General features: G+C 51.4%; 37 protein-coding genes and 1 pseudogene. 17 read left to right on the forward strand and 21 right to left on the reverse strand.

Annotated features, from left to right (window positions below; translation table 11 throughout):
* Positions 1–271: 271 nt before the first annotated feature.
* From ACFR81_RS06460 to ACFR81_RS06475, 4 genes are all read left to right on the forward strand, one after another.
* Complete coding sequence (locus tag ACFR81_RS06460; protein WP_343876069.1) at positions 272–1,027, forward strand: UTRA domain-containing protein; 756 nt, start codon at positions 272–274, stop codon at positions 1,025–1,027.
* 2 nt (positions 1,028–1,029) lie between these two features.
* Complete coding sequence (locus tag ACFR81_RS06465; protein WP_068172578.1) at positions 1,030–1,599, forward strand: GNAT family N-acetyltransferase; 570 nt, start codon at positions 1,030–1,032, stop codon at positions 1,597–1,599.
* Positions 1,600–1,747: 148 nt separating this feature from the next.
* On the forward strand, positions 1,748–2,383 hold the full coding sequence (locus ACFR81_RS06470) for a DedA family protein (protein ID WP_068172582.1): 636 nt from the start codon (positions 1,748–1,750) through the stop codon (positions 2,381–2,383).
* Positions 2,384–2,445: 62 nt separating this feature from the next.
* Positions 2,446–4,374 (forward strand): penicillin-binding transpeptidase domain-containing protein, encoded by a 1,929-nt coding sequence (locus ACFR81_RS06475; RefSeq protein WP_343876064.1) that lies wholly within the window; start codon positions 2,446–2,448, stop codon positions 4,372–4,374.
* Between the two features lie 169 nt (positions 4,375–4,543).
* Here ACFR81_RS06475 and ACFR81_RS06480 read toward each other — a convergent pair whose 3' ends face one another.
* From ACFR81_RS06480 to ACFR81_RS06520, 9 genes are all read right to left on the reverse strand, one after another.
* Positions 4,544–6,070 (reverse strand): MFS transporter, encoded by a 1,527-nt coding sequence (locus tag ACFR81_RS06480; protein ID WP_190617241.1) that lies wholly within the window; start codon positions 6,068–6,070, stop codon positions 4,544–4,546.
* A 246-nt stretch (positions 6,071–6,316) separates the two neighbouring features.
* A complete protein-coding gene (locus tag ACFR81_RS06485; RefSeq protein ID WP_343876061.1) occupies positions 6,317–7,066 on the reverse strand; it encodes an amino acid ABC transporter ATP-binding protein in 750 nt (249 codons plus the stop codon).
* Positions 7,059–7,733, reverse strand: a complete 675-nt coding sequence (locus ACFR81_RS06490) for an amino acid ABC transporter permease (protein ID WP_068172594.1) — start codon at positions 7,731–7,733, stop codon at positions 7,059–7,061. Before ACFR81_RS06490 ends, ACFR81_RS06485 begins: the two co-directional genes overlap by 8 nt.
* 23 nt (positions 7,734–7,756) lie before the next feature.
* A complete protein-coding gene (locus ACFR81_RS06495; RefSeq protein WP_068172596.1) occupies positions 7,757–8,578 on the reverse strand; it encodes a transporter substrate-binding domain-containing protein in 822 nt (273 codons plus the stop codon).
* A gap of 45 nt (positions 8,579–8,623) precedes the next feature.
* Positions 8,624–9,166, reverse strand: coding sequence for a PLP-dependent transferase (locus tag ACFR81_RS06500; protein WP_343876058.1), 543 nt, complete (start codon positions 9,164–9,166; stop codon positions 8,624–8,626).
* 430 nt (positions 9,167–9,596) lie between these two features.
* A complete protein-coding gene (locus ACFR81_RS06505; protein ID WP_343876056.1) occupies positions 9,597–10,595 on the reverse strand; it encodes an NlpC/P60 family protein in 999 nt (332 codons plus the stop codon).
* 369 nt (positions 10,596–10,964) lie between these two features.
* Complete coding sequence (locus ACFR81_RS06510; RefSeq protein ID WP_145175263.1) at positions 10,965–11,405, reverse strand: CoA-binding protein; 441 nt, start codon at positions 11,403–11,405, stop codon at positions 10,965–10,967.
* Positions 11,406–11,605: 200 nt separating this feature from the next.
* Positions 11,606–12,802: an RNase H family protein gene (locus ACFR81_RS06515; RefSeq protein WP_068172605.1), complete on the reverse strand. Its 1,197-nt coding sequence runs from the start codon at positions 12,800–12,802 to the stop codon at positions 11,606–11,608.
* 39 nt (positions 12,803–12,841) lie between these two features.
* Entirely contained in the window at positions 12,842–13,924 is a 1,083-nt protein-coding gene (locus ACFR81_RS06520) for an ATP-binding protein (protein WP_343876052.1), read from the reverse strand.
* A 220-nt stretch (positions 13,925–14,144) separates the two neighbouring features.
* On the opposite strand from ACFR81_RS06520, the gene ACFR81_RS06525 reads away from it, so the two are divergent.
* Together ACFR81_RS06525 and ACFR81_RS06530 are read left to right on the forward strand one after the other, a co-directional pair.
* The gene (locus ACFR81_RS06525) at positions 14,145–14,432 is read left to right on the forward strand and encodes a putative quinol monooxygenase (RefSeq protein ID WP_068172611.1); all 288 of its coding nucleotides are present in this window, start codon (positions 14,145–14,147) and stop codon (positions 14,430–14,432) included.
* 9 nt (positions 14,433–14,441) lie between these two features.
* Positions 14,442–14,732, forward strand: coding sequence for a putative quinol monooxygenase (locus ACFR81_RS06530; RefSeq protein WP_068172614.1), 291 nt, complete (start codon positions 14,442–14,444; stop codon positions 14,730–14,732).
* Positions 14,733–14,862: 130 nt separating this feature from the next.
* Here the strand turns inward: ACFR81_RS06530 and ACFR81_RS06535 are convergent, their stop codons facing one another.
* The 4 genes from ACFR81_RS06535 to ACFR81_RS06550 form a co-directional block, all read right to left on the reverse strand.
* Complete coding sequence (locus ACFR81_RS06535) at positions 14,863–15,321, reverse strand: hypothetical protein (protein ID WP_343876051.1); 459 nt, start codon at positions 15,319–15,321, stop codon at positions 14,863–14,865.
* 48 nt (positions 15,322–15,369) lie between these two features.
* Positions 15,370–15,909, reverse strand: coding sequence for a GNAT family N-acetyltransferase (locus ACFR81_RS06540; RefSeq protein WP_343876049.1), 540 nt, complete (start codon positions 15,907–15,909; stop codon positions 15,370–15,372).
* Positions 15,910–15,919: 10 nt separating this feature from the next.
* Entirely contained in the window at positions 15,920–17,767 is a 1,848-nt protein-coding gene (gene ilvD, locus ACFR81_RS06545) for a dihydroxy-acid dehydratase (protein ID WP_068172624.1), read from the reverse strand.
* A gap of 184 nt (positions 17,768–17,951) precedes the next feature.
* Entirely contained in the window at positions 17,952–19,478 is a 1,527-nt protein-coding gene (locus tag ACFR81_RS06550) for an amino acid permease (protein WP_377148684.1), read from the reverse strand.
* A 485-nt stretch (positions 19,479–19,963) separates the two neighbouring features.
* Between ACFR81_RS06550 and ACFR81_RS06555 the strand changes: the two genes are divergently transcribed.
* From ACFR81_RS06555 to ACFR81_RS06575, 5 genes are all read left to right on the forward strand, one after another.
* Positions 19,964–21,166 carry a cobalamin-independent methionine synthase II family protein gene (locus tag ACFR81_RS06555; RefSeq protein ID WP_190617254.1) on the forward strand — a complete coding sequence of 401 codons (1,203 nt, stop codon included), beginning with the start codon at positions 19,964–19,966 and terminating at the stop codon, positions 21,164–21,166.
* Between the two features lie 183 nt (positions 21,167–21,349).
* Positions 21,350–22,060: a trehalose operon repressor gene (treR, locus tag ACFR81_RS06560; protein WP_202939875.1), complete on the forward strand. Its 711-nt coding sequence runs from the start codon at positions 21,350–21,352 to the stop codon at positions 22,058–22,060.
* 108 nt (positions 22,061–22,168) lie between these two features.
* The gene (treC, locus tag ACFR81_RS06565) at positions 22,169–23,809 is read left to right on the forward strand and encodes an alpha,alpha-phosphotrehalase (protein ID WP_343876041.1); all 1,641 of its coding nucleotides are present in this window, start codon (positions 22,169–22,171) and stop codon (positions 23,807–23,809) included.
* 80 nt (positions 23,810–23,889) lie between these two features.
* Positions 23,890–26,040 carry a PTS sugar transporter subunit IIABC gene (locus tag ACFR81_RS06570; protein WP_343876039.1) on the forward strand — a complete coding sequence of 717 codons (2,151 nt, stop codon included), beginning with the start codon at positions 23,890–23,892 and terminating at the stop codon, positions 26,038–26,040.
* A gap of 206 nt (positions 26,041–26,246) precedes the next feature.
* Complete coding sequence (locus tag ACFR81_RS06575) at positions 26,247–27,152, forward strand: type IV toxin-antitoxin system AbiEi family antitoxin domain-containing protein (protein ID WP_343876037.1); 906 nt, start codon at positions 26,247–26,249, stop codon at positions 27,150–27,152.
* An 80-nt stretch (positions 27,153–27,232) separates the two neighbouring features.
* On the opposite strand, the gene ACFR81_RS06580 is transcribed toward ACFR81_RS06575, so the two are convergent.
* The 6 genes from ACFR81_RS06580 to ACFR81_RS06605 form a co-directional block, all read right to left on the reverse strand.
* On the reverse strand, positions 27,233–28,156 hold the full coding sequence (locus tag ACFR81_RS06580; protein WP_343876035.1) for an ABC transporter substrate-binding protein: 924 nt from the start codon (positions 28,154–28,156) through the stop codon (positions 27,233–27,235).
* A gap of 8 nt (positions 28,157–28,164) precedes the next feature.
* The gene (locus ACFR81_RS06585; protein WP_343876033.1) at positions 28,165–28,824 is read right to left on the reverse strand and encodes an ABC transporter permease; all 660 of its coding nucleotides are present in this window, start codon (positions 28,822–28,824) and stop codon (positions 28,165–28,167) included.
* On the reverse strand, positions 28,821–29,495 hold the full coding sequence (locus ACFR81_RS06590) for an ABC transporter permease (RefSeq protein WP_068170822.1): 675 nt from the start codon (positions 29,493–29,495) through the stop codon (positions 28,821–28,823). Before ACFR81_RS06590 ends, ACFR81_RS06585 begins: the two co-directional genes overlap by 4 nt.
* Positions 29,492–30,556, reverse strand: a complete 1,065-nt coding sequence (locus ACFR81_RS06595) for an ABC transporter ATP-binding protein (protein ID WP_343876030.1) — start codon at positions 30,554–30,556, stop codon at positions 29,492–29,494. The genes ACFR81_RS06590 and ACFR81_RS06595 overlap by 4 nt, the downstream gene beginning before the upstream one ends.
* A gap of 190 nt (positions 30,557–30,746) precedes the next feature.
* Complete coding sequence (locus ACFR81_RS06600) at positions 30,747–31,049, reverse strand: hypothetical protein (protein ID WP_343876091.1); 303 nt, start codon at positions 31,047–31,049, stop codon at positions 30,747–30,749.
* A 72-nt stretch (positions 31,050–31,121) separates the two neighbouring features.
* Positions 31,122–32,174: an iron-siderophore ABC transporter substrate-binding protein gene (locus ACFR81_RS06605; protein WP_343876028.1), complete on the reverse strand. Its 1,053-nt coding sequence runs from the start codon at positions 32,172–32,174 to the stop codon at positions 31,122–31,124.
* 93 nt (positions 32,175–32,267) lie between these two features.
* Here ACFR81_RS06605 and ACFR81_RS06610 point away from each other — a divergent pair, with 93 nt between their 5' ends.
* From ACFR81_RS06610 to ACFR81_RS06620, 3 genes and pseudogenes are all read left to right on the forward strand, one after another.
* Positions 32,268–33,341 carry a FecCD family ABC transporter permease gene (locus ACFR81_RS06610; RefSeq protein ID WP_083147233.1) on the forward strand — a complete coding sequence of 358 codons (1,074 nt, stop codon included), beginning with the start codon at positions 32,268–32,270 and terminating at the stop codon, positions 33,339–33,341.
* Positions 33,338–34,372, forward strand: coding sequence for a FecCD family ABC transporter permease (locus ACFR81_RS06615; protein ID WP_151145834.1), 1,035 nt, complete (start codon positions 33,338–33,340; stop codon positions 34,370–34,372). The genes ACFR81_RS06610 and ACFR81_RS06615 overlap by 4 nt, the downstream gene beginning before the upstream one ends.
* 62 nt (positions 34,373–34,434) lie before the next feature.
* Positions 34,435–35,820: pseudogene (locus ACFR81_RS06620) on the forward strand (NAD-dependent succinate-semialdehyde dehydrogenase); the annotation flags it as partial.
* Between the two features lie 148 nt (positions 35,821–35,968).
* Here ACFR81_RS06620 and ACFR81_RS06625 read toward each other — a convergent pair.
* The gene (locus tag ACFR81_RS06625) at positions 35,969–39,301 is read right to left on the reverse strand and encodes a type I restriction endonuclease subunit R (protein WP_343876021.1); all 3,333 of its coding nucleotides are present in this window, start codon (positions 39,299–39,301) and stop codon (positions 35,969–35,971) included.
* Between the two features lie 331 nt (positions 39,302–39,632).
* Between ACFR81_RS06625 and ACFR81_RS06630 the strand changes: the two genes are divergently transcribed.
* Together ACFR81_RS06630 and ACFR81_RS06635 are read left to right on the forward strand one after the other, a co-directional pair.
* Positions 39,633–40,784, forward strand: a complete 1,152-nt coding sequence (locus ACFR81_RS06630) for an ImmA/IrrE family metallo-endopeptidase (RefSeq protein WP_343876019.1) — start codon at positions 39,633–39,635, stop codon at positions 40,782–40,784.
* Between the two features lie 2 nt (positions 40,785–40,786).
* Positions 40,787–41,263, forward strand: a complete 477-nt coding sequence (locus ACFR81_RS06635) for a DUF4411 family protein (RefSeq protein WP_343876017.1) — start codon at positions 40,787–40,789, stop codon at positions 41,261–41,263.
* Positions 41,264–41,340: 77 nt separating this feature from the next.
* Here ACFR81_RS06635 and ACFR81_RS06640 read toward each other — a convergent pair whose 3' ends face one another.
* Positions 41,341–42,306, reverse strand: coding sequence for a hypothetical protein (locus tag ACFR81_RS06640; RefSeq protein WP_343876015.1), 966 nt, complete (start codon positions 42,304–42,306; stop codon positions 41,341–41,343).
* Between the two features lie 168 nt (positions 42,307–42,474).
* Between ACFR81_RS06640 and ACFR81_RS06645 the strand changes: the two genes are divergently transcribed.
* Positions 42,475–43,410, forward strand: coding sequence for an ApeA N-terminal domain 1-containing protein (locus ACFR81_RS06645; RefSeq protein WP_343876013.1), 936 nt, complete (start codon positions 42,475–42,477; stop codon positions 43,408–43,410).
* Positions 43,411–43,460: the final 50 nt, after the last annotated feature.

Below are 43,460 nucleotides of genomic sequence, written 5' to 3' on the forward strand. Positions count from 1 at the left end.
CTCCCATAGACTAAGAATGTGCACATCTAGGATGTAGCGAACTTATAGAGATATCTTCATCACTTACCAACAGTGTTATTTGATAAGACGGCATTCCAAAAGGTAAATTAAATTCAAATTTAAAAATATGGGATTGCTGGTTGCCCTACCCTAAAATTACTTTACGGTCGTCTGCAGACTTATCTACGCTCGGCATCTAATCCTGTGTACACGAGTAAAACTGGCAGCATGTTGGAAAGTAGCCGCCGGAGCTAATTATGAGGGGATCCAGATGATTATCGACGAAGTCAAAAAGCTCTACGCCAATACTCCCGCCAAAATGCCGGCGTACCGGCGTATCCAGTTAATGATTACCTCGCAGCTTGAATCCGGAGATCTCAAGGCGGGCGATCCCATCCCTTCAGAAAATGAGTTCGTCAACGCTCTGGGAATTTCTCGTATGACCGTCAACCGGGCCATGCGTGAGCTCAGTAACGAAGGTCTGCTCAAACGCACCCGCGGTATTGGCACGTTCGTCGCCGAAGAAAAATTTCCCGGTGACTTCATAAGCGTCCACAATATCGCCGATGAGATTAAACAGCGCGGGCATTCCCATTCTCAAAAGCTCCTCAAACTAGAGAAAATTACTAAGGAAGATGACCATGAATTCTGGGATTCAGGGCAGATTCCGCCGGAAATGGGAGAGACCGCTTTCCATTCGGTGATTGTGCATTTCGATGACGGCGTACCTTTTCAAATTGAAGAACGCTTCGTCAACGACCGCATCGCGCCTCATTACCTGGAACAAAATTTCGAGAACCTCCCCCCCGCTTCCTACCTCAATTCCCTCATATCAGTCACTCATGGCATTCACAAGATTGATGCTATTCTTCCTAACAAGGATCAGCACGAGATACTAAAAATTGACTCGACTGAGCCCTGTCTTCGTATTGAACGTTTTTCTTATTCTGAAGAAGAACTTGTCTCCGCTGCGTGCCTGTTACACCCCGGATTTCGCATTGTGTTGGAGGGCGAGTTCGGAAAGTAGCCATGCCAGTTCCCGAGCTCATTGCAGAACGCTTTACGCTACGCCCTTTGCGCGAAGCTGATATTCCAGAGCTCACTTCCGCCTGCCAAGATTCCGAAATTTTACGCTGGTGCATGGGTGTTCCCCTGAATTATTCCGAAGAAACCGCAAGAAACTACATCGAATTCAGTCACGACGCTGCCGATAATGGCAATGAGCTCATCTGGGGAATCGATCTTTCGGGTACTTTTGCTGGTATCGTCAGCCTCTACAACCTGACTGACACCTCAGCGGAGATAGGTTTTTGGCTTGCGCCTGTACTACGGGGTCAGGGTTTGCTCACCGATGCCGCGCGCGTCGTCTTAGGTTTTGCTTTTGACCCGCTGGGTATGGGGCTCGACGAAGTGACCTGGACAGCGATTGCCGGCAACGCCGCTTCCGAGCGGGTTGCTATCAAGCTTGGGTTTAGTGACATCCGGTGTGAAGAAAAGGGCACTCAGGGTCGCCCCACCGAAAACGGCACAGACACCCGTTTGGACGCCCGCACGGCGACCATGACGCGCAAACAGTTCTCGCATATCGGTTTAGATTAGGATATTCCCAGCTCTTTCTCAGTGGTTTTAGGTAAAGTTCCAGGTATTTAGCTCTTTTGGCTATACAACTTGAACCATCAATTTGAACCCATATTTATCTGCGCTGTTATTTTATCTACACTGCCGCAGCCATGCGGGAAAGGAAACAATGTTCGATTCGATTATCAACTGGATTATCCACCTCATGGAGATTCTAGGAGCCCCCGGCGTGGGTGTAGCAGTTTTCTTGGAGAACGTGTTTCCCCCAATCCCTTCCGAGGTTGTTCTTCCGCTTGCAGGTTTTACGGCATCCCAAGGCAATATGAATCTCATCGCGGCGTTCCTGTGGGCTACAGCAGGATCAGTAGTCGGTGCGTACCTTCTTTACTGGTTAGGCGCAGTCATTGGTGCTAACCGTCTCCGCCGCATTGCGGATTGGATGTGGCTAGTGGAGGTAGAGGACGTTGATAAGTCCCTGCACTGGTTCGATAAATACGGCAAACTTTCCATTCTTTTTGGTCGTCTCATTCCCGGTGTGCGCTCCCTGATTTCAATTCCTGCGGGCATTGACCGCATGAACGTCCTGTCCTTCGGGCTCTTTACTTTGTTGGGTTCTGCCGTATGGAACGCGCTCCTCATCTACCTGGGCTTTATTCTGGGTGAGAATTGGAGCCAGGTCGCCGATGTGATCGGACAGTTCTCCACCGTTATCAAAATCGTTATTGCCGCCCTAATCATTTGGGTAATTATTAAGCTAATCCGTCGCCAAAAGAAGCGCCAGAAACAAAGCCACTCTCAGCGCTAAGTTAGGTAGACTAAGTTTTACCTAACGTTTCAGCTTGTGCTGACTTTTTGAATTGATAAAACATGACCACATTTTCTCGCCGTCACCTCTTTCTAGGGTCTGCAGCAACCTCTCTGGCGCTTGCGCTCTCTGCTTGTTCTTCAGATTCTCACCTCCAAGAAAGTGCCCAGAACCTTGCTTCTGCGCTGACTAATCTGGACATTTCAGGAATCCAGTTTGCCAACCGGGATGCTGCCCAGGCACAGAAGTCGCTGGAACATGCGTCTTACAATATGACCGGGGCAGAACCCACCGTGTCCGTGGCTGAAGTCAATCAAGGGGGCGACTCTCCCAGAGCCAAGCTCCACTGGGCATGGAAGATTCCCGGTTCTCCTCAGCCCTGGGAATACGATTCCTCGGTTACCTTTACCGCTGAAGGCGAGAATATGACCCCGCAGTGGTCGCCCACCGTCATCCACCCCGATGTGGAGGAATCCGCAGGGTTGCTTCTCGAATCAAAATCCGCCTCCCGAGGTGAGATTCTAGGGCAGGACGACGCCGCGATTGTCACCTCTCGCCCCGTGGTGCAGGTAGGCATCGACAAGACTAAAGTCTCTGGAAATGAAGCACAGCAGAAATCTGCACGAGCCCTGGCGGAACTCGTAGATATTGACGCAGATGCTTTTGCGAAACAGGTAAAAAATGCTGGCGAAAGCCAGTTTGTTGAGGCTATCGTATTACGCCAAGAGGCTTTCAATAAGATTAATCAAAGCGACATCGAGAAAATTGAGGGGTTTTTCAGCACAGAAAGTACCCGCTCGCTGGCACCCAGCGCCGATTTTGCCCCGGATATTCTGGGCACGGTGAGCCCTGCGACATCCGACGACATCGAAAAATCTGAAGGAAAGCTTGTTTCAGGGCAGATGACCGGTCACGGCGGTCTGTCCGAACGGTTTGATGAGCATTTGCGAGGCACCGATGGCTACTCAATCTACAGCGTTCAAATCAAAGATGATGGTTCTGTAGATCCAGAACAATTCATTAATCGAGATAACCCTCTCCACCAGGTGGATGTCTCTAACGGCAAGAACCTCAACATCACCCTCGATTCTGCAGCGCAATCTCAAGCGGTAAAGATTCTTGAAGATCAAGATTCCCCCAGCGCTATTGTGGCTATGAGGGTATCCACCGGTGAAATCCTGGTTGCTGCCAACGGTAAGGCTTCTGAGGGGTTCTCTACCGCTCTAATGTCCCAGTACGCTCCCGGATCTACCTTCAAGATTCCTACCTCACTCAGCCTGCTTCGCAAGGGCATGAAGACCGACTCCATTGTCAACTGTTCGGAATCGGTTACCGTAGACGGTCAAACCTTCAAGAACGCTTCCACCTACCCCGCAGATGCTCTGGGCGAGCAAACTCTGGCTGTAGCGGTGGCGCAGTCGAGCAATACCGCTTTTATCAACGAACGCGATAAGGTGACGCAGGCAGATTTGCACGACGCCGCCGCTGCTTTAGGTATCGGTATAGAAGCTGACCTCGGCGTACCGGCATTCTTTGGCACGGTGCCCACCGATGCCAGCGAAGTAGAGCACGCCGCATCCATGATTGGTCAGGGAAAAATCTTGGTTTCACCGATTGCCATGGCAATCGTGGCAGCCAGCGCGTATAAAGGCGAAGTGGTCAAACCTGTTCTGGTGAAAGAGCAGCAGTTAGGCGAAACAAAAGTTTCTAACACCTCACTCACCCAAGACGAATCTAAACAACTCAAAACCCTGATGCGCGGCGTCGTTGCCGAAGGCGGACTACAAAACCTCAAAGAACTCACTCCCGATACCGCCGTGGGTAAAACGGGAACTGCCGAATACGGCAACGACAACCCGCCTAAAACCCACTCCTGGGTCATGGCAGTTCACGAAGATATTGCTGTGGCTCTTGTGGTGGAGGATGGCAATTTGGGTTCTATCACCGGCGCTCCCCTAGCCCTGGAGATGTTCCAGGAATTCAAGAACTAGGCACTAAAGCTTATTCATAAAGTAGAGAGGACGCTCGGAACAGCATGAGGCAAGCTGGCTGGGTCTGGCGTGAATCGCTTCAATGAGCGCTAGCGAATCCAAGCGAGAGGGTTTGCTTGCCGATGGCTGTTCCGAGCGTCCGGCTCCATTACTTTATGAATAAGCGATACTACTCGCTAGCTACTGAAGCTGCGGCGTCCGTCGAGATGCCGCCCTCTTTTTCGAGGATTTTCTCCGCACGGTCAATACGAACCTGAGGAATAGGCATGGTTGAAGTATCCAGATTTTCGTTTTCCAACTGAGTTTCAACCAATTCGGCTGCTTCTTCTTCGGTTTCAACCGCAGGCATAGAACCCAGCAAGTTACGGCCAGCGGTCTCCTTGAGGAAGAACATGCCTACCAAACCAACCGCGCAGGCAATCATAATGTAGTAAGCACCTGCGTACTCTGTATTCCACCAAGATTCCAGAACGGTAACAACCGAACCTGTCGTCGATCCTAGAAGAGCCACAGCGATGTTGAACATAACGCCCATTGCAGTGTAACGACTAGCGGTGGGGAACAACGAGGGCAAAGTGGAGGGCTGAATCGCAGCCTGGAACATGAGCAAAATACCCATGAGCATCAAACCCAGGAAGGTTGCGACTGCGGTTCCACGCATCATGAGCCAGAAAGACGGCACGGCCAGAAGAATACCTAAAATAGCACCGGTAATCATCACAGGCTTACGTCCAGTCTTATCTGAAATCCAACCAAAAACTGGAAGAGCAAACGCAACGATGAGCAAAACGGGAATGAGCAAAGCATTACCGTGAAGAGTATCGTAACCCAGCGAATCAGTGAGGTAAGTGGGCATGAAGGTGGTCAGTGCATAACCAATCACCTGAGCGCACATCACTAGAGCTGAACCAATAAGAAGCTGAGGCCAAAAACCCTTGAAGATGCTCTTGAAAGAGTCCCATACGGAACGACCTTCGTCATTATTATCGCTATCCATTTCAGCTTCAAAAGCTGCTGACTCGTTGATGTGCGAGCGCATGTACATACCGATAAGGCCAAGAGGCAGCGCAACCCAGAAACAGATACGCCAGCCGAACGCGAGCATCTGTTCGGGAGTAAGCATGAGTTCAATAACGGTAGCTAACGCTGCCGCAGTAGCGAAACCAATGTAGGAACCCATATCCAAGAAGGATGCCCAAAAGCCGCGCTTACGGTCTGGAGCGTACTCGGCGATAAAGGTTGCAGCACCAGCATATTCGCCGCCGGTAGAGAAGCCCTGCACGAATTTCAGCAGAATAAGCGTTATGGGCGCTGCCATGCCCCAGGTGCTATAACCGGGAATGCAGCCAATCAAGAAGGTGCCAAAAGACATCATGATGATAGTGAAAGCTAGGATTTTCTTTCGCCCTAGCTTATCGCCGAGGGGGCCAAGAACAAGGCCGCCGATGGGGCGCACGATGAAAGTTGCAGCAAGCGCGCCGAAGAAAGCGAGCTTGGCCCAGGGATCGCCAAAGGGAAAGAAAACTGCGGTGATAGAGGCAGAGAGATAGGCATACACACCGACGTCAAACCATTCCATGAAATTTCCCAGAATGGTTGCTCGGAGAGCCTTTTTCATCTCTTGCGAGTCGACAACATGAATGTCGTCCTCTTTCAACAGAGGAAAGTTGTTGTGGATTTGCTCAACAGTAGCCATAAGTAAACTTTCTTTTTGCGTGACTTACAAACGATAACGCAGACAACTGGTAGAAACTCAGTGTTTATAGGGGTTGAGTGTAGTTTTAGTGAGCCATATCAAGGACTTAAAAGATGTATATCACTTAAAATTTGGATAGTTTCCCAGATTGCTCCTCCGCTTCTCTGCACTCTTACCCAGGGTCTACTGCTAAAAGATGCGTTAAAAACAAAAGACGCCACCTTGCGGTGGCGCCTTGAACCTGACCTAAGAGGCACTACTTACGACATCAAAGATGTTGAGGAACTGCCGGATGCGCGGCTGATCAGAAGCGAAGAAATCGCCGGCTGGACCGTCAAAAGCCACTCTTCCCTCATCCAAGAAAATAATCTTGTTGGCGACTTTCTGAGCAAACGCCATATTATGAGTCACCACGACCAGCGACCGGTTCTCCCGCGCCAAATCAATGAGCACTCGGATAACCTCTGCCTCAAGCTCTGGATCCAACGCAGAAGTCGGCTCGTCAAACAACAGATAATCGGGGCTCACTGCCAATGCCCGTGCGATAGCTACGCGTTGTTGCTGACCACCGGAGAGCAAATCAGGGTAAGAATCAATGCGGTGCTCCAAACCCACCTTCACCAGCAAGTCCCGTGCAAGTTGCTGGGACTCGCTCTTTGACAGCTTCCCGTTCAAGGTAGGCGCCAACGCCACGTTCTGCAATGCAGTGTAGTTGGGAAACAGATTGAACTGCTGAAACACCATTGCCGAATGCTGACGCATGGTACGCACCTGAGCATCTGACAGCTTCCCGCCGAACTGCAAACGGTCGCCCTCAATCGTCAGAGTACCCTGCTCGGGAGTTTCTAACAGATTGAGACAACGCAACAGAGTAGATTTGCCCGAGCCAGACGGACCCAAGATGACCGTCGTCTCGCCGTCGTTCAACTGAAGATTAATATCCTTCAGAATGTGCTGGTTGCCGAAGCTTTTGGAAAGGCCTTCAATGCTAAGCATGAACACTCCTCATGTATTGATTGCTTCGTTTTTCCAGGTAGCTCTGAAGAATCGAAAGCACAGTGAAAATCACCAGGTAGACGGCGGCAACCTCTGCATACATCGCCAAAGGCTCGAAAGTTCGCGCAGCAATCTGCTTGCCCGCCTGGAAGAGGTCAATGAGCGAAATAGTGGAAACCAACGAGGTGCCTTTGACCAAGTCAATCAAATCATTACCCAAAGGAGGTAGCGCAATACGCACTGCCTGAGGTACCACCACGTGGCGCAACGTCTGCAACTTGGTGAAGTTCAAAGTCTGTGCAGCCTCAAACTGCCCTCGAGGAATCGAGGCAACCGCAGCACGGAAAGTCTCAGCCACATACGCACCGGTATTGAGCGAGAGCGCAACAATCGCCGCCGTCCAACCATCGAGAGTGATTCCTAGCTTAGGCAACCCGTAAAAAATCAAGAACAACTGCACCAGCAGCGGCGTTCCACGGAACAGCCACACATAGATATTCGAAACCCATTGAAGAGGTTTGAACCTACTCGAACGCAACCCCTGCGCCACAATGCCAATCACAATCGAAAGAATAAAAGCAATGATTGAGAGTGGAATAGTGATTTTCAGAGTTGCCATCAGAAGTTGCGGCAACGACTCAGCCCACAGGCTAAGATAACGATCCATCTTTTCGAAAAACCTATCTAGCTTTATGCCTTAGGAGTGAGGTCAAAGCCAACATACTTGGTGTAGATAGCCTTCAAATCACCGTTATCTATATGCTTCTTCAACGAATCATCAATGGCCTGCTTCAGCGATTCTGCGCCCTTAGGCATCAAGATAGCAGCCTCAGATGCCTCACCCAGTTCACCTTCGAGAAGGCGAATCTTAGCGTCGGGGTGCTCCTGTTTGTAAGCCTGGAAGGTCACAGCGTCGTTACCGCAGCAATCTACACGACCCGAGAGAACCTGCTCGATTGCCTCATCAAAACCCGTAACGGTCACGATGGTTGCACCGTTCTCTTCCAGCAGGGTACGGAAGTTCGAGGTTTCAGAAGCAGCGGCAGTCTTACCGTTGATATCAGATACCTTCTTTAGATCGGACGAATCCAGTACGCCCACCTTGCCTTCAGAAGCTACATAAGTTATCGAGAAATCGTACTTCTGCTTGCGCTCATCCGTGGGCGCCACGTTGTTAATGACGATGTCGTAGCGATCAGCATCCACACCGGCAATCAGCGAATCCCACTGAGTTTCAATATATTCTGCTTCTACGCCCAGGTCCTTAGCAATGAAATCGCCAATTTCCTTCTCCATGCCCACGAGCTTGCCCGAGTCGTCATGGAAACCCCACGGCTTGAAGGTTCCCTCCATGCCGATGCGAATCTTGCCGGCGTCTTTAATTTTCTGCAGCTTATCAGCGTTGTCCTGGGATGAAGAGGACGACGACGAGCACGCAGCGAGGAAACCTGCCAAGCTCACAGCGCCGGTAAGCGCGATAGCGGATCGACGGGTGATAGAGGTGTTATTCATGGTGATGTCTTTCTTCTAAAAAGTAGCTAGATCTATATCTTACGGTTAGGCGGCGTCTAGAGCGGTCGTGATGTCTTTTTCCAAGTCAGCAATATCTTCGATACCTACGGCAACACGGATAAGACCCTTTTCAACAGCAAATTCTTCCAGGTGCTCTGGAGCGTAAGCGCCCTGAGTCATGGTGGCAGGCAGGCAAACCAGAGATTCAATGCCGCCCAGGCTCACGGCAAACCCGAAAACCGTGAGCGAGTCCAAGAATGCTTTGATGTTTTTGCCTTCTTTGAGTGTGAAGGAGAAGAGTGCGCCAATACCTTTTGCCTGGCGTGCCTGAATTTCGGCGTCGCTCTCATTGTAAGAGCCAGCGAAGAGTACCTTTTCTACGGCAGGGTGGTTCTGCACTACCTCAATGTTCGCTAGGGTCTTCTCTACCTGAGTACGAGTGGGGTTACCTCCACGCTGGTATTCGAATTCTCCCTCGGTGCCGTCGGTCGGCTGGGTGAAAGTCGAGGCAAGGTAGATGGGAGGAACAATAGCGTTCTTCTCTACGTCTTCGATAGAGTGAATTGCAGTGGTGGTAAATCCTGACACGGATGTTTGCTCGCTTTCGAGTGGAGAAAATATCTTTAGAAAACGAGACTATACCCTGCTTTCTGTTTTGGACCCTCTTTTAATTGCTGAAAGCAGTACGAGCGAGATTTCAGTAATGAAACGTCATAAACCTCTCTAAAAATACATTACATGTAAAGCAATTAAAGATATTTCCGCCACAGTGAAACTACTTTCTGACGGGGCGACGTCCCCCGCAGATGCAAAAATGGTAAACCAACCTTAGCGAGACACTAGAAAGTACACCGTTGCGGCAAAAATGCAACCTTAAACATGTATTTTTACTGCAACGGTGTACTTTTGTTGGAACCGCTTCACAGCGCCTCAATTTCGCTCCTACAAGATCTAGAGCAAACAAAAAGGGCGCCACCGGTTGGTGACGCCCTCGCCCGCTATGCGGGAAGAAATCTATTTAGCCGTTGTACGCGCTAGGTGAGATGAAGATGGGTGCTGAGCCAGTAGGCAGGTTCACGGAGAATACTGAGGTGCCCATACCGTTCCAACCGCCGTGCACTGCCTGGCCGTTACCGATATACAGTGCAACGTGTGAGGAGCCGAAACCGTTGGACTGGTAGTAAATGATGTCGCCAGGCTGTGCCTGAGACTGGCTCACGATGGTGCCGAGGCTCTGGTAATCTGCGGGCCAGCCGTGGAAGTTTACTCCAATAGCTGCCAATGAGTTAGATACCAATGCGGTGCAGTCAGTCTGAGCGTTTACAGATGCAGCCTGCTTTGCAGCGGCAACAACAGCATTACGCTTGGCGCTGTTGGTTGCAACGCTCAAAGTAGGAGCGCTGTTCTGCTGAGACTTGTGAGCTGCAGGCTTGGACTGGGTAGCAGCTTTGGCAACGGGTGCCTGAGTAGCAGCGGATGCTACAGGCGCTGCAGGTGCCGAAGTGCTAGGAATAGCGGGTGCTGCCTGCTCGGTTGCTACCGAGGTAGCAGTCTCAGTTGCCTGAGGTGTAGCAGATGCGCTGCTTGCGGGTGCAGGAGCTGATTTTTCAGCCTGAGGAGCCTGAGTAGACTCAACGGTTGCTCCTGCAGTTGAAAGCTTCTGAGCTTCTGCCTTTTCTGCTTTCTGAGCAGTTTCAGCGGCAGCCTTTTCAGCAGCCTGGCGGTCAGCTTCAGCCTTTTCGGCTGCAGCAATTTTTGCTTCTGCTGCATGCTGTTCTGCAGCTGCCTTCTTCGCAGCAGCTTCTGCCTTGAGATCAACAGAAGGAACAACCACCTTGGGAGCACCCAAGGTTGAGATGAGAGAATTCTGAGACAGTTCGAATGCTGCAAGAGTTGCTTCACTCTGAGGAGCGACGGTAGGAGCGCTCTCTGATGAGTTTGCGGTTGCTACGGTTGCTGAGGTCAGGACGACGCCGGAGATAAGTACACCTGCTACGCCAACTGAGAATGAACGCACTGTGAGCCTTTCGAAATGTGTATGAAACAAGCCAGGTTACCCCGGCGATGCTCACCAGTAATTTGGGGAGTTGCTGGTGGCACGCTGGTTAGCTTATAACAATTTGGTAACAAAATATATAGATTCGTTATAAACAGACAGCGCAAAACAGCCCACAAACATGGTTCACAGGAACATTCGCCGTCGTTAAAGCGACATGACCTACTTCACTATTTCCGCATCCAGTCAGGCGTTTACCCTAATAACCTCAGAGAAATTTTTAAGCAAGTTTACTTACCGTATTTTTCGGTTTTCGGGTTCTCGCTACGCCACATTCCGGCAAAAAATTTTTTGAACTGGGCAGAATATCGCGTGTCATAAAGTAACGATTTACAGCAAAGCCGCATGCTCAATCTTGACGCAACTGTCCATCATCACGTTGAGCCCGGCGTCCTCAGCTAGCCGTGCGGCGTCCTCATTCCACAGGCCCAGTTGAATCCAGACTGTGCGAGCGCCCACCTCTATAGCTTCTTGCACAACCCCAGGGAGGTCTTCAGAGCGGCGAAAAATATCTACCATGTCTGGCGCCTGAGGTAGGTCAGCCAGCGAGGCATAGACCGTTTGCCCCAGAACCTCTTTACCTTCTGCAGCAAGCAGGGGATTAACAAAGTAAAGGGTGTAGGAAGAAGACTCTTGTAGATAGGACGCGACCCCATAGGACGGACGAGCGGGTTTGTCACTCATGCCCACAATGGCGATAGTGCGGGTAGTGCGCAAAATGTCCTGACGCTGTAGGGCGGTGGGCGCCACCCAGGTACGTTCTTCAGTCACGAAAAGTTCCTACTCCCTAAATATCTAGAGACTTATTCATAAGGTAGTCGCAGATATCCGCCCGCCCAGCACAGCGTGAGGCAGGCTGGCCGGGTCTGGCGTGAATCGCCCCTCTGAGCGCTAGCGAAGCGGACGAGAGGGATCGCTTGCCGAAGCTGTGTTGGGCGGAAGGTACAACTCGTACCTGATGAATAAACCTCCTACTTCCACAGTCTGTTTCTTGTATGAATCACTGAGGGGCGAATCTGCGACCACTCTGGGCAGGGTAAACGTACCGCTTTAGGACAACCTGCCAGCGCAGTGATAATAGATTCGCAACGACGGTTAAATTCCATCACGTTACATTTTTCGACCACTTGGCCCGGGAAATGGCGGTGCATCTTAGACACAGAATCAGAGGATTCTTGGAGACCGTGTCCGGTGTGCCCTGGCACGTGTTTAACGATGACGCGTCGTTCACGAATAGCCTCGGTCAGCTCGGTCATTTCTTCTACAACTTGGAGGTTCTGCGCACCTTCTTCTACCCAGTGTTCAAATGACCAGCGGTTATGCGCCAAACGGAGCACGAACGTCAAAGCACCTAAAGAATCGGTATGGATGATGAGCCGCCGTCCGCCGTGGTAGAAAATGTGGAATGCCGCCAACATGGCAGAGAGTTCGCCGGTCATAATGTTGGTGGCGTCGTAGTGGGCGTGAAAGTAGAAGCCGTCTTCGCTCACACCGCCAATGCCCATGCGCCCGCCGCGAGCAAACTTTTTATTGTTCGTAGAGCGGTAAGAGCAATCGGTGAATACTCGGTATTCGGTGAGCTTCTCTACCGGGCGCAAAGCCACCTCGGCTTCCATGCGCTGATGGGCTAGTCGGGATGCTTCTTCAATATAATGCGGAAGAAGATCACCGGCGGGAGTTCCCACTAGTTTCACATGTTGCTCCCCAAGGGAATGTGACTCATAAGGGTTTAATACCTTATCGATGGAGCGGTACTCCATGATGTCTTTCAATGAACCAAACTGGCGGAACAATAATTTGAGATCGTGCCTATCCGCAGCCACGGTAATCAAATTCTGCTTATATTCCTGAGGAATAAGTTCCCAGGCCCGCAAGATTGCACGCCCCAGCATCGCCACGTGAACGTCATCGCACGATTCTAAAAGAGAATGCGCACAGGACTCCGTAATCGGCTGAGTCTCAATCACTTCACGATCGCCGTTTTCACGGGATATGAAAATCATGGCTGACAGTCCGGCGTAACACTTACCTTTTGCTTTCACCGACTCCATCATGACCGCAACCACTGCCACACCGATATCTACGAAACCGGCAGGATAGCTTGACGTGTAGTCGGGAGCCTCCCACGTGAGAGTAGTGCGTTTAATTTGTGCTGGTGTAATACTCATTGTTCTTCCACCTCCTTTTCTCTGTGTAATTGTTTATCCTTAAAAACTATTGAAACTATCTTCAGCTCTTCGAACTGATAGCGCGCGAAGATATTCACGCAAGTGCGGAATGGCGAAAGTGACCTTGCCGTAGGATGCAGAACGAATAATCTGCGACTCCAACAGTCGATTGCGGTACACCCCCGCGTACTGCGGGTTTTTGCCCAAACGAGCGGAAATATCGCTCATTTTAGAGGGGCTCTCATCCTGCGCCATTGCCTCCAAGAAGGCTCGATCCCCTGCTGAGAGTTTAGACAACAGCGGTTCGAGGACGGACGCGCCCAGCTTCTCTTGGGCAGAAGCGATACCGCTGACGACTTCAGCTTCTGAGAGCTCTCCTTGCGCCTGCTGACGTAACGCTTCCGCTACCAGGTACACCATGTAGGGGTGTCCCTTAGTAGCAAGGCATGCGCGAGAGAGCAAAGATTCGCTGAGCGAATCGTGGCGGATAGCCGGGCATGATTCCAGAGCTTGCCGCAAAACGCTTTCCGTTTGCTCGCGCGTCAAAGCACACACGTCAAAGCGCAGGGGCGAGCCAAGGGGCAACATAACCGACGATTCCAGTATCTCTCGCATCTCCGCCGTCCTACCGGCCATCAGAAGTTGTACCGGTAAGCCCTTTTTCTGGGCGTGGACCAGTGCCTCCACAAGATTTTCTAGGCGAGGTAGGCAAGAGCGGTCTACTGCATCCAAGGTCAAGAGTAACCCCGTGCCCTTTAAGCGCAGGACCTCCGCGAGAGATTCCACCTGTGCTGCGAGGGACTCCTTCCCGAAGGATTCCTGTCCCTGCCCTTGATCCGTCAGCGATTCGTGCAACGCAGGAAGATAAGTGCCCCGCATGCGATCGCTGAGACCTTTCAACGGAATATCTGAAACAACACGCCACCCAGCATTGCGGGCAACACTTTCACACGCTTTCAGCAAAGTGGTCTTTCCAATACCTGCTGAACCAGAAATAACCGTGAAGTTGCTGGAGTTAGTTTCGTGGAGAAGCGACGTAAACGCGGCAAGCTGGGATTCCCTGCCCACCAAGCTGGCGGCGAGAGAACCCTGCTCCTGTTGAGTTTGTTGCGCGTTCGTCATCGCTCTCCTTTAAAAACCTTTATATCTTTTATATCTTTTATATCTTGGGGGTTCAAGGTTAGACGACACTCTTCCCCTCTCAGAGGATTACCACCTGCCCCACAAACACGCCACTGACCACCCTTTGATACATCTCTCGCCCTTTGATATATTTCTCGCTCTGCTAAACCCTCCAGTGATAGCGTGAACTCGATATATTTTCTAACCATCAAGGAGCACCGTGATAGGCGTATTTGCGCGAGCAACCGTCAAGCCTGGGCACAGTGGGCCGTTCGAGGAACTCTCTCGAAAACTCCACCAAAAATCCCTCTCTGAAGACGGCGTCATCAGCTACAACTTTGGCCCTATGAAGGGTGAAGGCTCGGAGAACGAATTCGCATTCTTAGAACGCTGGGAGTCCATCGAAGCACTCGAAGCACACATGGAAACCGAGCATTATAAAGAGGCCGACGAAACCTGCCAGGAACATCTGGCAGAACCTATGCAAATCAGCATTTTTGAGATTTAGGAGTCACTCATGATCGGCGTTATTGCTAAAGCCTCCGTCAACTCTGAAGCCGTTGAAGCGTTCGAAAAATCCGCGCAGCAACTAGTCGACACAACCCGCGCGCAGGATGCCGGGTGCCTTAGCTACGACTTCGGCGCCGTCGTCGAAGAAGGGAGCGAAGGCGAGTACGCCTTTTTAGAGCGCTGGGAAAGTCAAGAAGCACTCGATGCACACTCCAACTCAGTTCATTTCAAAGAAGCAATGAGTGAGTGGGAGAAGTACCTCTCTGAGCCTCTTGAGGTACGCACCTACGAATTCTAGGTAGAGCTTATCGGTTCGACGACGAGCCACCGACGTTGAAAACACACGGTCTTCCCGCTGACACAGCTTTTTAACTGTGGTTGTGGGAAGACCGTGTGTTTTTAGTTTCTATGCTGGACTATCGGACTACTTATGAATGAGTCTCGACGCGCGGATTGTTCTTCCGCAGCTTCCACCAGGTGAAGTAGTACAGCGTGCCAAGAGCTATATAGATAACCGCTTTGGCAAGATTCCAACCGTTAAAGTTGCTGAGGAGGGAGTTCAACAAGCTGCCCGTCAAAAGCAACCCAATGAAGACCGCGGCCGGAACTAAGAATCCCGCTAAGAAATATAGAGCCAGGATAAACGCTGCCGTGGGACGTCCAGTCATCTGCCACCAAGGTCGCGGTGCAGGAGTTTCGCCCTCCGCGCGGAATATGCGTGTGAGACCGTAGATACAAACCGCAACCACGGTTACATAAATAAATTCGGAGATATCTTCTGACCCATCAGGGAACAGAGTAGAGAGAAGCATATTCAGGATAAGTCCCCCGGTAAACCACCCCGCCAGAATGACTCCGCATTTCGCATAAGGATCGTAGATTCGCATGGTTCTCCTCTAGATATTCCCCGGACTCAGACCATAAGTTACTTCTATTTAGTCAGTTGCAAGACGCGCATAGACTGCCATATCGCGCAGTTCTCCCCGCAGGTTTTCGCCTGCTCGTGCGACACCCTCAAAAGTGCATCCGGCCGATTCAGCAACATGGCGCGATGCCGGGTTAGCCACAGCAGCTTTGACCTCAACTCGATGGACACCCTGATCAAAGGCGTATTGCATTGCCAGCTTCAAAGCGCGCGTCTGCAGTCCTTTGCCGCGAGCCCACGGGGAAGTGTTATACCCCACCGACACCGCAGGGATATCCTCGTCAATCAGGCGAAGCTCAATAGAACCGCAATAGCGACCATCGAACTCCTCACCCGTTATTGCCCAGCGCGTGAGGTCTTCTGGCTTTTGGGCGTAGCTTTCTGCCATCTCGTGGGTGTATTCCAGCGGAACCTGTGTGAACTGGCGCATGCGGGAATTGGTAGAGCTGACGAAAATGTCGTCTACGTCTTCGGCACGAAAGGGGCGCAGGGTGACGATGCCGTCGGTCAGCTCGGCAACGGGCAGTGGCCAGGAGAGTTCTTCAGTCATATAGGTTATCTTAGCGATACTCCTCCGGCAGCACTCGCACGCCGCCTTTGTCCGCCGAAGATGCCATCATCGCGTACGCCTTCAGCGCTTTCGAGACTTCACGTTCCCGGGGCTTAGTGGGCTTCCACGGCAGCGGACCCTTAGCCTCACGGCGGGACTGCAACTCTTCATCGGAAACATTGACGCGCAGGATTCGATGGGTTACATCGATCTCGATCTCGTCACCGGTCTGTACCAGCCCAATGGCACCACCCGATGCCGCCTCGGGGGAAATGTGTCCAATCGAGATACCCGAGGTTCCGCCCGAAAAACGCCCATCGGTAATCAGCGCGCAGGTTTTACCAAGACCCAGACCTTTTAGGTACGAAGTGGGGTAGAGCATCTCCTGCATGCCCGGACCCCCCTTGGGACCTTCGTACTGGATGACGACGACGTCGCCCTCTTTCACATTCTTCGACAGAATCTCGAACACGGCTTCATCCTGAGACTCCACCACAAATGCCTTACCCTTGAAGTGGAACAGCTCAGGGTCAATACCAGCAGATTTGATGATTGCTCCATCTTCAGCAATGTTTCCTCGCAAAACCGCCAGACCGCCATCGGCAGTGTACGCGTGCTCAACAGAGCGGATGCAACCGTTTTCGGCGTCCTTCTCTAATGACTCGTATTTATTGGCGGTGGAGAACGCCTGGGTGGTACGCACCCCGCCGGGTGCTGCTAAGAAGAGTTCTTGCGCTTCTGCACTGGGGTTTTCTGAACGAATGTCCCAGGTATTCAACCATTCTTCGAGCGAATTTGAGTGCACTGAATGGACGTTCTTATTCAGCAAACCGGCGCGGTCCAACTCGCCAAGCAGCGCAGGGATACCGCCTGCGCGGTGGACGTGCTCAATGTGGTATTTGGTGGAGTTGGGAGCGACCTTAGCAAGGCAAGGAACGCGGCGGGAAACAGCATCAATATCTTCCAGCGTGAAGTCGCACTCCGCTTCGTTAGCAATTGCCAGAATATGCAAAACGGTATTGGTGGAACCACCCATGGCAACGTCTAAAGCCATTGCGTTTTCGAAGGCTTCTTTAGTGGCGATGGATCGGGGCAACACCGAATCGTCGTCATTCTTGTAATAGCGGTTTGCCAGCTCAACAATGGTACGACCAGCATTTTCGAAGAGGGCTTTACGAGCAATCTGAGTTGCCAGCGTGGTTCCGTTACCCGGCAGAGCTAAACCAATGGCTTCATTGAGGCAGTTCATGGAATTAGCGGTAAACATGCCAGAGCAGGATCCGCAGGTGGGGCAAGCATTCTTCTCAATTTGAGCTAGCTGGGCATCAGAGACCGATTCATCCACAGCCATTGCCATAGCATCCACCAGATCCAGGCGGTGCTCAACGACACCCTCAATACCTTCACCAGATTCCATAGGTCCGCCGGATACGAAGATAGTAGGGATGTTCAGCCTCATAGCCGCCAGCAACATACCGGGGGTAATTTTGTCGCAGTTAGAGATACACACCAGAGCATCAGCCCGGTGAGCGTTGACCATATACTCCACTGAATCTGCAATGAGGTCACGAGAAGGCAGGGAATAGAGCATTCCATCATGCCCCATTGCGATGCCATCATCGACCGCAATCGTATTGAATTCCTTAGCTACACCGCCGGCGTCTGCAATCGCCTGACTCACCAGCTGACCCATATCTTTCAAGTGGACATGGCCGGGCACAAATTGAGTGAACGAGTTAGCCACAGCGATAATCGGCTTACCAAAATCGTCGTCCCCCATACCTGTGGCTCGCCACAGCGCACGAGCTCCTGCCATATTTCGACCGTGAGTAGATGTGCGTGAACGCAGTTCAGGCATGAGTTCCTCCTAGTAGGCGACTTTTCAAGTCAGTTTACGCTTTTGCAACGAGCGTCCCCATATTCAGGTGAGCGGTTCCACGATATGAACAGATTTCCACACTGTCTCACCCTTTTTCTAATTCCTAGAATATAAATAGACGAAGNNNNTCCGTCTTTTTAGTCTCTAAAGAATCAGAAAAGATTTACTTTTCAGTGTGATTCTGACGGACGCTACCGCCCTTATTGTCCTTATAGGCAGCAGTTGCAGGACGATCAGCAATGATGGGGCTAATACCTGTGTAACCCTGGCGTTCAGCCGCAATAGCAAGAACGTTCTTACGCACGACGAACCATCCAATCACCAGCAAAGGAATCACGATAATGAGTGAGCCCAAAGTAAAAGTACCTACGGGGTAATCGAAACCAATCAGCACCAATACGCCTGCAAGGAACACTAGAACAATCCAGTCTGTAAAAGGTGCGCCAGGCATTCGGTAAGCAGGTCGGGTGTAAACGCCCTGTTTGCTGAGCGAAACAAACTTCATGTGCGAAAGCACAATAGTTGCCCAGCTGGAAATGATACCCAGCGAAGCAATGTTCAACACGATTTCAAAAGCTTCCTTGGGAACAAAGTAGTTTAGAACGACCCCGAGAAAAGCTACACAAGCAGTCAGCAGAATACCCCCGTAAGGAACACCATTGGTGGACACGCGCTGAGCGAATCGAGGAGCCGAGCCAGCTACGGACATGGAATGCAGGATACGACCAGTGGAGTACAAACCGGCGTTCAAAGAAGAAAGCGCAGCGGTAATAACAACCAGCTCCATGATGGGAGCTGCATAGTCCACACCAATATGAGAGAAGAAGGTCACGAAAGGTGACTCATCAGCAGAGTAGGCAGTGTAAGGCAACAGAAGGGTCAACAGAAGAACCGAACCAACATAGAAGATAGCGACACGGAAAATTACCGTGTTAATCGCCTTAGGAATTACCTTACGAGCATCCTGGGTTTCGCCGGCAGTAGTGCCGACCAATTCAATAGCTGCGTAGGCAAAGACAACACCCTGCATAATAACAAGAGCTGGAACAATACCGTTGGGAAAGAAACCACCATTATTGGCAATGAGATGGAAGCCGGTTTCTGATCCTGTAGGAGTACCAAAAATAACGAAGTAACAACCCACCAGCAAGAAGGTAACCAGTGCGGCGACCTTCACCAAAGCGAACCAGAATTCGAGTTCACCGAACACTTTCACCGAAATCAAGTTCAGTGATACCACCAGGAAAATCACGATAAACGCAATCAGCCACTGGGGAATCCCCGCAATAAATTCGCTGTACTGACCAAACCACTTCACGTAAATCGCGATAGCAGTGGAGTCAACAATCGATGTCATTGCCCAGTTAATCCAGTAAAACCAACCCGAAACGTAAGCTGCTTTTTCACCGTAGAACTCACGGGCATACGAGACGAAAGAGCCAGAGGACGGGCGGTGGACAACCAGCTCACCCATCGCCCGAAGTATGAGGTAGGCGATAATGCCACACAGCAAGTAATCCAAGGCAAGGGCTGGACCTGCTTTTTCAAGACGCCCGCCGGCACCCAAGAATAAACCAGTGCCTATAGAACCGCCAATAGCAATCATCTGAATCTGTCGAGAGCCTAGACCCTTGTGAAATCCGGTTTGTTCTTCTTGAAAAACGCTCGGATCATGCGTGCCTTTAGGCACGTGATTAGTTTTCTCAACCACTCGGAGCCCCCCTGTGTAAGAAAATATGAGAATCATGGATAAAACAGAAAAGAACCAAAGATATTCTCCCGTCAGGAGACGAGCATCTTGAGGTATGGGCGACCGAGGCACATTTCAAACCATCAAGCGCCTTGGACTGATTCACCATGCTCAACGAAGTTGTACGAGGGGAAACGTTACATCAGTTTTTCTTACGCAACCGTTCTATTTTTCGCTGTCACTGAATAATTTTTTTGTGATGTTGGGAAGAACAAATCTGCCGGGCGGCATCATATTTACGTTCCTTCACATGTTCAAATATTTCTTCTTAAGCAATATTTCTACTTCGTATCGACTCAAATTGTCATAGTGCTGAAACACAGAAATATGCGGTGAAAAACCTGGAATAGCTTGGAAGAACATAGGTCGAAGCGGTTTGCTGGAGAGAAGCCTTTAACCCAATGTATTTACTTCAAGGAGATTCCATGGCAGAAAACACTACCTGTATTCAGACCACTCACGTGGGCTCACTCCCCCGCAGCGAACGCCTGCAGAAAGCCAATCGCCAACGGCAAGAAGGAACACTTGCCGAGATTGATTTTCAGAAAATTCTGGCGGAAGAAGTGCAGAACGTTGTGACCCAGCAGGTAGAGGTCGGCATCGACATCGTCAACGACGGTGAGTACGGGCACGCGATGGCCCAAGCCGTTGATTACGGTGCATGGTGGCACTATTCGTTTGCCCGCACAGGAGGACTCGAACTCATTGAAGAAGGTAATCCGGTCAATGAAGTTTTCCGTTCCACCCCCGGCAATCTGAAATACACCACTTTTGGCGATCGTCGGGACTGGACTAAATTCCACGATTTTTATGCCACTGAATTAGATCTCGGAAACGACCCAGATCGGTCGTTCCCTGTAGCAACCTCAGCGATTTCTTATGTTGGGCAGGATGCCGTTGCCTCCGACACCGCCAACCTCAATACAGCCATTCAGGCAGTGGGTGCGCAGGAGGGATTCGTGGCAGCGCTTTCTCCCGGGTCCGCCGCACGCGTAGGAAATAAGCACTACGCCAGCGACAAAGAATTTATCTTCGCTTGGGCGGATGTCTTGAAAGAAGAATACAAGGCGATTATCGACGCCGGTCTAACCGTTCAAATTGATGACCCCTCCATCGCCGAAGGCTGGGACCAGATCAATCCCGAGCCGTCCGTCAGCGACTACCTGAACTTTATTCAGACCTCCGTGGACGCCCTTAACTATGCGCTGGAAGATTTGCCCCAGGACAAAATCCGCTTCCACCTGTGCTGGGGTTCGTGGCACGGCCCCCACACCACAGATCTCGAATTCAAGCACCTGGCAAAGACCCTGCTATCTATCAACGCTTCGGCATATTCGTTTGAGGCGGCCAACGCCCGCCATGCCCACGAGTGGAAAGAATGGGAAAAGATTGAACTCCCTGCCGGCAAAGTTATCCTACCCGGCGTGGTTTCGCACTCCACCAACGTCGTCGAGCACCCCGAACTCGTTGCCCAGCGCATTGAGCAGTTCGCCTCGGTAGTGGGTAAAGAAAATGTGATTGCTTCTACCGACTGCGGTTTGGGTGGGCGTATTCACCCTGATATTGCCTGGGCAAAGCTACGCTCACTCGGTGAGGGCGCTAAAATCGCGTCCGAGCGTCTGTTCTAATTTAAAAATCCCAGTTAAGGGGACAGATTAAAGCGCCTGACTCAGCTTCTTGCGACGTCAGGCGCTTTTCTTCGTTGTATAAAGAATCATCTCCCGTAGAAAACCTGTCCGTACACCCTTATGATTAACCTGTACGGGCATGTCTACTTTTCATTGACGGCCTACAACAACACAAGGAACACAGTGGGCAAATACGAACGCGTCTATCAAGACCTCTCCTCCAAAATCGACGATGGCACCTACCCCGTAGGTTCGCTCCTTCCCAGCGAAAAACAACTCACCGAAAACTACTCCGTTTCGCGTGAAACCGCTCGTAAGGCGCTAGCGCTCCTGACTGACCGCGGATACATTCAAAAAATTATGGGTAAAGGCTCCGTGGTAATCAGCCACTCCCAGTACGCTCTGCCCGTCTCCTCTTTGGTGAGCTACAAAGAGTTTGCTCATGCAGTAGGCGCATCAACCCGTAGCGAACTCATTGATTTTTCGGAAACTTTGCTTCCCTTAGCCTCTTTCAAATCCTTAGCGAAGGATCTTCAGTCCGAAGAAACCATCGCGGTTACCCGTTTGCGTTTCTTCGACAACGAACCAGCAATTATTGACCGGGACTACATTCTCAAATCAGTAGTTCCGTCTATTCCGCAAGAAGCCGCCGAGACCTCACTCTTCGAATACTTCGAAAACACCCTCGGGCTTTCCATTGCTTACTCTTCTAAGCAAATCAAAGTAGAACCAGCTCAGGAAAGCGACCGCAAGCTCATGCATCTTGCCAAAGGTGAATACGTTGCAGTCACCACCTCGGTGACCAGCTTGGAAGACACCACAGCCTTCCTCTTCACCGAATCCCGCCACCGCGCAGATAAATTTATCTACCAAGATTTCGCACGACGCCGCTAGGCGCCGCGCAGCTCACCGGATTCGCACGGTGAGACGAGTTGCAGACCTCTCCGGCCTGTAACTTCTCCTTTTAAAAGTAAAAACTCAACAACCCTACAAAGGATCTTTATGACTTTCCGTGACCAGGTAATTTACCAGGTCTACCCCAAATCGTTCTACGACTCCAACGGAGACGGGCTGGGGGATCTTCGAGGCATCATCGAAAAGATTCCTTACATCGCATCCCTCGGCGTAGACATGGTTTGGCTCAACCCCTTCTTTGCCTCCCCCCAGCGCGATAACGGCTACGATGTATCCGACTATTACGCCATCAACCCAGATTTGGGCACGATGGAAGACACTGAAGAGTTGATTTCGACCCTCAAAGATCACGGTATCGGAGTCATGTTCGATATGGTCTTCAACCACATCTCCACCGAACACGAGTGGTTCCAGCGGGCACTCGCCGGTGAAGAAAAGTACCAGGACTATTTCTACATCCGCGAACCTAAGCCAGACGGCTCTTTCCCCACCAACTGGGAATCCAAATTCGGTGGCGAAGCCTGGGCGCCCTTCGGCGACACCGGCAAATACTTCCTCTGCCTCTACGACAAAACACAGGCAGATTTGAACTGGCACAATGCCGACCTGCGCCAAGAACTCTACAAAGTAGCGAACTTCTGGCTGGAAAAAGGCGTACGCGGTCTGCGCTTTGACGTCCTGAACGTCATCGGCAAAAGCGAATTCCTCGAAGACGCCGCACCCGGCATGATCGACAAGCTGCTCTACACCGATACCCCGCGCGTCCACCCCTGGATTCACGAAATGAACCGGGCAACGTTCGGCAACTACGACGGCGTACTCACCGTCGGTGAAATGTCTACCACCACCATCGAAAACTCCATCCGCTATTCGAACCCCGAGAGCGAAGAGTTGGATATGGTTTTCAACTTTCACCACCTCAAAGTGGATTACCAAGACGGTCACAAGTGGACCAAGGTACCTTTCGACTTCCATGTACTAAAGAACCTGCTCAATGACTGGGCAGTAGGTATGCAAGCAGGAAATGGCTGGAACGCGCTGTTCTGGAACAACCATGACCAGCCACGTGCCATCAATCGTTTTGCAGACCCCGTGAATTTTCACGTCGAATCGGCAACCATGCTGGCAACCGTCATTCACCTGTTGCGCGGTACGCCCTACATTTACCAGGGCGAAGAAATTGGAATGGTCGATCCCCAATATATAGACATTGAGGAATATGTCGACGTCGAGGCGCGCAACGCCTACGTCTCCCTCATCGCCGACGGCAAGACGGAAACCGAAGCATTCCAAATTGTTACCTCTAAAGCACGCGACAACTCGCGAACTCCCATGCAGTGGGATTCCAGCGCAAACGCAGGCTTTACTACCGGCGAACCCTGGCTGCGCCCCACTACTTTCAAAACCATCAACGTAGAGCACGAGCAAAAAGAAGGAAAAATCCTTCCCTACTACAAAAAGCTCATCCAGCTCCGCAAAGAAAATCTGCTCATCTCCGAAGGCGAGTACGAGCCGTATGCGCTGGAACACGACGCTGTTTTTGCTTACACTCGAAAGTATCAGGGCGAGAAACTTCTCGTCCTCAACAACTTCTACGGCGAAGAAACCTCCATCGAAATCCCCCACGAGTTCCTCAACGGGTACATTCTCATCGGAAACTATCCAGCCCATCAGCTCAGGGATGATTACACGCTCAGACCGTACGAATCCCTAGCCATCAAGATCTAACCCATATAGGCAAAATGCCACCGGAACGGGTTTTAAACGAACCGGTATTGCCCTAAGAAAAACAGAAATGAGGCACAGTCATGGCTAAGACTGTATCCGTCCTCGCCCCCATGACGGGCGAGGTTATTCCCATGAACGAGATTCCCGATCCGGTATTCGCCGGCGGAAAACTCGGCAAGGGATTCGGTGTTAACCCCACCGATAACACCGTGGTCTCCCCCGTATCGGGCAAGGTCACCATGGTGGCGAGCACCAAGCACGCCGTCGGCATCAAGTCCGAAAGCGGCCTGGAATTTCTGCTCCACCTCGGTGTAGACACCGTTGAGCTCGACGGCGCTCCTTTCGAGATGCTTCTCGAAAAGGGTCAGACCGTTGAAGCAGGCCAGCGCATTGCCAGCATGAACCTCGACGAGGTTCGTGCGGCAGGTAAGGGCATTACCGCGATTCTTGCTATCACCAATACCCCGAAGTTTGTGGAGGACATTGACGTCCACACCGGTTCGGCATCTGCAGGCGACGTTGCCGCAGAAGTAACGTTGAAGGTCAAGGACGCTCCCGCAGCTCAGAACACCGCCAATGGTGCAGACGCTACCGGCGCAGCAGCAACCGGTGCAGCGGCAGGATCAGTAGCAGCAGGTGCAGCATCTGGTACCGCAACACGCTCTGAAACCGGTGCACACGCCACCGAACCTATCGAACCCGGCGCCGCTGGCGGCACCGTCGACCCCGCAGTAGCAGAGCGCCCCGCAAACCTCACCGGTTACGATGCCCTCGCTTGGGACATCCTCAACAACATCGGTGGCAAGGAAAACGTCAAAAGTGTTATCCACTGCATCACCCGCGTACGTTTCTACCTCAAAGACAACGACAAGGCGAACGACGAGGCTGTCTCAAACCTCGACGGCGTCATCGACGTAGCTCGCGCAGGCGGCCAGTACCAGGTAGTCATCGGCCCCGCCGTTGAAGACGTATACGATGCCGTCGTCAAGCAGATTGGCGCAGGCAAGGCTGGCGGAGAAACCGAGTCTGCAACAGAACCGGCTGAACGCCCCTCGGGTGTGGGCGGATGGTTCAAGTGGGGCTTCTCCTCGCTTATCGGTGTAATCACCGGTTCCATGATGCCCGTGATCGGTCTTTTGGCTGCATCCGGTGTGCTCAAGGGTCTTTTGACGATTCTGACTCACTACGAACTCGTGAACCCAGAATCCCAAACCTTCACCATCATCAATGCCATGGGCGACGCCGTCTTCTACTTCCTACCCATCTTCGTGGGCTTCACCGCCGCGCGTCGTCTGGGAGCAGACCCAATTATCGTCTCCATCATCGGTGGCGTGTTGGCTTACCCCACTATTGCCGAGCTGGCGAAGGGCGAAGCGACAGGCTCACTGCTGGGTATCTCTACCAACGCAGAATTCTTCGGAATTCCTTTCCCCATGGCGTCCTACACCTACTCCATCTTCCCGATGATCGTAGCCGCCTGGTTGTGCTCCAAGATTGAGCCCGCGCTGAAGAAGTGGATCCCCGCTGTTCTACGTATGATCTTTGTTCCGCTCATTGAAGTTTTCGTGGTTTCCACCCTGATTCTTGTGGTTCTTGGACCCATCATCATGTGGATTTCCAACGGAATCGCAGGCGGCATTCAGTGGGTCTACGACCTCTCACCTGCAATTTCCGGTCTGGTTATCGGAGCCTTCTACCAGTGCCTGGTCATCTTCGGTCTGCACTGGGCAGTTATCCCAATTGTTGCTAACGACATCGCATCGCAGGGCCACTCCTACCTGAACGCCATCATCTCAGCAACCATGGTTGCTCAGGGTGCAGGCGCTCTGGCAGTATTCGCCAAGACCCGTAACGAGCAGATGAAGGGCCTTTCCGGTTCCGCTGCCATCGCTGGTTTCTGCGGCATTACCGAACCCGCCATGTACGGCATCAACCTCAAGTACGGTCGCGTTTTCGCGATGGCTTCTGTAGGTGCGGCTGTAGGCGGTTTCATTACCGGCCTGATGCACGTGAACATGTGGGGCTTCACCGGTTCACTCATTGGCTTCTTCAGCTTCGTGAACCCCGATGGTGGTTTCGATCAGTCCTGGACTGGTTTCTGGATTGCTTCCATCGCTACTGTGATTGTTTCCTTCACCCTGGTTTACTTCTTCGGATTCAAGGACGCTGATCTAGACAAGCAGCGCACCGTTGAGAAGAAGCGCCTGGGCAACCGCGAGCCTGTGGCGTAAGGTTTCCGGCCGGCGAATGACCGGCGTAGCGTGTTTTGACCATGTGTATCTGATCAAAACACGCTACGCCGGTCATTTCTGTTTCTGCCCGAACTTCAGGTACAAATCTCCTGTGGATAACTCCCGGCTAGGACAAACTAGACCGCATCTTTCCACAGATTTAAAGAAAACAACCCAATCTTCCAGTTGGCTCTGATAATCGAGATATGACTTCCTTATCTCACCTAGACTCCCTGTTACTGAGCCCCGAACGATTGCATGAAGCAGGGCTCACTGATTATAAAATCGCCCAATCTGTGCGAGAAGGAAAGCTACTACGGCTTCGTCGCGGAGTATATATCTGGGCTACTAATTTCCACGCTCTAAAGCCTTGGGAAAAATACCCGTTAGAGATTCTTGCCTTCAGCAAAGTATCACCACGAGCGATTTTCTCCCATCAATCCGCCGCTGCGCTTTATTCGCTAGGACTCATCGGAGTTCCAGATAAAATTCATGTGTATTCTCCGGCGTCATCTCGTGGAAATAGCCGAGGGGTACTCAAGCATGCACTACCCCTCGATTCCACGAGCGTTGTAACAGAACTGGGACTCCGCGCGACGTCGCTTACTACCACCGTGAGGGACTGCGCCGTCGTCGTCCCTTTTCGATTCGGAGTCGCGATTGCTGATTCTGCTCTCCATCTTTATCCCCTGGACCCCGAGAAACTGCGCGCAGACCTCTTCGGGTATTCAGGGCGGCATCAAACCCGTGTGCGACAAGTAGCTCAGTGCATGAGCTCCCTAGCCGAATCCCCCGGTGAGACTCTCACCCGCCTCATTCTGGACGAGCTTAATCTCGACTACGCAGAACAGGTTGAGATGAGAGTAGAAGGACAGCTTTATAGAGCTGATTTTCTCGTGAAAAATCCGCAATTTGTGGTGGAGTTTGATGGGAAGACAAAATACCTTGATTTTCAACCGACTAACCAGGTGTTACTCAACGAGAGATCCCGCGAACGAAAGTTACAGCGTATGGGCTACCCTGTTTTCCGTTTGGAATGGCAGGACGTCGTCTATCACCCCGAGGTAGTCAAACGACAGTTACAGAATTTCATGCTGGGGCTTGAACATTAAACGAGTGACCGTCTGAGCGTGTTTTGACCACGCATACCTGGTCAAAACACGCTCAGACGGTCACTCGCCAGCGAAGCCTCCTACGTAAGCTTCTGGTCCACCCAATCCTTGGCCGCGGTCGTCGGGTTAGCCTTTTCTTCCCCGGACACCCTGTCATTCAAAGCAATGAGATCTTCGGTTTTGAGCAGGGCAGACACCTCATTGAGCACATCCGCAGCAGCCACCGAAACCTGCTTGGCATTCACCACGGGAACAACCTGCTGAGCCAAGAAGTTATTCTTCGGATCCTCCAGCACCACAAAGTTATTCTTCACAATCGCAGGATCGGTAGAGAAAAGATCTGCCGTCTGCACCTGATCGTCGATGAGCGCCTGCACGGTCAGCGGGCCACCGCCGTCGTTAATCGGCGAGAATTTAGCCGGCTCAAAACCGTAATTCTTTTTCAGCCCCGGCAAACCGTAGGAACGCTCGGCGAACTCAGGAGGGCCGCCAAGAGTAATCTCAGAGCTATGCGCGGCGAGGTCTGCAATAGACTTCAGCCCAAACTTCTGCGCAACCTCAGAGGTAACAACCAGTGAGTCCTTATTCTCCGCAGGAGAAGGATCAAGCACCGAAAGCTGATCGGAAAGAGCAGAAGGAAGAGCTTTCATAATCTCTTCGGGAGTCTGCGCCTTGGTCTGCGCATCAAAGTAGAGTAGCAAGTTACCGCTGTAATCAGGCACAACGCCCACGGTACCTTCCTGCAGTGCCCCAATATACGCCTCACGTGCGCCAATGGCGGGGCGGGTTTCTGCCGCCAAACCTCGTTTGTTCAGCGCCGCCGCATAAATTTCCGCAATAATCTGAGACTCCGTAAAGTCTGCCGAACCAATGACGACGGTGCCGTCAGTTGAACCGGAGCCGAACGCCGTCTCGCCCGAGAGCCCGCACGCCGAAAGCGCAAGGGTTCCAGCACCAATACCTGCCAACCCCAAGAGGTGGCGACGATTTATATTCACAGTCATGGGTTTTCCTATCGGGTTCCAGGAGAAGTCAGGGCGCGCTGAATGAGCGCAAGAAGAGCATCGACGACGAGCGCCAGCACAGCTACTAGCACCACGGCGGCAACCATGCGGGGGTAGTCACGCACGGCCAGACCATCAATGAGATAACGGCCAAGACCGCCGAGGTTGATATAAGCCATGATGGTGACCGTAGCGATAACCTGCAGCGTAGCGTTACGAAGACCGCCAAAAATCAGAGGTGCGGCGAGAGGCAGTTCCACGCGAGTGAGAATTTGCCACTCGGTCATGCCTTGGGCGCGCGCGGCGTCCACGGTAATAGGATCGACAGCGGCGATACCCGAGTAAACACCCGCCAGGAGCGGGGAAATAGCGAGAATCACCAGGGCGATTACCGGAGCGATCAGTCCCAGCCCCATCCAGAGGGCAAAGAGGGTGAGCAAACCCAGGGTGGGCAGAGCACGCAGCGCGCCGGTTACACCGACCACAATGTTCTCGCCCTTTCCGGTATGCCCTACCCAGAGCCCAATGGGGATAGCAATCAAAGTGGCAAAGAAAAGAATCAGACCGGAGTAACCCAGGTGTTCTAACAAGCGCTGGAAGATACCGCCGGAGTCAGTCCACGCGCCGTCGGCAGTGAACCATGCCCATGTTTTGTCAAAGATGTTCATGCGGTCCTCCAGCGGGTGAGGAAAGAGCCCAGTAGAGCAAGAAGTCGGTCAAGTACCAGCGCCAGCAGCACTGTTGCCACGATGCCGGTGATAATTTCTGCAGGGAGGTCGCGGCGAAGGCCATCGGTAAATAGGGTACCTAGCGACTGGATACCAATCACCGCACCTACCGAGACCATCGAAATGTTAGACACCAGTGCCACTCGCAAACCCGCAATCATGACGGGGACGGCGAGCGGTAGCTCCACTGCCCAGAAGCGGCGGGTGGGGCGGTACCCCATGGCGGTTGCCGCCTCAAGAGTCACCGGAGAAACCGAGTCAAAAGCATCTACCGCCGAGCGCACCATCATAGCGATGACGTAGAGAGTCAGCGCCACGTAGACGTTGAGTAACGAGGTAATCGAGGTACCCAGCACCAACGGCATGAGCACAAAGAGCGCTAGCGAAGGGATGGTGTAGAGCAGCGCCGCCGAGTTAATAACCAGACCGCGGCGTAGCTTGCCTGCGCCGGTGGTGCGCTCGGTGGAACGACCGTCTCTACGGCGTCCCATAGCAAAACGGGCAATGGGAACCGCAATAATAGTGCCAATAATGACCGGGATGATTGACTGCAACAGGTGTAGCGCAGTCAACTCCCCCACATGTTGAAGATTAGATTGGAGCCAATTCACGCCGAGACTCCGTAACGGTTGAGGCGCTCTCGTTCGGTGGCTTCGAGAACGTCATCAGATTTCAACAACCCCAGAACCTGTCCTTGTTCATTGACAACCACGCCCCAGCCCGAGGGTGAAGAGAGAACCGAATCGAGGGCATCACGTAAGGTTCCGCCCTCTACGAAGAGCGAACCTCCGGGGATGACGCGGTCGTCAATGCGCCAACCCGCCGGGCGTCCGTCTTCAACGTTGAGTTGCCACTGCTGCCAGGGGGTTTGTTGGGCGTCCAGAGGGTGAATAGGAACGTCTGCGCCAGATGCAAAGGTCAGACGACGCATACCGCGGTCCCGCCCGACGAACGACGCCACGAAATCATCGGCAGGTTCACGCAGAATTTCTTCGGGTGTTCCGAACTGGGCGATACGGCCGCCACGAGCAAAAACAGCAACGTAATCCCCCAGCAGGATTGCTTCGTCCATATCGTGAGTCACGAAGATGATGGTGCGACCCAGCGTACTCTGCAAACGCAACAGCTCTTTCTGAAGATCGGCTCGCACCACGGGGTCAACGGCGGAGAAAGGCTCGTCCATGAGCAGAATCGACGACTCAGATGCCAGCGCACGCGCCACACCCACACGCTGCGCCTGACCGCCCGAAAGCTGGGAGGGGTAACGCTTAGCGAACGACTCATCAAGACCGACGGTATTCAGCAATTCCAATGCCTGGGATTTCGCCTGACGTGCAGAAACACCATTCAGGCGGGGGACCGTGGAGATGTTATCAACGATCGTGCGGTGCGGCATCAAACCCGCCTGCTGCAAAACATAACCCATAGAACGGCGAAGCTCATGGGCAGGACGCGCCGTGTTGTCTTCACCATTGACAAAAATAGTGCCACTGGTGTGCTCGACCATGCGGTTAATCATGCGCAAAGAAGTAGTTTTACCGCAGCCCGATGGACCCACGAAAACAGTAATTTTTCCCTCAGGAATACTCAAATTTAGGTTATCCACGACGGTATTATCACCGTACGTTTTGAAAACCGATTTAAACTCAATCGCGTTGTTGAGAACTGACACGGGGATCCTAACGTTCTGTTCAGTATTGCACTAAGAGTAAAGGGAGAATCTGAGAAGTAAAAGAAAGACGACTTATAAAGAAACAAACTTCATATGAAGTACATTCCCGAACGAGTTGATTGTCCCAGCTCAATCGCCTGGTCAACCGCCTGGGCAACTTTTCCGCTTCTGACCAGCTAGGTTACCGTTTCTAAATCTCCGACGAGCGCGCGGTCTTCTTCGAGTAGAGGTACCGCGTAGCGGCAGTGATCCCGCACCAGATGGTCTTGCCCTCTTTGAAAAGTTCATAGAATTTGTTTTCGTTCGCCCAAACTTCCAGCGTGTTGTTGACGGCAGACATCACCATGGGCGCTACCGGCTGAGTATTCATGACGGCGACGGGGCAGCCTGTTTGAGGTATGAGGGTCTGATCTTCGCGAATATTTTTAAGCGCATCTACAATCTGGTTATAAGCGTCCCAGTCTCGGGCAGCTTTGCCGATAGAGGCATAGATGACGAAGCCAAAGTGGCGTTCTGGGGTGCATTTTTACACCTCAGAACGCCACTTTTACCGTGCCTTAGAGCTCTACTTCACGGCGTCCTTGATGGTATTAACCACTCCGCGCGCCGCGGTGATTCCGGCGTTGATGTAGAACATTTCATCATCTACCTGAATTGCCTTCTTATCAGCGACGGGCGCCAGGGTTTCCCACAGTGCCTCACCTGTGAGAGTGGAGGCGTCACCGCCCTGCACGCCGTAGAAAAGCCAGTCGCCATTTGCCTGGTCCAGCTGTTCGGAGCTGATATCCTGCGAGGTCTTAGCGAACTGCTGAGTTTCGGGGCGAGCCAACCCAGCGTCTTCACAGATTGATCCCACGAAAGAGGAAATACCCCAGATACGAATGCGATCTGCGCTCTGGCGCAAGAAGGAGAAAGTAGTGGAATCTTCCACAGAATCCCCCAGCTCCTGAGCAGCTTTCTGATAGTCACCCATCGCCTGCTGAGCGCGGTCGGTATCGCCAATGGCAGCGGCTACTAGCTGAAAATCCTGCTTCCAGTTCACACCGGTTCCCTCGGTTACCACAATCGGGGCGATAGCAGAGAGGGACTCATAAATGGACTCATCATCTTGGGTGTTGTTGAGCAAAATGAGATCAGGTTGAAGATTTGCAATGGCCTCTGTATCGGGAGCGGTGCGCTTGCCTACGGTTTTGATGGCGTCCAGTTCTTTAACCTGATTGGAGTAGGCGTCACGAAGGTATTGGGGCACGACGTCGGCGTCTTTTGCTGTAGTTGCCGCCACAGGTACAACGCCAAGAGCCAGGACGTCATCTAGCTGACCAGTTGCGATAACCACAATTTTCTCTGGTTTTTTATCCAGCTTTGCTTCGCCCCGGAAGTGCTTGACGGTGCGGGGGAATTCTCCCGACGCCGCAGTAGTGCCCATGCCATCTGGAAGGGCAGAGGGGGCGGGAGCTGCCGGGGTATTCTCCGCGGTGGAAGAAGAATTGTTAGAGGAGGCAGAATCGGTGGAGGAACCGCACGCTGTCAAAGCTAGGGAGGCAACTCCACCTAGGAACGCTCCGCCTAGAGTGCGGCGGGACATTGAAGCTGAGGAAATCTTTTCGAACGAATGCATAAACATAGGTTAGCCTAGCCTAAGTATATAATTGTAGTTCGGTTTCATTTTTCTCAATTTTTCTTACCAGTGTGGAGGCAGTCCCATTCAACCATGAGTTCTTCACTTTCTGCCCCTCGCACCCGAATTATTCTCACGTTTCTTTTAGGAATAGCCTGCCTACTCCTTCTCACCGTAGTTTCTCTGGCAGTAGGCTCTCGCATGATGAGTTTGCCCCATGCCTGGCAAGGGTTTTGGGCGCACAATCATTCCTCGGACTCATTAGTTGTGTGGAAATTACGACTCCCACGTACACTCGCCGCCCTTCTCGTGGGCATGGCACTGGCAACAGCGGGCGTATTAATGCAGGCCCTCACCCGCAATCCACTGGCAGAACCAGGGCTCTTAGGCATCAACAGCGGGGCGTCACTGGCAGTAGTAACGGGAATCACCACGCTGGGAACCGCCGCTCCCCTTCACCAAATGTGGTTAGCATTAGCCGGTGCGATGGTGGCAACAACCATAGTTTTCCTCCTGGGCATACCACGCTCCTCCACACGGTTTAACCACATATCTCAGTTACTCCTTGCCGGCGTAGCCTTAAACGCGTGCTTGAGCGCGTTGACCGGCATTATCACTATGTTCAACTCCCAGGCGTTCGATTCTTACAGATTTTGGGTAGTAGGGGCATTCGAGGGTCGTCCTCTTGAAGTATCGCTAACCGCCCTGCCGTTCATGGGGGTAGGCATTCTGCTGGCGTTACTAGTTATCCGTCCGTTGGAAGCACTGGCTTTAGGTGACGACGCCGCCACCGCACTAGGAGCGCCGGTGACCTTAGTTCGAGTAGGTACGCTGGCAGCTATCGCTCTTCTATGCGGGTCGGCAACCGCAGTAGCTGGACCTATATCCTTTATTGGCCTAATGATCCCTCATTTTTTGCGACTTTTAGTAGGAATTCGCCTCTCAGCAATTTTGCCGCTTTCACTGGTTTTTGGACCGCTACTTATGCTGACCGCCGATATCATCGGCCGAGTAATTGCCATTCCTTCGGAAATTGAAGCGGGGATTGTGACCGCATTTATTGGAGCGCCTTTGCTGCTCACTTTGATTATGCGGTTCAATTCCGCCCCTGCACGCCCAAGAAGAAAAGCTCAAAACATCACGCAGACTGGTGGAGAAATCGTATGAGCACGCAATCAGCACTCCTCCCCCGTATGCATCGACGCCGCGCAGTGACCGCCATAGTAATCGGGTTGCTCATCGCCATGCTCGCGCTGACCATCACCGTAGGAACTTTCGAGATTTCGCCACAGGGCGTCTGGCAAGTTCTTACCGGCGGCGGAAATGAAATGGATCGCTACATTGTACTCAACCAACGGCTACCTCGAGTGGTGGCAGCTCTGGCGGTGGGAGCCTCCCTCGGTCTAGCAGGGTCTATATTCCAATCGGTCTCCCGAAACCCTCTTGGTTCACCCGATATCATCGGCTTCACCACCGGTTCAGCCACCGGGGCGCTGGTGGTTTTACTCTTACTCTCCCATGTCAGCGATGCCGCCCCAGGGGCAAACTCTGTACTGGGGGTAGGGGCAGGAGCAATCATGGGAGGATTTTTCACCGCCGCTTTAGTGCTTCTTTTTGCAGGAAAATCAGGTCAAAAATCTATGGGTCAATCACTGATTCTGATTGGTATCGCAATGGGTGCCATGCTCTCAGCTATCAACGATTTCCTGTTGACGCGAGCCGACCTTGATCAAGCAGAATCTGCAAAAACATGGCTGTTTGGCTCTCTTAACGCAATGACGTGGAATGCTTCGCACGCCGCGCTCCTTGGGGTTATTATCGCGATTCCGCTGGTTCTGAGCTTCTCACGCGTAGTACGAGTGCTAGAACTGGGAGATGATTTAGCGGCAGGTTTGGGGCTACCCGTGCGTGCCGCCACCTATTGGCTCATAGGCGGCGCCGTCGTCCTTACGTCCCTCTCTATCGTGATTGCTGGGCCGATTGGGTTTTTGGCATTAATGGCACCTCAATTAGCCCATCGACTCTGGAAAACTCCCGGTGCGGCTCTGTGGCAGTCTGCGCTCATGGGCGCACTTATGTTAGTTATTGCAGATTTCATAGCCGCACGTGCGCTAGCTCCCTTCCAAATTCCCGTAGGGCTCGTCACGGGCGCAATAGGCGGGCTCTACATGCTTTGGTTTATAGTGCGCAACCGCTAACAGCGCCTGTTCGCTCATCAAAAAACACCTAGACATTCTGCGTTACTAAGTGGTCTGATAGTTCCATGAGCACATATGCATTAACAAACGCAAGCACTGGAAAAGTAGAAGAAGAATTTGACTCCATTAAAAGCGAGCAGATTCCAGAAATCATTGAAAACGCCCATGCGGCGTACCTCAAGTGGAGTTCAGCCAGCATGGCAGAGCGCGCCGAGGTTCTTCATAAGTTCGCCGATATTGTCGATCAGAACACCGATGAACTAGCGGACATCATCGGTCGCGAGATGGGTAAGCCTCTCAAGCAGGGCAAAGCAGAGGTCACCAAGGTTGCCAAGACTGCTCGCTGGTTTGCTGATAACGCGCCTGCATTCCTCGAAGACACCGTGCTACCCGCAGAAGGTGCTGAGAAGACCTACGTTAAGCACGATCCGCTGGGTGTGCTCTTCGGCATCATGCCCTGGAACTTCCCCTACAACCAAATCGCCCGTTTTGCACTGCCTAACCTGATGGTGGGTAACGCTATTTTGATGAAGCAGGCGGCAATTTGTCCCGTCTCATCCCAGCGATTCCAGACCATGCTCGAAGAAGCTGGTCTACCCGTTGGCGCTTACCAGAACCTCTACCTCGATACCTCAGACGCCGAGAAAATCATTGAAGACTTCCGCGTCAAGGGTGTTTCGCTCACTGGTTCTGAAGCAGCCGGTGCATCTGTTGCCGGTCACGCTGCAAAGAATCTCAAGCGTTCGGTGCTCGAACTCGGTGGCAATGACCCCTTCGTAGTTTTGGACACCTCAGATGTGAAAGCTCTTGCCAAGAAGGCTGTTACCTACCGCATCACCAACGCCGGTCAGGTCTGCACATCCCCCAAGCGCATGATTGTGCTAGAGGATCTCTACGACGATTTCGTTGCCGGCGCCAAGGAAGCACTGGAAAACGTGAAGGTTGGTCCTTACGACGGCGAAGATACCGACATGGGTCCGCTCTCTTCAGAGGGCGCGCGCGATGAAGCCGTAGAGCGCGTCGCTCAGGCAGTCAAGGACGGCGCAACCCTGCATTTCGGCGGCGAAAAGCTCGACCGCGACGGCTGGTTCATGTCACCCGCGCTGCTCACCGACGTCGACCTCAACTCAGACATGGGTTGCAACGAACTCTTCGGACCCGTCGTCATGGTTTTCAAGGCGAAGGACGAAGAGGACGCGCTGCGTATCGCTAACCACAGCGAATACGGCCTGATGTCTTCGGTATGGTCTGAGGACTTAGAGAAGGCTCAGAAGTTCGGTGCGCGCATCAACGCCGGCATGGTGCTGATTAACGCTCACATGGAGTCCGACCCCGCGTTCCCCTTCGGCGGTATCAACAAGTCTGGCTACGGCCGCGAAAATGCCCAGTGGGCGCTACGCGAGTTCACCAATGAGCGTATGGTGCGCGTGCACGAGCAGGAGCTATAAGGCTTTAGCGACTGCTAGTCGCGAGTTTCCGCGCTAATTTTTCCTCCGCCGTCCTGGGCTATAGCTCAGGACGGCGGATTTTTTTAGGGGGTGAGTAGCGGAGCTAGTCAAAAATAGTTAGAAAAGCGATAAAGGAGGAAACCTTTCGCTACATCAAAGCATCTTCGGGCTTATGGCTGTTAGCCTCAGCAATAATTTCCATCTGTTCAAGAACTCGACGGCGTGCCTCATCCTGCCCTTCGGGCGGATAACCATACCGACGCAGAAGACGCTTTACGATTGTTCTCAATTTTGCTCGTTTATCAGGTTGTAAACGCCAGTCTTTATGCGACCCTTGAACCGCTTTTGCAATACCGCGAGCAATGTCAGCGAGCGCGTCTGTAGAGTATTCCAATTCAGCTCGATCGCAGGCTTCGAGTGTGTCGTAGAAAACCATTTCATCGGAATCGAGCCCCAGCGCCTCTTTGCGCTTTCCTTCTTCTTTGAGTTCTTTTCCGAGCTCGATAATCTGTTCCATGATTTCGGTGAAGGTCAGTTGAGCGTTGTTGTACTTTGCCATAAGTTCTTGGAGTTTTTCTCCATAGTAGGCTTGACGTACTTGATTGGTTTTCACCTGATCTCGCATCTGTTTTTGAAGCGCCCGGCGGAGAGCTTCGACAGCGAGGGGCTCGCTACTGGTATTTGCCATCTGCTGAGCAAAATCTAGGTTGAGTTCATTGAGATCAGGGTTGGGAATTCCTGCTAATTCATAGAGATCTTTGATTTCTCCAGTTTCGATTAACCCTTCGGTATAGTTCTCTAACAGTCGTTTTATATCCTCAGGTACAGGCAATCCGCGACTGATACGGTCTTCCGCTGCCATTTTTGCAGCAGTTACTCGAACTTCTTCGAAAAATTGGACGTATTTCTTCTTCTGTTTGAGTTCATCGACTTTGTCTACGTTTTTGGTGTTAGCTACAAAGTTAAAGAGCCGTGTAAGTTGAGCGCTTCTTTCGATGAATTTACTGTAAATACTTTTTTCGGTTTGTGCAGTAGGGCGACGTCCGTGTTTTTGCTCTTGATTAATCTCAAGAGGAACCTCAGGGGTCTCTCTGTGAGTGAGGAGGAAAGCAATCACCTTTTGAAGGGACCTCATTCGATCACGAGCCGTAGGTAAAGTGGAGCCTTGCCCTATAAGTCCCTTTTTCCAGCCTTCAGCGGGTTGGAGCAAATGTTCAATTTCGGTAATGAGGTCGAGAGCATTCTCTGCTGCGATTTGCATATCCGCTACGTTAGGTGCGCCTGTTGAAGTGTCGCTGGCGTAGATGCTGAGTGCATCACGAAGGTTTTCAATAATGGGAGCATAACCGACGAGAAGTGCCTCTTCCTTCTCTCGGAATGTACGGTTGACGCGCGCTAAAGCTTGCATTAGTAGCGCGCCCTTAAGCGAACGGTCGAGATAAAGCGTGTGAAGCGCTGGTGCATCGAATCCCGTGAGCAACATGGACTGCACGATGATTAGTTCTAGCGAATCGTCAGGATCCTTCAGACGGTTTTGTAGAATTTTTGATTCTCGGTTGTTTCGCACAAACCGGGCAATGTTTTCAGGATCTGAAGCCGCTCCGGTGTAGAGCACCTGAATTTTTCCGTCGTGAATGGAGACCCCAGCCCACTCTGGTCTCAACGCTATTATTTGGTCGTAGAGGTCAGCACAAACTTGTCGGGTTGCACAAACAATCATTGCTTTACCGGGTGAACCAATCAGAGGCTTCATGGCGCCACACCGGTTTTCCCAGTGATCTACGAGGTCATGGGACAGTTGCTTGAGTCGATTAGGTGAGCCGTACATGGTGGTCATTTTGAGTACGGCTTGTTCAGTTTTTTTGCGCTCTGCCTCGTCTAGGTTTTCAGTGAGCCGTTCAGCGGTGGCGTTAATGCTTTCTAGGTTTTCACCGTCGGGCAGGTCGATAGGAATATAGCGGGATTCGTATTTGACTGGCACTGTTGCGCCGTCTTTTACTGCTCGGGCAAGGTCGTAGACGTCGATATAGTCACCGAATACCGCCCGGGTGCTGCCTGTAGCGAGCGATTCAATAGGAGTACCGGTAAAGGCGATGAAGCTGGCGTTGGGCAAAGCATCGCGCAGATGTTTGGCGTATCCATCGATATTGTCATAGTGGGATCGGTGCGCCTCGTCCACCATGATGATGATGTTGGAGCGGTCTGAAAGCATCTGGTGATCGATGCCCGCTTCTTTTTCTTCAATTGTTTTTCCAAACTTTTGGAGGGTGGTGAAGTAAATTCCGCCCTGTTGTCTACCTCTGAGTTCGCTCCGTAATTCGGCAATGCTGCCAATTTCATGGGGTGTTTCGGGAAGAAATTCTTGGGTGGAGGCGAAGGTGTTGAACAGTTGATCGTCAAGATCTGTGCGGTCAGTAATGACGATAGTTGTTGGGTTGCCTAACGATGGATGACGCATCACGATGTTGTCGTAGAAAACCATTTCTAGAGATTTGCCAGACCCCTGGGTATGCCAGACCACACCAATTTGCTGGTTTCCCGTGACAGCACGCATGGTTTCTGTGATGGCGTTACTTACCGCAAAGTATTGGTGAGGCTTTGCAATGATCTTTAACATCTGTGTCCCCCCAGCTGTGCTAGGGACATTGGTAAAGACTATGTAGTTGTTGAGTATGTCCAAGAATCGCTCTTGGTTAGCAATACCAAAAAGTAGCGTGTCTTGGGCCCAAAATGTTTCCCCGGTGTCTTCCTCAGAGTTTTCTCCTAGGAGGTCGACAGGTTTCCCGTCTTCATCCACATTCCATACCGACATGTGGGTGTAGGGAGTGAAGGGCGTTCCGTAACGAGCTGTTACACCGTCGCTGATAATGGTGAGGACGTTGAATCGAAAAGCTAGGGGGAACTCTTTGAGGTAGAGGGATATCTGGTTATGTGCACCTCGTAGATCAGCGTTTTGATCGCCTGATCGTTTGAGTTCGATAATTCCAACGGGCAACCCGTTGCAGTACAGTACAACGTCTAGACGGCGGTTTTTATCGAGGGTTTTGAGGGTGACTTGTTGTACTGCCAGCCAAGTATTTTCGTCTGGGTTTTTGCTGATGATGCGGATGGTGGGGTTATATTCTGTGCCGTCCGATCGCTTGATAGTGAGCCCATTGTATCCACGAGTGATGTATTTGTGGGCATCGAAATTTTCGGCGATTGGGTCTTCAGTTTGAGCGGAGAGAAGATCTTGGCTAACTCTTCTTACCTGTTCGGCGCTCAGTTCCGGGTTAAGGCGAGCGATAGATTCGCGGAGGAGACCGGGGATTTCGAGGGAGTCGTTCTTTTCTCGTAGATGACGATATGTTTCTCGCCCTTCGATGACGGTTTCGCCGACAGCATTGGGGGCAATCTGAGTTCCATGGAGAGGGAGCCAGCTGAGTTCGCCTAGGATTTCGAGTGCGAAGCCTTCCCACTCTGATTCGCTGAGATATGCCATGGTGGGATTCCTTTCTCAGGGGATAAAATGCGGGTTCTTGGTCTCTAGCTTAGGTAGCGTTTATTTGATTGGTTAGAGAGCCCACTGGTACAGGGGTGTATCAGTTCTATTTCTGGCGTGGCGATTGTCATCTGAAGTTCTACTCGTGCCCCCAAATTTTATTGCTTGAGCAGAGGTAAGCAATCCAAACTACTAACTAATTTGGAAGCGAAGACCTTCGCTCAACTACTTCAAATGTTACCGCCAAGGAAACATTTGAAGCTCTCTATACAGGTAGTGCTCTGCCCTTTAGAATCAAAAGAGTTCTCGTTTTATGTCAAAGGAGGTGTGTATGAGCACGTTAGTACCTGTTAAACCAGCTGTGATTTCTTGGGCCTTAGATCAAGCGGCTGTTGAGCCTGCTGATTTGAAGCAGAGCGAAAAGGTGGAAAAGTGGCTTGACGGCTCTGCGCAACCGACTTTCAATCAGCTACAGGATTTTGCTCGTGCCATACATCTACCCTTTGGGTATCTAATGATGAGCGAGCCGCCCCTTCTTGAAAAACCTATACCTGACTTTCGGAGGCGGGGCGAGGGTTCTGCCCAGTATTCCCAGGAGCTAACAGAAGCTATAAATCTTCAGCAGCTTCGCCAAGATTGGTTCCGAGAGTATGCAATCGATCAAGGCTTTGACCCCGTAAGTTGGGTGGAGAGCGCCACACTGAAAGAGGATCCCACTAGGGTAGCAGCGAGGTTACGAGAAGAGTGGAATTTTTTTACGCTGAGAACCGCCCAGCAGTATGAAGATTCCCGGCGAGAGATTTTCAATTTTGTCGAAGATTTAGATGTTCTCATTAGCGTTGCTGGATATATAGGTTCCAATCGACGCGGATTTGATATAGAAGAATTTAGTGGTTTCTCGCTTTTTGATCATTACGCCCCGCTTATTTTTGTGAATGGTAAGGAAAGCCATGCTGCTCAAATTTTTACTATTTTCCATGAGTTGGGTCATCTAGTTCTAGGGCAATCCGGGGTTTCTGAGTCACCTGCTGGGGAAGCTTATTCTCGTCCCGAGGACACTTCTGAGCGATGGTGTGATGAGTTCGCAGCTTCTTTCTTAATGCCCGAGCCAGAGGTGCGTAAAGCATTTTCGGGAGATTTGTCCGAGAGCAATATACTCCGCTTGGCGCGCCGGTTTAGGGTGAGTGCTTTGAGCTTGCTCAATAGGCTTCGGGATTTGAAGTTGATTACTTTTGAACAGTGGAACGCTACCTATCCTGATTTTGAAGAGCGTGCGCTAAAAATTCTGCAAAAGAAGGCTGAACAGAAATCGTCGGGTGGAGATTTCTATCGAACTCAGCGATTTGTTACCGGTGTGCGTTTTGCTCAAGCTGTTTATAGGGACGCTCGGAGTGGTAGAACTTCTTATCCTGAGGCTCAAAAACTGGTGGGTTTAAAGAAGACTGCAACTTTTGAGAAATTTGCTCAAGAAGTAGGGGCATAACTATGTATGTGGTGGATACTAACATTCTGGTTGAGGCGCAACGGCGCTACTACGGGTTTAGTATCGTGCCCAGTTTTTGGATCTTTCTGGAAGATCAGTTTGTGCGCGGAAATTTGGTGAGTATCCGTCCTGTTTTGGCTGAACTCCGCGAGGGTGAAGATGAGCTTTCCGCCTGGGCTAATGAGCATAAACAGTTTTTTAGCCCGGTCGATGATGCGAAAACATTGATCAAATTAATGGAGATTGCTGACTGGGCAAATCAGCAAAATTTTACTCAAGCGGCTATCTCGGAATTTTTGGATGAGGCGGACTATTATCTCGTGGCTTATGCGGCGGCTCATCAGCTGACAGTTCTGACTCACGAGCACTACAGCCCAGATGTGAGAAAGCGTGTTTTGATTCCTAATGTATGCAGAGCATTCGGAGTGGATTACAGAGATACGTTCGAGATGATGCACCAGCTAGGTGCCCGTATTTAGGTTCCTCCGCATATCTAGTGGCAAGAATAAGGAGAGGGGTCTCATCGATAAGATGAGGCCCCTCTCTTGAGATGCAATTAGGCTGTTTTTACAAGATTATTTATGAAATCTTGAACTTGCTGAAAAACATTGAGCACCCATTCGGTTCCCGTACCGGTCGCCAGGAACCATAGAGCAAGGGATGCTACCGAAGCGAGGAGATAATCCCACCATTTGCTCTCTATGAAGTTGTTATTGAGATTCTGAAGAATCTTAAACTTAAAAACTCTTCCGTTACTAGATGCAGGGATGAGCATTGAGCCAAGGACTCTTAAGATGGCAGCTATGAAGAGGGCTGTCATAATTCCAAGAACTAAAAGTCCAATGTATAATCCTATTTTCTCGGCAGGAGTTGTATCTCTAAAGAACGCACTGATTCTGTTGAAAATAGCTGTCAACCATCCATCGGTAGGTTGAACGGCGCGCTCAGTTACTTGAGAAAGATGACCGAGAGAGTATTGAGAATTTGGGTTCTGAACAGCAAAGATGGAAGCTGAAAATGCCACGCTAGTGATTGCTAAAGTAACCCACGCCATAACAGCTTTGCCGGTTGCAGCGGAGCTGTAGTAAGCACGTTGGAAGAGAAAGAATCCAGTGCTTAGCGCCAACAAAATTCCGCCACTCCACAGTGGAATCCCCACAAGTAGTCCGAGGTACTTAGCTCCGGTCAGAATGACGCCGATGAGAGCGATTGCCCCGGCGAACACTAAAGGGGTTTCGGTATCTCCTGCGGTCGCTGGGTTTTGCTGATTTCCAAAATTGTTATTGATAGTGGTGTTGTAGCTATCTTGGGTGTTGTCTTGATGAACGGTGCTACCGTTTCCAACGTTGCCCACGTAGTTACCCGAGTTATTTACTGTTGTTTCGGGCGCTCCTGCCTTATGTTTGCGAATTCCCGTTGCTACTGCGATAGTGCCAAGAAGCCCCGCTACTCCAGCTGCGATGAAGTTGGCAAGTACGTTATCAAAGAGGCTAGACAGCCAGTTTGTGAGCTGTGGTTCCAATTTGTCTCCTTTATCTAGTAATTGAACCGGTGCATTTAGCGTACAAAAAGGAGTCAAAAATAAATATTGTTGATGTTGATACGCCCCCGTACCAGTCAATTGTTAGGTAATAAAAGGAGCGAATTTCATACTGAGTACATCTACTAACTACTTTTGGAGGTGCCTATCTTGGCAACGGAAAAACTTGTTGATGGATTGAATGCGTTCGGTTACGCATATGGTTTTGGAGAGGAGAAGATTCCTGCAAACCTTGAAATTAAAGGTGAGGAGGTAGAACTTACCTTGTTGCAGATGAATAAGCGCGATGATTTCTTCTCTGATACTAGAGATGAAATTCCTGCCACTGTAATGTTTCGAAGCACCGAGGTTACTGTAAACCTTTCACAGCTGAGAGAACGCCGAAGCAAAATGCAGTTGTTTACTGGCTTGCAGACAAAGACTTATAGATGTGGGCGAGCGGTCCACACCGTTGCAGATATAGACCATAAGCATATTCATGGAATGAGATCTGAAATCGAGGGGTTCGACAGATGGGCTAACCAGTTTGCGATTTCTCAGCAGGTTGAACTTGATAGTGAGACAAACGGATTCAAAGCTTACACTATGAAAGCTCAGCTGAGGGATGCTATTTCTCTTGGATCTCGCCTGAATGTAGAAGTAGGCTCTGGTTTCACTATTCCTAGCTCAGCACGTTATAGCACGACATACAGCCTTCATAATATTGCGACTCTTGAAACTCGAACTGATGAGCTTTGTTCCTGGGAGGAACACCGTCAAGTACATCGTATGATTCAAGATTTGCTGTGTCTTGCTTATGGTTATCCCTGTTCCTTAGAACTGAAGAAAGTGCTCAGAGATGATAATCAGCCAAAGCTTTCCGCGGAGATTAAAAGTTCGGGAAAGCGTGTGTGGAATGAGTCCAAGGAGGAAGATTTCGGTAGACAAAGGTGGTTCGAACCTTACAAGGACTTCAGCAAGACCCAGCCTCTCTTCTCTCTAGAAGATACAGATGCTGATAAGTTGTCGGTGTGGATTGACGAATTTGAGAAGTGGTCGCGCCCGACCTGGATTGCAGTAGAGAGTATGAGGCTTATTCAAAAGTAGGAACACACCCACACCCCACCAACTAGACAACGGCCCCACCAGCGGCAAAA

This window comes from Rothia amarae (assembly GCF_042677725.1).
GTDB lineage: Bacteria > Actinomycetota > Actinomycetes > Actinomycetales > Micrococcaceae > Rothia > Rothia amarae.

Bases quoted from the DNA above. Each gene is read 5' to 3' on its own strand.
- ACFR81_RS06470 (WP_068172582.1), top strand. From the start codon at position 1,748: ATGTTCGATTCGATTATCAACTGGATTATCCACCTCATGGAGATTCTA.
- ACFR81_RS06605 (WP_343876028.1), bottom strand. From the start codon at position 32,174: ATGCATTCGTTCGAAAAGATTTCCTCAGCTTCAATGTCCCGCCGCACT.
- ACFR81_RS06460 (WP_343876069.1), top strand. From the start codon at position 272: ATGATTATCGACGAAGTCAAAAAGCTCTACGCCAATACTCCCGCCAAA.
- ACFR81_RS06535 (WP_343876051.1), bottom strand. From the start codon at position 15,321: ATGCGAATCTACGATCCTTATGCGAAATGCGGAGTCATTCTGGCGGGG.
- ACFR81_RS06485 (WP_343876061.1), bottom strand. From the start codon at position 7,066: ATGCTTAGCATTGAAGGCCTTTCCAAAAGCTTCGGCAACCAGCACATT.
- ACFR81_RS06630 (WP_343876019.1), top strand. From the start codon at position 39,633: ATGAGCACGTTAGTACCTGTTAAACCAGCTGTGATTTCTTGGGCCTTA.
- ACFR81_RS06635 (WP_343876017.1), top strand. From the start codon at position 40,787: ATGTATGTGGTGGATACTAACATTCTGGTTGAGGCGCAACGGCGCTAC.
- ACFR81_RS06520 (WP_343876052.1), bottom strand. From the start codon at position 13,924: ATGACGAACGCGCAACAAACTCAACAGGAGCAGGGTTCTCTCGCCGCC.
- ACFR81_RS06575 (WP_343876037.1), top strand. From the start codon at position 26,247: ATGACTTCCTTATCTCACCTAGACTCCCTGTTACTGAGCCCCGAACGA.
- ACFR81_RS06515 (WP_068172605.1), bottom strand. From the start codon at position 12,802: ATGAGTATTACACCAGCACAAATTAAACGCACTACTCTCACGTGGGAG.
- treC (WP_343876041.1), top strand. From the start codon at position 22,169: ATGACTTTCCGTGACCAGGTAATTTACCAGGTCTACCCCAAATCGTTC.
- ilvD (WP_068172624.1), bottom strand. From the start codon at position 17,767: ATGCCTGAACTGCGTTCACGCACATCTACTCACGGTCGAAATATGGCA.
- ACFR81_RS06465 (WP_068172578.1), top strand. From the start codon at position 1,030: ATGCCAGTTCCCGAGCTCATTGCAGAACGCTTTACGCTACGCCCTTTG.
- ACFR81_RS06615 (WP_151145834.1), top strand. From the start codon at position 33,338: ATGAGCACGCAATCAGCACTCCTCCCCCGTATGCATCGACGCCGCGCA.
- ACFR81_RS06490 (WP_068172594.1), bottom strand. From the start codon at position 7,733: ATGGATCGTTATCTTAGCCTGTGGGCTGAGTCGTTGCCGCAACTTCTG.
- ACFR81_RS06555 (WP_190617254.1), top strand. From the start codon at position 19,964: ATGGCAGAAAACACTACCTGTATTCAGACCACTCACGTGGGCTCACTC.
- ACFR81_RS06475 (WP_343876064.1), top strand. From the start codon at position 2,446: ATGACCACATTTTCTCGCCGTCACCTCTTTCTAGGGTCTGCAGCAACC.
- ACFR81_RS06480 (WP_190617241.1), bottom strand. From the start codon at position 6,070: ATGGCTACTGTTGAGCAAATCCACAACAACTTTCCTCTGTTGAAAGAG.
- ACFR81_RS06570 (WP_343876039.1), top strand. From the start codon at position 23,890: ATGGCTAAGACTGTATCCGTCCTCGCCCCCATGACGGGCGAGGTTATT.
- ACFR81_RS06580 (WP_343876035.1), bottom strand. From the start codon at position 28,156: ATGACTGTGAATATAAATCGTCGCCACCTCTTGGGGTTGGCAGGTATT.
- ACFR81_RS06530 (WP_068172614.1), top strand. From the start codon at position 14,442: ATGATCGGCGTTATTGCTAAAGCCTCCGTCAACTCTGAAGCCGTTGAA.
- ACFR81_RS06585 (WP_343876033.1), bottom strand. From the start codon at position 28,824: ATGAACATCTTTGACAAAACATGGGCATGGTTCACTGCCGACGGCGCG.
- ACFR81_RS06625 (WP_343876021.1), bottom strand. From the start codon at position 39,301: ATGGCATATCTCAGCGAATCAGAGTGGGAAGGCTTCGCACTCGAAATC.
- ACFR81_RS06610 (WP_083147233.1), top strand. From the start codon at position 32,268: ATGAGTTCTTCACTTTCTGCCCCTCGCACCCGAATTATTCTCACGTTT.
- ACFR81_RS06540 (WP_343876049.1), bottom strand. From the start codon at position 15,909: ATGACTGAAGAACTCTCCTGGCCACTGCCCGTTGCCGAGCTGACCGAC.
- ACFR81_RS06495 (WP_068172596.1), bottom strand. From the start codon at position 8,578: ATGAATAACACCTCTATCACCCGTCGATCCGCTATCGCGCTTACCGGC.